The following is a 57671-nucleotide window of genomic DNA, read 5'->3' on the forward strand; positions in this document are numbered from 1 at the left end:
GTTTCAGCGTCGCTGTCGCCAGATACATCTGGCTGAGGATATCGCCGAGGCGGGCGGAAATGCGTTCGCGACGTTTCAGGCTGCCACCGAGCACTCCCATCGACACATCGGCCAGCAGCGCCAGGTTGGCACTCAGACGGTTGATGTGCTGATAGTAGCGGGCGGTTTGATCATTCACCGGGGTATCGCTGGTGCGCCCGCCGGTCAGACCCAACCAGAAACTGCGCATTTTGTTGCTGCCGACGTGGCCGATATGCCCGAACAGCGCGCGGTCGAAATCAACCAGATCGTTTTTCTCAGCCGCCGCCATTTCCCGCAGAACGTAAGGATGGCAACGGATTGCACCCTGTCCGAAGATGATCATGCTGCGGGTCAGAATGTTGGCACCTTCCACGGTGATGGCAATCGGCGCGCCCTGATAGGTACGGGCCACGAAGTTGCTGCTGCCGAGCATAATGCCTTTACCGCCGGTGATATCCATCGCATCCATCACGGCGCGCTGGCCACGGTGAGTACAGTGGTATTTGACGATAGCCGACAGCACGGCCGGTTTTTCACCGAGCATAATGCCGTTAGTGATCAGCGTAGCGGCGGCATCCATTACATAAGCGTTACCGGCAATGCGTGCCAGCGGCTCTTCGATGCCTTCCATTTTACCGATCGGCAGTTTGAACTGACGGCGGATATAGGCGTAAGCGCCGGTCGCCAGCGCCAGAGATTTCAGGCTGCCGGTCGAGTTAGAAGGCAAGGTGATGCCACGGCCCACAGACAGACATTCCACCAGCATACGCCAGCCCTGACCGGCCATTTTCGGGCCGCCGATGATGTAGTCGATCGGCACAAAGATATCGCTGCCGCGCGTCGGACCGTTCTGGAACGGCACGTTGAGCGGGAAGTGACGGTGACCAATTTCGACACCGGCGGTGTCGGTCGGGATCAGCGCACAGGTTATGCCCAACTCTGTTTCGTTGCCGAGCAGGTGATCGGGGTCTTTCAGTTTAAACGCCAGACCGAGCACGGTGGCGATAGGGGCCAGCGTGATATAGCGTTTGTTCCAGGTCAGGCGCATGCCGAGCACTTCTTTGCCCTGCCACTGGCCTTTACACACAATCCCGAAATCCGGAATGGCGCCGGCATCGGAACCCGCTTCCGGGCTGGTCAGTGCGAAACACGGAATTTCCAGACCTTCGGCCAGACGCGGCAGATAGTGATCTTTCTGCTCCTCCGTACCGTAATGTTGCAACAGTTCGCCCGGACCGAGGGAGTTTGGCACGCCGACGGTGATCGCCAGAATACCTGACACACCGGCCAGTTTTTGCAGCACCCGCGCCTGAGCGTAAGCGGAGAATTCCAGACCGCCGTATTCTTTCTTAATGATCATCGCGAAGAAACGGTGTTTTTTCAGATAGGCCCACAGTTCCGGCGGCAAATCAGCCAGTTCATGGGTGATCTGGAAATCATTCGCCATGCGACAGGCTTCTTCTACCGGCCCGTCAATAAAGCGTTGTTCTTCTTCCGTCAGCTGCTGCTCAGGATAATCCTGCAATTTTTTCCAGTCCGGCTTGCCGCCAAACAGGTCGCCTTCCCACCAGGTCGTCCCGGCTTCAATGGCTTCTTTTTCCGTGCGTGACATCGCGGGCATCACTTTACGGAAGGTTCGAAGTGCCGGGCCGGAGAACAATGAACGGCGCAGGGCCGGGATATTGAAGGGCAGAAGAATGATCGCCAGCGGCAGCAACAGCCACAGCGTCCACAGATTAAGGGCACCCATAGCAGCCGTAAACGCCAGTAAAATCAGGCTGCTGAAGGCAAGATTGACCTTGTGGTAGAACAACGCACCAAGGATCACGACAAATGCAACAATGCTAAGAACCATCATAGTAAAGCTCCTGAGTAGTAGGAGGTCTGACCTGTTGTAGGGATACAATGGTTTTAGTTCATGCTCATTTCTTTATCAATGTGTTTACATACTAATTACAACACAGCTCACAAACCGGCCGCACGATGGGTCAAAAACAGAAACTATCGGAATCATTACCGCTTCATTGCTTCTCGCAGTTTCGGCTTTCCGTTAAACTGCACGGCGGAACGTTTTATTGCTATCGGCCGTGTTGAAACCGGCTGCAAATGGACATAAAAGAGGCTGCTATGTACCAGGATATTATCCGTACTGAACTGAACGAAGCTGCTGACACGCTGAATAAATTCATCAGCGATCCGGCAAATATTGAGTCTATTCAACGTGCAGCAGTGCTGCTGGCAGATTCATTCAAAGCGGGCGGGAAAGTGATTTCCTGCGGTAACGGCGGTTCACATTGTGACGCCATGCATTTCGCTGAAGAACTGACTGGCCGCTACCGTGAAAACCGTCCGGGCTATCCGGCCATCGCCATTTCTGACGTCAGCCACATTTCCTGTGTCGGCAACGATTTCGGCTACGAATATATCTTCTCCCGTTATCTGGAAGCGGTTGGCCAGAAGGGCGACGTGCTGCTGGGCATCTCCACCTCCGGTAACTCCGGCAACGTGATCAAAGCCATCGAAGCCGCCCGTGCCAAAGGCATGAAAGTCATCACCCTGACCGGTAAAGACGGCGGGAAAATGGACGGCTCAGCCGACGTGGAAATCCGCGTTCCGCACTTTGGTTTCGCTGACCGCGTGCAGGAAATCCACATTAAAGTGATTCATATCCTGATTCTCTTAATCGAAAAAGAAATGGCAAAGGCATAAGATTTTTGCCGTAAAGGAGGCAGGTGATGTGCGAATTGCTCGGGATGAGCGCTAACGTTCCTACTGATATTTGTTTCAGTTTCAGTGGATTAGTGCAGCGCGGTGGCGGGACTGGCCCGCATAAGGACGGCTGGGGCATTACCTTTTATGAAGGGAATGGCTGTCGTACTTTTAAAGATCCGACGCCCAGTTTTAATTCGCCCATTGCCCGCCTTGTTCAGGAATACCCGATCAAATCCTGCGCGGTGATTTCCCATATTCGTCAGGCAAACCGTGGCGAAGTGGCGCTGGAAAATACCCATCCGTTTACCCGCGAACTGTGGGGTCGCAACTGGACCTACGCGCATAACGGTCAGCTTCGCGGTTACCGCCAGCTCGATACCGGTACGCTGCGTCCGGTCGGTCAGACCGACAGCGAATACGCGTTCTGCTGGTTGCTGCACAAACTCACGCAGCGTTATCCACGCCGCCCGGCAAGCTGGCCGCCGGTGTTTCGCTATATTGCGTCGCTGGCTGATGAGTTACGGCAGAAAGGGGTGTTTAACATGTTGCTGTCGGATGGCAATTTCGTCATGGCGTACTGCTCAACGAATCTGCACTGGATCACACGGCGCGCACCTTTTGGCAAGGCGACGTTGTTGGATCAGGATGTGGAAATTGATTTTCAGCAGCAGACGACACCGGATGATGTCGTCACCGTGATTGCCACGCAACCGCTGACGGCAAACGAAACCTGGAACAAGATTGCTCCAGGCGAATTCGCGTTATTTCACCGGGGCGAACGCCAGCTGTGAAGACAGCGGGGTGTTGGACAATGGCTGCAACACTTCATACTTACCGTCACTCACCACAACATTCGGTGGCTGGTGATGTTTCTCAAAGTAAGCATATCCCGGCTGCAACTGGCTCCAGAAGCTGTAGTAGCTGGAGTTCTTATGCGCTTTCATATTGGCATCGGTCATTTTGAACGGGTAGATGCTGATTTGCAGATTACGCTGTCCGAACTGGAATGCCGCCTGCACGTAGGTGAAGATTTCGTCCATATAGCCGTCGGTCATCGCATAGCAACCGATAGACTTACAGTTACCGTGGATCATCAGATACTTACCTGAATACCCCTGCGAGATATCATACGCATTCGGGAAACCGATGTTGATGGCGCGATAAAAGCGGCTGTCGGGTTTCAGGTGGTGAATATCCACGTTGTAGAAACCTTCCGGGCTTTTGAAATCACCTTCGCGACGTTTATTTCCCAAACCGCCGGAAAAATCGCAGATGCCATAGCTGCCGATCAGGCGAAATTCGCCGTCGAGCTGGGCATACAATTCGAGTTTACGTTCTTGTTTGAAGATCTGGATATAAACCGGAGCGCCTAATAATTGCTTTTTAAGCGTCGCGTTGACCGGAACAGCATCGCTGGCCACGGCGTAATTTGCTGTAAATAAAGGCAAACTGAGGAGCATCGCAAGAAACAGCGCGATTCTGATCATTCTAAATCCTGCTTGGTAATAATGTCGATTATGTTGTCTACAGCTGAAGTGCCTGTAAGACCGCCACTGATTTTCTTCTTATGTACTGCCTGTCTGAAACGATGCCATATTAATACTGATTAATTTTTTAGCAATCACCAAATAATGAATAATGAGTTTCGATATCGGAAATTTATTACGTTGCCATCAATGGTGATTAATTAAGCGAAATTAACCAACATTTTCTGTGTTGGAAATCTCCTCACTCAACTGTATACTTATACAGTCATTGGGGGAGGGCTATGCGTAAAATCATTCATGTGGATATGGACTGCTTTTTCGCGGCCGTCGAGATGCGCGATGATCCTTCCCTGCGCGACATTCCTATTGCTATCGGCGGCAGTCGTGACCGCCGTGGCGTCATCAGCACCGCCAATTATCCGGCCCGCAAGTTCGGCGTCCACAGCGCAATGCCCACCGGCATGGCCCTGAAACTGTGTCCGCACCTGAAAGTCATTCCCGGCCGAATGGACGCGTATAAAGAGGCCTCTGACCACATTCGTGAAATCTTCGCGCGTTATACGCCATTGATCGAACCGCTGTCACTCGACGAAGCTTATCTGGATGTTTCCGACGCGACTCAATGCAACGGTTCTGCGACGCTTATCGCCGCCGAAATTCGTCAGGCCATTTTTGATGAGATCAACCTGACGGCGTCAGCGGGCATTGCGCCGATCAAATTTCTGGCAAAAATCGCCTCGGATCTGAACAAACCCAACGGCCAGTTTGTTATCACACCCGATAAAGTGGAGGCGTTTTTACAGGATCTGCCGCTGAGTAAAATCCCCGGCGTCGGCAAAGTCACCGCCCAGCGTTTGCAGGAGCAGGGGTTAATCACCTGCGGCGATGTGCAACGTTATGATCTGGCTAAATTACTTAAACGTTTTGGCAAATTTGGCCGCGTCTTATGGGAGCGTTGTCAGGGCATCGACGAGCGTGAGATTTCTCCCGAACGCTTGCGCAAATCGGTCGGTGTGGAACGTACGCTGGCCGAAGATATTCACAGCTGGGAAGAGTGCGTGGCGCTGATCGACCGTTTGTATCCTGAGTTGCACAGACGCCTGCTTCGCGTAAGCCCGGAACTGCGCATCGCCCGGCAGGGGGTCAAACTCAAATTCCATGATTTCCAGCAGACGACGCAGGAACACGTCTGGCCGGTGCTGAATAAAGAGGATTTACTGAAAGTCGCGCGGGAAGCGTGGGAACAGCGGCGCGGCGGAAGGGGAGTCAGACTGGTGGGATTGCATGTGACGTTACAGGATCCGCAGATAGAGCGGCAGCTATTGTTAGATTTAAACTCCTCCCCCTGCGAAGGGGGAGGCTGGGAGGGGGTTTAGCGGGCAAAATCAATGCCTGAGAAAACTTCAATCAACTGATTTTGCTTTAATACCCCACCCCAGCCCTCCCCAGCCCTCCCCTTCGCAGGGGAGGGTGCAAAAATTAACCGCGTTCAGGAATCGCTTTCAGCAGCGCCGTCAGCAGTTTCCAGTACAGCTCGACGCTGGCGATTTCAACCTGCTCATCCGGCGAGTGCGGGCCGGTGATGGTTGGCCCGATGGAGACCATGTCCATGTCCGGGTACGGTTTTTTGAACAGACCGCATTCCAGACCGGCGTGGATCACCATGATGTTCGGGGTTTTGTTGAACAGCGTCTGGTAAGTTTCACGCACCAGCGTCATTACCGGTGAGCTTGGCTCAGGTTTCCAGCCAGGGTAGCTGCCTTTTGCCAGACTTTTCGCGCCTGCCAGTTCGCTCAGTGAATTGAGCATGCTGACCACATATTCTTTGCCGCTGTCGATCAGAGAGCGGATCAGGCTGTTGATCGCCACTTCGTCATCTTTCATGGTGACCACACCGACGTTCAGCGAGGTTTCTACCACGCCTTTCACGTCATCACTCATGCGGATCACGCCGTTTGGCGTCGCGTTCAGCAGGGCAAGGAATTTACCCTGAGTTTCAGCGGTCAGCGCTTTCGCGTTGCTTTCAGCCGCTTCCACCACCAGAGCAATTTTCTTCTCTACCGCAGACAGTTCGAACTGAATGGTCGCCAGGAATTCCTGAGCTGCCGCTTTCAGTGCGTCTGCTTTATCCGCTGCAACTGCTAACGTCACGATCGCTTCACGCGGGATCGCGTTACGCAGTGTACCGCCGGTGAAGTCCAGCACGCGCAGGCCGAGCGCGTCGGTGTTGTCAGCCAGGAAACGTGCCAGCAGTTTGCTGGCGTTGCCCAGACCCAAATGGATTTCAGCGCCGGAGTGGCCGCCTTTCAGACCTTTCAGGGTCAGTTTCAGCGTGGTGAAACCAGCCGGTACCGCTTCACGGCTCAGGGGCAGTGTGGCAGTAAAATCAATCCCGCCGGCGCAACCCATGTAGATTTCGCCTTCGGTTTCGGAATCGGTGTTGATCAGGATTTGAGACTGTAACCAGTTTGGTTGCAGGCCAAATGCGCCCGCCATGCCGGTTTCTTCGGTCATGGTCAGCAGCACTTCCAGCGGGCCGTGTTCTACGCTGTCATCAGCCAGCACCGCCAGCGCGGACGCCATACCGATACCGTTGTCAGAACCCAGCGTGGTGCCGCGGGCTTTTACCCAACCGTCTTCGATGAACGGCTGGATCGGATCTTTAGTGAAATCGTGAACGGTATCGTTGTTCTTCTGCGGCACCATGTCGAGGTGCGCCTGCAGGGCAACGGCTTTGCGGTTTTCCATGCCTTTGGTGGCCGGTTTGCGCAGCAAAATGTTGCCAACTTCATCACGCTCAGCGTGGATACCTTTTTCCTGTGCCCATTCAACGATGTGTTTTGCCAGTTCTTCTTCATGGTAAGAAGGGTGCGGAATAGAACAGATTTTGGCAAAAATATCCCACAACGGTTGTGGCGAAAGCTGAGACAGTTCAGACACTATAAGTCTCCTGTAACAGTCAGCTCATTCAGGCTCCATTTGCAGGGGAACTGATTGAGATGCTGTAGATTTAAGGTTAAGTAATCCCCGCCAGACTGTGTGGCGAGTGGCCTGACAGAATATCACTTAATCTTAACCTGTGCGCGGGCGCGGGGAGAAATTCCGGGATTTTTGGGTCGCTGAGGCCAGATAACCACTGGTTTTTGTGAGCCGGACTCACTATAATCTCGCGCAACCTTTTTTCCCCCCATTATTTTTTTAGAAGCCGATAATTCACTGGCTGGGACACCTTTATGAGCGAAAAATACGTTGTAACCTGGGACATGCTGCAAATCCACGCCCGTACCATGGCTAAACGCCTGCTGCCGGCAGAACAATGGAAAGGCATTATTGCCGTCAGCCGTGGCGGTCTGGTCCCTGCAGCGTTGCTGGCTCGCGAGCTGTGCATCCGCCATGTGGATACCGTGTGTATCTCCAGCTACGACCATGATAATCAGCGCGAAATGCAGGTGCTGAAACGCGCAGAAGGCGACGGTGAAGGCTTCATCGTGATCGACGATCTGGTTGATACCGGCGGCACCGCGAAAGCGATCCGCGAAATGTATCCGAAAGCGCATTTCATCACTATCTTCGCCAAACCGGCGGGCGCACCGCTGGTCGATGACTACGTGGTAGACATCCCGCAGAACACCTGGATCGAGCAGCCGTGGGATATGGGGGTCATCTTTGTGCCTCCATTAGTGGGTAAGTAATTTCCCCTTAGTGTTTATAAACGCCTGGCTTATTGCCGGGCGTTTTGCTTTTGTTGACTTGAAATCCTTTCCGCTTGACCTCACACCTCACATGTCGCAACGTGGGCGGGTTATAATCCCGTCCAGAAATGATCGCCTGCGGGCGACCTGCTGCTTGCTAACGGAGGATCTTGCATTATGGCTCCAGCCAATCTTACGGAAAAACTGTTTAAACCTTCCTTTAAATATCCTGAAACGTCGACGCTGGTTCATCGCGTTCATCACCATAATACGCACCCGCCGATGCACTCTGCGCTGGAAGGCGACACGGTCAATTGCTGGTACCGCACGATCAACCGTCTGATGTGGATGTGGCGCGGGGTTGATCCGCTGGAAGTGGAAGAAGTGCTGTCGCGTATTGCGGTCTCGAAAGCTGAACACAGCGATCCGTTATTGCTCGACACCGTGATTGGCTACCGCAACGGCAACTGGATCTACGAATGGTCAAATCAGGCGATGCACTGGCAGCAAAAAGCCGCTGAAGAAACCGATGCTGAGATTGCCAGCGAATACTGGCTGAAAGCCGCCAACCTCTACAGCATCGCCGGTTATCCGCATCTGAAAGGCGATACGCTGGCGGAACAGGCCGAGGCGCTGGCGAACAAAGCGTTTGAAAAATCCTCTGAGCATTCGTCGTATGAACTGAAAGAGCTGGAATTTAAAATCCCCGGCGGCGCGCCGATCACCGGTTTCCTGCATCTGCCGAATGAAGGCAAGGCACCGTTCCCGACAGTGATGGTCTGCGGCGGTCTGGACACATTACAAAGTGACCATCAGCGGCTGTTCCGCTCTTATCTCGCCCCGATGGGCATTGCGATGCTGACCATCGACATGCCGTCCATCGGGTTCTCGGCGAAGTGGAAACTGACACAAGACACCAGCTTCCTGCATCAGCAGGTGCTGATGCAATTGCCGGATGTGCCGTGGGTCGATGCCAGCCGTGTCAGTTTGCTCGGTTACCGTTTCGGCGCGAACGTGGCCGTACGTCTGGCTTATCTCGAACCGCGCCGCGTGCGGGCCGTCGCCACGCTGGGCGCGCTGGTGCATACGCTGCTGAGCGATCCTAAATGTCAGGAACAGGTACCGGATATGTATATGGACGTGCTGGCGAGCCGCCTCGGCATGTCGAGCGCCTCCGATTCCGCGCTGAAAACCGAACTTAATCGGTATTCTCTGAAAACGCAGGGGCTGCTCGGGCGCAGAACCCCGACGCCAATGCTGGCCGCGTACTGGGAGAATGACATCTTCAGCCCGAAGAGCGAGGCTAAGCTGATTGCGGATTCGTCGTCTGACGGCAAGATTTTAACCATCCACAGTGAGCCGCTTTACGAGCATTTTGACACGGCGTTACATGAGATTTGCGGATGGTTGCAGAAGAGAATGCAGTAACTTAACGGTTGCTAATTCTTAACGTTTTGCTAAAAAGGATCGTCTTTATATGGAGGTAGTACTATGACGTTACCAAGTGGTCATCCTAAAAGCAGGCTAATGAAACGTTTCGGTACGCTCGGGCCGTACATCAGAGAAGGAAAATGCGAGAACGACCGCTTTTTCTTCGACTGCTTAGCGGTGTGTGTCAACGTGAAGCCAGCGCCGGAGAAGCGTGAGTTCTGGGGCTGGTGGATTGAGTTGCAGGCTGAAGCTGAACGTTTTACCTATGTGTATCATTTCGGATTATTCGACAAAGACGGCATCTGGAAAGCGCAAAACATTAAAGATGCTGAAGTGCGTGAGAAGCTTGAGACGACATTGAAAGGGTTCCACAAGAATCTCAACAAGATGATTGAAGAGATGTCCCTCAAACTGGAACCTGCTGATGATTTCAGCGAAGAACCGGTGAAGCTCTCCGCCTGACCTTCTGTACTACCCATTCCCATACTGAATGCTGCTATTATAGCGTTATGCCGGTTGGCATAACGCTTCTCCCCTGTTAAAAAAGACACAGAAGCACTTCTTATTCACACTAATGGAACGATTATGAGTGGTAGCCAGACACTGGTTGTAAAACTGGGCACCAGCGTGCTCACTGGCGGTTCACGCCGCCTCAACCGTGCTCACATTGTTGAGCTTGTCCGCCAGTGCGCGCAGCAACATGCGGCAGGGCATCGGATTGTGATTGTGACGTCGGGCGCGATTGCTGCCGGGCGTGAACATCTTGGCTACCCCGAACTCCCCGCCACCATTGCTTCCAAACAACTGCTGGCTGCCGTCGGGCAAAGCCGTTTGATCCAGCTGTGGGAGCAATTGTTCTCGATTTATGGCATCCACATTGGTCAGATGCTGCTGACGCGCGCCGACATGGAAGACCGCGAGCGGTTCCTGAACGCCCGCGACACGATGCATGCGCTGCTCGATAACCATATCGTGCCGGTGATTAATGAAAACGATGCCGTCGCCACCGCAGAGATCAAAGTCGGCGATAACGACAACCTTTCCGCGCTGGCGGCGATCCTGGCCGGGGCCGATAAACTGCTGCTGCTGACCGATCAGCGCGGTCTGTTTACCGCCGATCCGCGCACCAATCCGCAGGCCGAGTTAATCCGTGAAGTCATGACCATTGATGACGAACTGCGCGGCGTGGCGGGTGACAGCGTTTCCGGTCTGGGCACCGGTGGCATGGCAACCAAATTGCAGGCGGCGGATGTCGCGTGCCGTGCGGGCGTTGATACCATTATTGCCGCAGGCAGCCTGCCGGGCGTGATTGGCGATGTGATTAACGGCGTGTCCGTCGGCACACGTTTCCACGCGATGGAAACGCCGCTGGAGAACCGTAAACGCTGGATCTTCGGCGCACCGCCTGCCGGTGAAATTACTATCGACGACGGCGCGGTGTCCGCCATGATGGAGCGCGGCAGTTCACTGCTGCCAAAAGGTATCCGCGACGTAAAAGGCGATTTCTCGCGTGGCGAAGTGATCCGCATCCGCAATCTGAACGGACGCGATCTTGCGCACGGTGTCAGCCGCTATAACAGCGATGCGATGCGCATGATTGCCGGTCATCACTCTCAGCAGATCAGCGAAATTCTCGGTTACGAATACGGCCCGGTTGCCGTGCATCGTGACGACATGATTGTCAGTTAAGGAGCCACAGATGCTTAACGAGATGGGCAGGGCCGCGAAAGCCGCGTCCTGGCAGCTCTCCACCCTCAGCACCGCGCAGAAAAATCGTGCGCTGATGCTGATGGCCGACATGCTTGAGGCCAACAGCCAGAGCATTATTCTTGCCAACGAACTCGACATGTCCGCCGCCCGCGAAAGCGGCATGAGCGAGGCCCTATTAGACCGCCTGCTGCTGACGCCCGCGCGTTTATCGGCGATTGCCAGCGACGTGCGTGATGTCTGCCGCCTGAGCGATCCGGTCGGGCAGGTGATTGATGGTTCACAGCAGGACAGCGGTTTGCGTCTCGAACGCCGCCGTGTGCCGCTCGGCGTGATCGGCGTGATTTATGAAGCGCGCCCGAACGTCACCATTGATGTCGCCAGCCTGTGCCTGAAAACCGGCAACGCCGTGATCCTGCGCGGTGGCAAAGAAACGCACCACACTAATCAGGCGACGGTTAACGTCATCCAGATGGCGCTGGAAGAATGCGGATTACCGAAAGCGGCGGTTCAGGCGATTGACAGCCCCGATCGCGCACTGGTCGCGGAACTGCTGCGCCTGGACAAATACGTCGACATGCTGATCCCACGCGGTGGCGCGGCGCTGCACAAACTGTGCCGCGAACAATCCACCATTCCGGTGATCACCGGCGGTATCGGCGTGTGTCATACATTTGTGGATGAAAGCGCAGATTTCGACAAAGCGCTGACCGTGCTGGAAAGCGCCAAAGTGCAGCGTCCGAGCGCCTGTAACAGCCTGGAAACCGTGCTGGTGCATCAGGCGATCGCCGCCCGTTTCCTGCCGGAACTGAGCGACAAAATGCACCGTGCAGGCGTCACGCTGCACGCCAGCGAATCGGCGATGCCGTATCTGCAAAATGGCCCGGCGAAAGTGCTGGCGGTCACCGAAGAAGATTATTCGGATGAATGGCTGTCACTGGATCTGAACGTCACGGTTGTCGACGATCTGGACGCCGCCGTGGCGCATATCCGCACCTACGGTACCGAGCATTCGGATGCGATCCTCACCCGTTCCATCAGCAGCGCAGACCGGTTCGTACGTGAAGTGGATTCCTCGGCGGTGTACGTCAACGCCAGCACCCGTTTCACCGACGGCGGACAGTTCGGTTTAGGCGCAGAAGTGGCGGTCAGTACTCAAAAACTGCACGCCCGCGGCCCGATGGGATTAGAAGCCCTGACGACCTACAAATGGATTGGTTACGGCGACGATTTAGTCCGTCCGTAACGCGTGGCACCGGTGGATTTTTCGTCATGAAGCCGGTGCTAAATCCCTATTTCATGCAGGGTGATGAGAAAAGCAGCAAACGCACAGCAGGGGGCTTGACGGCAGCGTCAGATTTCACTAATTTAGCACCCCGTAGTTCCCCGGTAACACTCCAAAATGCCGACTTAGCTCAGTAGGTAGAGCAACTGACTTGTAATCAGTAGGTCACCAGTTCGATTCCGGTAGTCGGCACCATTTCTGTTTTAACCTCTTGTATTATCAAACAAACAATTAATTTATTTTCCTCTCAGATTTCTGTTTATTTTAGTTCCTGTCTTTCCATCAAAGTAACGACTCGGCCAGATCTCTTTTGCCTCAATCCCAATCGTCTTTGCAATGATCATTTCACCTTTTGGCCACGGTCTTGCCAGTGCATTTATGTCAGCGGTGTGCCAATCTTTTGAAACTGCCATGTAAGACCTCCGGATAATGGTGATTACTAAGTTATCCTTAGTATGCTCGGCGCTTAAAAATAACACAATAGAAAACTAAGAATAACTTAGTAAAAAGGTTGGCTCCGACATCATGTTGATCAAGAGACTCAAGGAGGCGCGTCTGCGTGCAGGGCTTTCTCAATACAAGTTGGGCGTGCTTGCTGGTCTGGATGAGGCTTCATCAAGTGCGCGCATGAATCAGTATGAGAAAGGCAAGCATCAGCCAGATCAGGATACTGTCAGCCGAATAGCTAAAGTGCTGGATGTGCCTGTGGCTTATCTTTATGCCGAAGAAGACGAGCTTGCTGCGCTGATTATTGAATTTCATGAAAGTAAAAAACAATCGTAGTGTGTTCATTTGCAGGATGCCCAAATATGAGCCAGAAACTTTTAGCTTTCGCCAGGACATTTACTGATGACCAGATATCCGCTGTAGATTTCGCTGACCCCTATCAGATGTTATGGAAAGCTGAGGGTGAGAATGGTGATTTGCAGAAAGACAACGATCAGGACAGTGAAAAATGTTCGACCATCTTCTGTCTTGCGGATCAATTTAATCCTGATGATGATCGTGACAAGGATGAGTTTGATGCTGATGAACTTAAAGCGCGGGTTCGGTCTGTTTTAGATAACGAATAAATCCCAGGTTCCGCCTGTAGCCTCGTAAGGAAAAATCATGCTCCTTAAAGAAAGGTTTGAAGATTACTCAGAAGCCGAATTTATTGCGCTGGTGAAAGATATTTTCGACGTGCATGGCAGCGAGTCATATCAGGACAGCTTACTGGATAATTTCAGTCGGGTTACGGAGCATCCTTCAGGTACTGATTTAATTTTTTATCCTGAAGGCGATAAAATAGTAACGCCAGAGAGCGTGATTGCTGAGATTAAGCAATGGCGTGTGTCAGCCGGAAAACCATTATTTAAATCTTAGTTTTCTGTAATATGGCGAACCAGTTTTTCAGTGGTTATTTTATGTCTGGGATAACAGGAATACTCACGGTTTAAATTTGGTGGGTTATGAGAGCGGTCGCCTCAATCCCTGCTTATGCAACATGGGAGCCATTTGGCTCCCATTAAAGTGCAAAGTGGATAGTGCATGGCTTCTCACTTCCCCATTCACTCAATCTCCGGCAATCCTCCAATCAGTTTATCCAGCGTCACCGGATAATCCCTGACCCTGACGCCCGTCGCGTTATAAATGGCATTGGCGATGGCGGCGCTGACGCCGCACAGGCCCAGTTCGCCGACGCCTTTGGCTTTCATTGGCGAGGAAACCGGATCGGTGTCGTCGAGGAAAATCACTTCCTGTTCGGGGATGTCGGCGTGTACCGGCACTTCATAGGCGGCCAGATCGTGGTTGACGAAATACCCCAGCTCTTTATCGACGTTCAGCTCTTCCGTCAGCGCCGCGCCGACGCCCATGGTCATCGCGCCGATCACCTGGCTGCGGGCGGTTTTCGGATTGAGGATCCGGCCCGCGGCGCAGACCGCCAGCATGCGGCGGACGCGGGTTTCGCCGGTGGCGATATCCACGCCGACCTCCACGAAATGCGCGGCAAAGGTCGATTGCTGAAACGTCTTGTCCAGCCCGCCGAATTCGATGCTGTCTTCCACGGTGAGGGTTCCGCTGGCCGCCGCTTCCGCAAGCGGTGCGGTGCGGTCGCCCTGACAAATCAGTTCATCGGTAAACACCGCGCTATCGGCATCAAACCCGAGTTTTTCCGCGATGGCTTCGCGCAGTTTTATGCAGGCGGCGTACACCCCGGCGGTAGACGTATTGGCTCCCCACTGGCCGCCCGAACCGGCGGATACCGGGAAGTCAGAATCCCCCAGCCGTACCACGACCTTTTCCAGCGGAACGCCCATCATCTCGGCGGCGGTCTGGGCGATGATGGTGTAACTGCCGGTGCCGATATCGGTCATGTCGGTCTCCACCGTCACGTTGCCCTGCGCGTCGAGATGCACCCGCGCGCCGGATTTCTCCAGCAGGTTATTACGAAAGCCTGCCGCGACGCCGGTGCCGACCAGCCAGCGTCCGTCACGAACCTGTGCAGGCGTGGCGTTGCGCCGGTGCCAGCCAAATTTCTCCGCGCCGGTGCGCAGACATTCAATTAACTGGCGACGTGAAAAGAAACGTTCGGTATGGAGCGGATCGACCTGCGTGTCGTTGAGAATACGAAACTCCACCGGATCAATACCTGCTTTCTCCGCGACTTCGTCGATGGCGATTTCCAGTGCCATCAGGCCGGGGGCCTCGCCGGGCGCGCGCATGGCGTTGCCTTCGGGCAGATCCAGCTGTGCCAGCCGCAACCCGGTCAGGCGGTTTTTGCCCGCATACAGCAGCTCACTTTGCTGCACCGCCGTCTCCGGTGTGCCGCCGGGCAGATTGCCGGACCAGCTCTCATGGGCGATGGCGGTGATCTGACCTTTCTCATCCGTCGCGATGCGGATGTGCTGAAGCGTGGCCGGACGGTGCGTGGTGTTGTTCGGGATCATCGGGCGCGGCAATGTGACTTTCACCGGCCTGTTGACGGCGCGGGCACCGAGCGCCGCCAGCACGGCATCGCTGCGCAGAAACAGTTTGCCGCCGAAACCGCCGCCGATGTAGGGCGAAATTACCCGCACTTTCTCTTCGGGGATATTCAGCGTCTTGGCCAGTTCACTGCGGCACCAGGCGATCATCTGGTTCGAGGTGCGCAGGATCAGCTTGTCGCCTTCCCACACCGCCAGCGAGGCATGAGGTTCCATCGCCATATGGCTCTGATCCGGCGTGGTGTAGATAGCGTCATGTTGCACCGGTGACGCGGCAAAGGCGCTGGCGAAATCACCGGCGGTTTTGTCCGGCGTATCTTCCGGCGGAGTAGTGACGGCAGGCTTCTGCTCCGCAAGGCTGTATGCACCGGGCGCGCGCAGGTATTCGACGTGGATCAGTGACGCAGCGGCGCGTGCCTGTTCAAACGTCTCCGCGACCACCACGGCAATCGCCTGATGGTAGTGCTCAATCTGCGGGCCGCCGAGCAGCGTGGCGGCATTCATGTCGCCTTTGCCCAGCTTACCGGCGTTGGCCGCCGTGACGATCGCCAGCACGCCGGGTGCGTGTTCTGCGTCATGCAGATCCATCGCGGTGATCCGGCCTTTGGCAATGGCGGAACCGACCACATAACCACAGGCGGCGCCGGGCACTTCATCATGCCATTCATAGGCGTAGGGCGCGGTACCGGTGGTTTTTAGCGGTCCGTCGATGCGGTCATGCGCACGACCGACCACTTTCATCTGGTCGATCGGATTGTCTGTTGCTGGCGTGTCGAATTTCATCGGTTATGCCCTCGCTTCAGTGAGTACGGAGGCGAGCGTTCGCTTCGCCAGTATCAGCTTGAACGCGTTCTCAGGCGTCGGTTGCGCAGCGGCAAACAGCCGCGCATACACTTCTCCCGCGCCGTGCGCCACCTGTGCATCGGCGTCGGGCAGCCGCCAGGGTTTATGCGCCACGCCGCCGAAAGCGACACGGCCGGTGCCGTCGGGCTGAACGATGGCGGCAACGGACACCAGCGCGAACGCGTACGACGCGCGGTCACGGACTTTGCGGTAAATGTGCGTGCCTTGCAGCGGCGGCGGCAGGGTGACGGCGGTGATCAGCTCGCCCGCAGCCAGCACGGTCTCAAGATGCGGTGTATCGCCGGGCGCACGGTAGAAATCAGCCAGCGGAATGCGGCGTACTGCGCCGTCAGGGTTGATGGTTTCCACCACGGCATCGAGCAGTTGCATGGCGACGGCCATGTCGCTCGGATGCGTGGCGATGCAGGCTGCACTTGCGCCGATAACGGCGTGCTGTCGGCTGAAACCTTTAAGGGCGGCGCAACCGCTGCCGGGATTGCGTTTATTGCAGGGCTGATTGGTGTCGTAAAAATAGGGGCAGCGGGTGCGCTGAAGCAGGTTACCGGCGGTGGTGGCCTGATTGCGTAACTGGCCGGAAGCCCCTGCCAGCAGCGCCCGCGACAGCACGGCATAGTCACGGCGGATGCGTAAATCTGCGGCCAGATCGGTATTGCGCACCAGCGCGCCAATCCGCAGGCCGCCGTTGCCGTCAGGCTCAATGGTATCCAGCGCCAGTCCGTTGACGTCGATCAGATGAGAAGGTTGTTCGATCTCTAGTTTCATCAGATCCAGCAGGTTGGTGCCGCCCGCGATAAATTTGGCACCGGGGTGTTGTAAGGCGCTTCCGGCGGCATCGGCGGGCGTTTGCACCCGTTCATAGGTAAAAGCCTTCATGGTTTTTGACCTCCGGCGACGTCTTCAATCGCGGCAAGAATATTGGAATACGCCCCGCAGCGGCAGATATTGCCGCTCATGCGTTCGCGGATTTCTTCGGCGGATTGCGGCGGAGGGGAAACCAGATCCAGCGTGACGTGGCTCGGGATGCCCGCCTCGATCTCCTGCAATACGGCAACGGAGGAGCAGATCTGCCCCGGCGTGCAGTAACCGCACTGGTAGCCGTCGTGTCTGATAAACGCCGCCTGCATCGGATGCAGGTTATCCGGCGTGCCGAGACCTTCAATGGTGGTGACCTCGGCGTCCTGATGCATGACGGCCAGCGTCAGGCAGGAATTGATGCGACGGCCATCGACGATCACCGTACAGGCACCGCACTGACCGTGGTCGCAGCCCTTTTTGGTGCCGGTCAGTTGCAGGTTCTCGCGCAACGCATCCAGCAGGGTAGTGCGCGTATCCACGACCAGCTGGCGGATCTGGCCGTTGATTTTCAGTTTCAGGTGGGATGTGTGGATTGCTTCGTCATGGTTGCTCATGCCAGACCTCCGGTATTTCGACAAAATGAATCAGAAAACGGGAAAACTTCGCGGGTGCCTTAACGGCATTTTTTTATCACGAAGCTTTAAGCATAGTCGGCGATGGCGTTGGGAGTAATCCTGAAATACGGCGTCTTCAGTCTGTTCCCATTTTCAGTTTTCCGTTTTTGCCTGTCACGGATGGGTCAGTTCCCGCGCATAACGGATGAAATCCGTCAGGGCTTTATTTTTCAGATGCCGCTGCCAGCTGAGCGTCAGCGTGGTGGTTGCGCCGGGATCGGTCAGGAAGCAGTAGTTCACATCCGGGATCATCACTGACCGCTGCGTCTCCGGCACCAGCGTCACGCCCATGCCCATCGACACCAGCCCGATGGCTACCGACACATCCCGCGTAAACTGAATTTTCTTCGGCACGAATCCGGCCTGCTGACAGGCATTTATTGCTGACCAGCCGAGGCCAACGCCCGGCGGATCTTTCTGGATAAGGAACGGCGAATCTGACAGCGAGGAGAGCGATATTTTTTGCCCGGAGCCGAGCGGGTGGCTGCGTGGCAGCACGGCGATCAGCGGGCGGGTGGCGACATCAAGGTATTCCAGCTCAGGAAATTGCGGCACCGGCGAGCGCACCAGGGCGATATCCAGCTGATAATTGAGCAAAAGTGTTAGCTGCTCGTGAACGTTATGTTCCTCAATGACGATATCAATATCGGGTTTGTGCTTGCGATAACCATTGATTAACAGCGCCAGAGCCGGATCCAGAATCGACGATCCGACATACCCGAGTTTCAGTTGCCCTTTATGCCCGAGCCGCAAACTGCGCGCATTCTCGAGAAATTTCTCGTAGTGAGTGATGGCGATGCGGGCTTCTTCGACCAGTTGCTCTCCCTCGAAGGTCAGCGCCACATGGCGCTTGTCGCGGGTGAACAGCGGGATCCCCAGTGACTGTTCTAACGCCTTGATGTGCTGACTTAATGCGGGCTGGGCGATGTTCAGCTGCATGGCGGCTTTACCAAAATGCAGCACTTCCGCCAGCACCACAAACGAGTGTAATTGTCGGTAATCCATACGTCCTCCGGTGCGTTTTCCTCATAATAATCCCTTATCAAAGAGCGGTGTATTGTTATTGGACTCTTATCACCGATCCTTTGCAAACTGACCGGGCAGCGGCGATGAAGAGCCTGCCGGTGCATCCTCGATGACATGACTTTAAGGGGCACAAGATGTCTGAAGAACAAATAAAAGTGACGGATCTGCGGTCCGCGCTGGCGGTGTTAAGCCAGTACGACGATGAACTGATCTACACCGATGAGCCCGTGGATCCGATTGCGGAGTTATCCGGTGTATACCGCTACGTCGGTGCGCACGGCACCGTGAAACGTCCGACCCAAATCGGTCCGGCGATGATCTTTAATAAGGTCAAAGGGTATAACGACATGCGGGTGCTGATTGGCCTGCTGTCTTCCCGTAAACGTGTGGCGCGTCTGTTTGGCACCACGCCGGAAAATCTGGCGTTTATGCTGAAAGATTCCGTGTCGAATCCCATCCCGCCGATTGTTATTCCGCGTGAAAAAGCGGTCTGTCAGGAAGTGGTGCATCTGGCCACCGACCCGGATTTCGACATTCTGAAAATTCTGCCAGCCCCGACCAATACGCCGGAAGATGCGGGCCCGTATTTCACCCTCGGCATGTGCTACGCCGCCGACCCTGAAACCGGCGAGCATGACGTCACCATTCACCGTCTGTGCGTGCAGAGCAAAGACGAAATCTCCATGTATTTTGTGCCCGGCCGCCATCTGGATGTGTTCCGTCAGAAAGCCGAAGCCGCAGGCAAACCGCTGCCGATCACTATCAGCATCGGCGTCGATCCGGCGATTGAAATCGGTGCGTGCTTTGAGCCGCCAACCACACCGCTGGGCTTTGACGAACTGTCTATCGCGGGCAGCCTGCGTAATCAGGCCGTCGAACTGGTGGATGCTCTGACCGTCAGTGCGCGCGGTATTGCCAACGCCGAAGTGGTGATCGAAGGTGAACTGGTGCCGAACTACCGCGTCCGCGAAGATCAGAACACCAATACCGGCAAAGCGATGCCAGAGTTTCCGGGTTACACCGGTGCGGCGCAGGCTGAAGTGCCGGTGATTAAAGTGAAAGCCATTACGCACCGCCGCCATCCGATCCTGCAAACCTGTATCGGACCAAGCGACGAACACACCAACATGGCCGGTATTCCCACCGAAGCCAGCATTTTGCAGATGGTGGAACGCGCGCTGCCGGGCTTTGTGCAGAACGTTCACTGCCCGTCACCGGGTACCGGTAAATACCTCGCGGTGTTGCAGGTGAAAAAACGCTTTGCGGCCGATGAAGGTCGTCAGCGTCAGGCCGCACTGCTGGCGTTTGCTGCTTTCTCTGAGCTGAAACACGTGATGCTGGTGGATGAAGACGTCGATGTGTTCGACCTCAACGACGTGATCTGGGCGATGACCACCCGCTATCAGGGCGACGTCAGCACGGTGTTTATTCCCGGCGTGCGCTGCCATCCTCTCGATCCGTCTTCCGATCCGGCTTTCAGCCCGTCGGTACGCGACCACGGTATTGCCTGCAAAACCATTTTCGACTGCACAGTACCTTACAACCTGAAAGCGAATTTCCAGCGCAGCGAGTTCCTCGACGTGGATGTAAACCGCTTTATTCCGGGCTTCAGCAAAAAATAAGGAGACAGCATGTCAGGGTCTGCATTTAAGGCACCCCAAAAAACCCGCGTGATTGTCGGGATCAGCGGCGCGTCCGGGTTTTCCTATGGCGTTCAGGCGTTGCGTTACCTGCGTCAGCTCGATGTGGAAACGCATCTGGTGATTTCACCGGCCGGGCACCTCAACCGGGAACATGAAACCACGCTGACCGAAGCGGACGTGGCCGATCTGGCGGATGTGGTGTATCCCTTCCGCGCCGTCGGTGCGGCCATCGCCAGCGGATCGTTCCGTACGCTCGGCATGCTGGTGGCGCCATGTTCAATGCATACCCTGGCGGCTGTGGCCAATGGCCTGACGGATAACCTGCTGACCCGGGCGGCAGACGTCGTTTTAAAAGAACGACGCCGGCTGGTGATGATGGTGCGTGAAACGCCGCTGCACGCGGGGCATTTACGCAACATGCAACAGGTCACGGAATGCGGCGGCATTGTTTTTCCGCCGGTTCCTGCCCTGTACGCCAGACCTACCAGTGTGGAAGACATCATCGCGCACAGCGTGGCGCGGGCGCTGGGACTGCTGGATCTGGACTGTGCCGATCTGCCCCGCTGGGGCGAAAACATGACGTTAATGACCAGGAGTAATAACCCGTGATTATCGGACCTTATATCAACGGCTCTGCCGTTTTGCTCGGCGGGATTGTCGGCGCGTTGCTCAGTAACCGCCTGCCGGAACGTCTGCGTAACTCCATGCCGCTTATTTTCGGGGCGGCCTCGATGTGTATGGGGATCGTGCTGGTGGTGAAAGTCAGCCACATGCCGGTGATGGTGCTGTCGGTGATCCTCGGCGCGTTGCTGGGCGAACTCTGTTATCTGGAGAAAGGCATCGGCAAGCTGGGCAGCAAAGCCCGCAGTCTGGTGGAGATTTTTGTCAAATCCGATCCGGGCGATCAGGAATCTCAGGAGAAGTTCCTGCAAAGCTACGTGGCGATTATCGTGTTGTTCTGCGCCAGCGGCACCGGGATTTTCGGTTCCATGCATGAAGGCATGACCGGCGATACCAGCGTGCTGATCGCCAAATCGTTCCTCGATCTGTTCACTGCCGCCATTTTTGCCACCACGCTCGGTTTTGCCGTGGCCGTCGTCGCGGTACCGCAGTTGATCATTCAGTTGCTGCTGGCGTACGGCGCGGTGTTTATTCTGCCGCTGACCACGCCGGAAATGCAGGCGGATTTCTCTGCCGTCGGCGGTGTATTGATGTTCGCCACCGGTTTTCGTATCTGCGGCATCAAAATCTTTCCGGTCGCCAACATGTTGCCCGCGCTGGTGCTGGCCATGCCGATTTCGAGTTTATGGGTACATTTTTTCTGAATTAACGACCCCCGCCTCCGCGGGAAACACCGTGTTTTTATCTAAGAAGAAACAGGTTCTGTCATGATAAAAAATAAAATTTCTATGGCGCTGGCATTACTCATGCCTTTCGCGTCATTTGCAGCAGAGAATACTTATACCGCACCAGAAATCTTAAAAGTCACCTCATCCGCCGATGACGGCAGCGCAGGCACCTTGCGCTGGGCGCTGGAGAAAAATAACCAGAACGCCGGGCATTACCGCATTGAACTTCAGTCACCGGATCATCACCCGTTAGTGATTAAACCGCTTAAACCGTTACCGGCGATCCTCGGGCCGGTGGATATCATCAACCTAGACTGGCAGAAAAGCGGCCAGTTCGCCGCCATCGATGGTACCGGTTATATCAAAGGCAGCGAACCGCAATCCTGTCCGGGCGCGGTCAGCGGTCAGTACGGCGCGAACGTGCGCACGACGACCATGCCGGGACTGGTGTTGCGCGATACCCATGACGTCACGTTGCAGGGGCTGGAAGTGCGTAACTTCTGTATCGGCATCCTGATCAATCGCGCGAAAGATAACGTCATTGAAGATAACCGTATTGTGGGCAATCACGGTGGCGCGGGGATCATGATGACGGGCGATGACGGCAAGGGGAATTCCACCGCCACCACCACCGAGCGTAATAAAATTATCCGTAATACTTTCGTGAACAATGGCGACGCGATGGAAGCCACGCGTGGCGCATCATTCAACCTGATTGCGGATAACTTTGTGACTACCGACGAGGTGAACAACAAAGAACCTTCGCAGGGGCTGGAAATGCTGTGGGGCAATGATAATGAGGTGCTGCATAACCACTTCGAAAATTATTCTGACGGCGTGCAGCTTAACTGGGGCAACCGCAATTATATTGCCGGAAACACCTTCACCCATCTGTCTTCCGCCGTCACGCTCAGCGGCACCGGCAATATCGTCGACAGCAATATCATGACCGGTAACCGTGTTGCCGTGTCCGTCCGTCCGCAGGGCGAACCGGGCAAAGACGGCGCGTTTGGTATCAACCGTATCACCGGACCGGCAGTTAACCGCATTACGGCGAACATCATGATCGACAACGGCAAACCGGTGAACCGTTGCTTTGCGGGCGGCAGTTGCCTGTCAGGTTTTGCGGGGGCGATTGTGTTTAATGTGCCGGGGCTGGAACACGCGGCCTTTATCGGCAACCGCGGCGGCGGTATCAGTAACGACACCAGCACGCTGGAAAAAATTTGTGCGATTGATGGTCAGTCTGCGGACTGTGAAAAAACGCCGAATAAAGATCAGCACGCACCTGCGATTACGCACGTCAGCCGCAGCCAGAACAGCCTGACCGTAGACGGCAAAGTGAACGGCGAGGCGAATACGCTGTACCGCATCGAGTTCTTCTCCAACAGCAAATCCACGCAGGATGAAGCGGAAAACTATCTCGGCTATCAGCTGGTGCCGATCGACGCCAAAGGGCAGGGGATCATCCACGATCAGCTGACCGTGGCTGCCGGTTTACACATTGCCAATGTCACCTCCACCGCCACCACCAGCGACGGCGCCACTTCGCCACTGAGCAAACCGGCCGCGCTGACACAATAAATCCTCTCCAGCCTTCGTCCTGACAAAGTGCATTCCCTGCAAATAATAAAATGTCGCCCGGTGGCGTTCGCCACCGGGCAGACGTGTCACGATATTCAACAGGAAGACTATGATGAGACTGACCAAAACCTTATTAGCCCTTTCACTTTTACTGAGCGTGCAGGGTGCCGCGATGGCTGCACAGACCAGCGCACCGGCGGCGGCTGTGATGCAGCGTCACGCCGTGCCGATCACCATCCGCCACACGGTGATTGGTGAAGGTACTCCGAAAATTATCATCCCGACCACCGGCACCACAGCCGGTCAGGTGCTGGAACAGGCCAAAGCCATCGGCGCCAACCCGGATGCTGATCTGATTGAATACCGCATCGATTACCTGACTTTTGCCAGTGACGCCACCAAAGTCGGCGCGCTGGGCAAACAGGTTGCGGCCGCTGCGGACGGTAAACCGCTGATCCTCACCTTCCGCACGCAGGCCGAAGGCGGCATGAAAACCATCAGCGATAAAGCATATGGCGATCTGTACCTGTCGCTGATCAACGATCACTTCATCGATATTCTTGACGTAGAGATGTTCCGCGATGCGAAAGTGGTGAATCAGGTGGTTGCTGCCGCGCATAAAGCTGGGATCAAAGTGGTGATGTCCAGCCATGATTTCCACAACACGCCGTCGGTAGCCGATATCGTTGCCCGCCTGCGCAAACAAGACAGCATGGGCGCGGATATCCTGAAAATCGCCGTGATGCCGCACAACCCGGAAGACGTAGTCAGACTGATGGATGCCACAGCGCAAATCCGTGATCAGTATTCCCTGAAACCCTTGCTCACCATGTCAATGGGCGGGCTGGGCGCGGTATCCCGACTTTCCGGTGAAGTGTTCGGTGATGATCTGACGTTTGGTATGCTGGGCACGCCTTCAGCACCGGGCCAGATTGAAGCGCATCAGCTTCATCAGGAAATGAATACCCTGCATCTTGCGATAACCAGCCACTAACTGTTCTGCGGCAGAGCATCCCGTCTCTGCCGTTCCCCTTTCGATCTTCGCACCTTTTTTCCGCCTGTTCCTTGCGATCGCATAATTAGTTAACGGTCATTAAATAAATCTCTTGCACAAATTCTCAGCGACGCTTAGTATTTACTTATCGAACGTTAATTAATAAATAACGTTGACCTGAAACTGAGGTGCCTGAAGAGGGCACCCCGAAAAAAATTAACGAACAGGAATTAACATCATGAAAACGCTCGCTATGACCATCGCTGCTCTGACACTGGCAACTGCTTCATTCTCAACACTGGCTGCCACAGAAGTGGGATCTGCTCCGCTGACATTGCATCCGGTCGGTACCGTCAGCGCCACCTCAAACGGTGACCTGAGTACCTTGCAGTCAAAACTGAATGCGAAAGCTGACGCCGCCGGTGCCACGTCTTATCGCATCATCGGGGCTTCCGGTGAAAACCACATGTACGGGACAGCGGAACTTTATAAATAAGCACAACCGCATCCCGGCTGAATGAATTAAGAAGTGAATCGGACAGAATATCGCTTCGCACCTGACGACAAATTTTTGACAACGTCTGCGAAGTAAGACTATCGAATTGAGGAAAATATTATGAAAAACATCGCTATGACCATCGCCGCTCTGACACTGGCAACCGCATCATTCACCACCCTGGCCGCGACAGAAGTTCAGTCTGCGCCTGCGGGTCAGCAATCCATCGGTGTGGTCGGTGCATCTACCACCGGTTCCATCTCCGGTCTGCAATCAGAACTGAATGCCAAAGCCACTCAGGCGGGCGCAAGTTCTTACCGCATTATCGGCGCATCCGGTAACAACCAGCTTTACGGTACTGCAGAGATTTATAAATAAGCGACGCAGTCACCAGCAGTATGCAGAAGAGGCGGCGTTTGCCGCCTTTTTCGTGTCTGCGGCTAACGGTATTTATGGAAGTGATTATTGCGGCTCTTACGGTTGATATACCCATGCGGTCCGCTGCCCGCTTTCGCCATGGCTTTCATATGCTCAAGGTCTTTCAGCGCGGGGCGGATGCGGTGGCGTGGGGATCACCGGCCGAAACGGAATAAACCTGCCCGCCTGAGATCAGCGGGCCGCCATCTCCTCAAACCCGGCCTGCAACGAAGACCGGCTTTCCATTTTGGTCATCTGACCGCCGTAGACATCAATGGCACTTCTCAGGCGGGTGGCCTGATAATTCAGGGTTTCCGAGGATTCCGACGACTGCGCGACCATCTCGGCGTTGTTCTGCGTCATGGTTTCAATCTGCGCCAGCGAGGTGTTGATCAGCGTCAGCGCTGAGGTCTGTTCGCGGGTCGCATGGCTGATCTCCCTGATCAACCCCGACATCTGCACCACTTCCGCGATAATTTCGCTGATCTGCTTCCCGGCATTTTCGACCATATGCCCGCCGGTTTCGACGCTGTGCATATTGGCTTCGATCAGCGCCTTGATCTCTTTGGCCGCCGTGGCGGAACGCTGCGCCAGCACGCGGACTTCGGCGGCCACCACCGCAAATCCGCGACCTTCGGTGCCTGCGCGCGCGGCTTCCACCGCCGCATTCAGCGCCAGAATGTTGGTCTGGAAGGCGATGCCGTCGATCACTGAAATGATATCCACCACCTTATTACTGGCCTGAGAAATCGACTGCATCATGCCGATGGTTTCCTGCATGATGTTGCCGCCTTTCTGAGCCACGGCGGTGGCGCTGTCCGCCAGTTTGCTGGCCTGCACCACGGTGTCTGCGCTCTGTTCCACGGCACCGGTGATTTCTTCAATGGCGGCGGCGGTCTGCTGAAGGTTGGCCGCTGTTTCTTCTGTTCGGGCGCTGAGGGCGGTGCTGTTTTTCGCCATCAGCTCACTGATGTGCGCGATCCCGCCGACCTGCGTACCGACATCTTCCACCAGCGAATGCAGGTTCAGACCAAACTGATTAATCGAACGCATCAGCAGGCCGATCTCATCCACCCGGTTCAGATGGATGGAATCGGCTTTCTTACCGGAAACCACCTGCTGCGCCTGCGCCAGGATCATGTTTATCGGACGGCGGATTTGCGATTGAAGGAAGATATCGGCAGCCAGTAACACCAGCACCGTGGCAATGACGCTTTCCGTGACATTGATCTCCGAAAAAGAAAATAAGAGCGGGAAAAGGCCGGCGATAAATAGCGGCAAACGTAAACGCCAGCTAACGGGAAGTTTTTGTAATATGGATAATCCTGAAAATAAACCGGTGCGCACCACCAGGCCTTTATAAAACTTGCGGCTTCCGGCGGTGTTATTTTTCACCTTTTTGTATATGTTTTCTGCGGCGTTTATTTCCTGTTCATCCGGTTTATTGCGCACGGAAATATAACCGGTCAGTTTATCGCGGTGATAAACCGGTGTGACGTTCGCGCGTACCCAGTAGTGATCGCCGTTTTTGCGACGGTTCTTCACCAGGCCGGTCCAGCTGTCGCCCTGTTGCAGGGTAAACCACATGTCGGCAAAGGCTTCCACCGGCATGTCGGGGTGACGCACCAGATTATGCGGTTTGAAGATCAGTTCATCTTCAGAGAACCCGCTGACATTAATAAACGCTGAATTGGCATAAATAATACGGCTGTTGATATCCGTCGTGGACATTAACGTCGTGCCGGGATCTAACTGATATTCCCGTTGTGACACTGGCATGTTTACGCGCATGTAAATCCTCTGGAAACACTTTGAGTTGCAATAATAACTATGCAGAGGATTTATTTTTCTTTCCAGCGGTATTTATTTTACCGTCCTTCGTCAAGGAGCCAGTTAAATAATAAAGGTTAATTTTATTGTTGAATTAATATCAATGTAATATTTATGTAGAAAGAAGGTTCTTTAATTGCGATATAGAAAAATCCGGCCTAAGTTAAATTTTAATGCGTAATCAGGATAAATCGTACTTAGTGATTTCGGAAGGCGCTGATGGCGAAAAAAACACCGCGCCGGCGCGGGTTTTTCATTCAAGCAATATTGAAGGGTGCGGCAAATACTGGGCAAATTCCTAAAATGCGGCGGTGACCCCTTCCCGGCGGACCGCGGCGGGGCCGGGAAGCCGATTTCCCGTTTATCGGTTCACGGCGGGATGTGATACTTTGAAGCATTAGCGTGCCGGTGGGAGCATCTCACCGTGTTGAATTCAGAACAGCACAGAGGGTTTATGGCGGTCATTTCCGGACAGATTATCGAGCAGGCGAAACAGTGGCGTCGCGACTTTCACAGGCGACCTGAACTTGGCCTGAATGAGCATGGCACCGCAAAAATCATCAGTGAACTGTTGCTGTCGTTTGGTCTTGAAGTCCATACAGGTATCGCCGAAACCGGCGTGATCGCCACATTACGCAACGGCGACGGCCCGTCAATCGGCCTGCGCGCGGATATCGATGCGCTGCCCATTCATGAACTGAATGATTTTGCGCACCAGTCGCAAAACCCCGGGCTGATGCACGCCTGCGGGCATGACGGCCACACCTCCATTCTGCTGGGCGCGGCGAAACACCTGAGCGAACATCGCGATTTTCGCGGCACCGTGCATTTCATCTTCCAGCCCGCAGAGGAAAACTTCGGCGGCGGTGAGATGATGGTGAAAGAAGGGCTGTTTGAACGTTTTCCGATGCAGGCGGTGTATGCGCTGCATAACTGGCCAGGGCTGCCGGTCGGCGAGGTGGCGGTCAGTCAGGGGCCAATGATGGCCTCGCAGGATAATTTCTATATCACGCTGACCGGCAAAGGCTGTCACGCGGCGATGCCGGAACTGGGCGCGGATCCGGTGGTGGCCGGTGCGCAGCTGATCCTGTCATTGCAAAGCCTGATTTCCCGCCGGTTGTCGCCGCTGGAACAAACGGTGATCAGCCTGACCCAGTTACAGGCCGGTGAAGCGATCAACGTCATCCCTGAAACGCTGCACATGTCGGGGACATTGCGTTGTCTGAGCACTAAAACCCGTGAAACCTGCTGGCGGCTGATTGAAGAATACGTCAAAGCGGTGCCGCAGCCTTACGGTGTGAAAGGCGAAGTGCGCTGGGAATTCGGTTATCCGGTGACGCAGAACCATGCGGCGCAGGCGGAGATCGTTCGGGACGCAGCTGAAAACACGCCGGGCATTCAGAAGGTGCATTTCAACAATGCGCCGTCGATGGCCGCCGAGGATTTTGCCTATTTACTTGAAGCCTGTCCGGGGGCCTATTTCTGGCTGGGCGCAGATGGCGCGACGCCGTCCGCCTCGCTGCACAGCCCGCGTTATGACTTTAATGACGACATTATTCCGCTCGGCATCGGTGTGCTGACCACGCTGGTGGAACGTGAACTGAAAGCCTGACGCGTTGCGCGTCGCAGTGAAAAGCCAGACGCAGCGATGCGCCTGGCTTTTTTGTTATCAAAGTCCCAGAGCTTTTTTCACCGCGCTTTCTGCGGGCTGCCCGTCGCGGGTGGTGACGTCTTTCAGCCAGCCGGTCAGCAGTTCAGGCCGTTTCGCCAGTTCGGCGCGGGCGGCATCCTGCGGCGTTTGCTTGTCATCCAGCACGCGGGTGATGATGGCGTTTTCCAGCGGCACATCAAATTTAAGCTGCGTGAAGAAGCGGTTAAGGTTCGGACACTGGCTGGCGAAATCTTTGCGGGTCACCGTATTCACCGTCGCGCTGCCGTAGTCCGGACCAAACCATTTGTCGCCGCCGCTGAGATAAGTCAGTTTAAAACGCGTGTTCATCGCATGCGGCTCCCAGCCCAGAAACACAATCCATTGCTGACGATCCACCGCCCGCGTGACCTGCGCCAGCATGCCGCTTTCGCTCGATTCGACCAGACTCCAGTCTTTCAGGCCGAAATCATGGGTATCCAGCATTTTTTTGATGTTCTGATTGGCGGGCGCACCCGGCGCAATGCCATAGATTTTATGGTCAAACTTCGCGGCATATTTTTCCAGATCGGCAAAATCCTTCACGCCTGCCGCTGCCACGTAATCCGGCACCGCCAGCGTAAATTTGGCGGCGGGTAAGTTTGCTCCGATCACTTTGATCGCGCCATCATCGGCAAATTTGGCAATCACCGGCGCCTGTGCGGGCATCCAGTTGCCTAAAAACACATCCAGCTGACCGGTTTTCAATCCCTGAAACGCCAGTGCCACCGAGAGATTCTGCACTTTTTGCTGATAACCCAGCGCGTTCAGCACCACGCCGGAAAGGGCGTTGGTGGCGGCGATATCTGTCCAGCCCGGATCGGACTGATTCACTGTTGCGCAGCGGGCATCGTCGGCGGCAAAACTGCTCAAAGGCAGCAGGCTGCTACCGGCAAGCAACATCAGTGAGGTCAGTTTTTTTATCATCATCATTATTATTTCCCTGTCGGGTGTGGATTAGGGCGCGGGTAACGGGCAAAGGCTTCCTGCTCGTCCAGCGTCTGGTGATTGCGAATGTAACGTTGGGAGGCCGCCTGATGCGGCTGAAAATCCCACTGCGGAATGGCATCACGACCGGCGATGTCGGTCAGATACAACCTTTTAAGCTGGCTGGCGCGCACCTGCCGGTTGAGCAGTTCCAGATCCCAGCGGCTGGCGACTTCAGCGGCAAAATCCGCCACGGTGTCCCGGTATTGCGCATCAGAGGCCAGATTTTTCAGTTCAAAGGGATCCTGACCGAGATGGTAAAGATGCGGCGCTTCGGTGAGCGAATGAATGTATTTCCACGGGCCGCGACGGATCATCACCATCGGCTCGATAGCGCCTTCCGCCAGATATTCGCCGCAGGCCTCATCGCTGCCCGATTGCCCGTTGAGATGCGGCACCAGACTGTGGCCGTCAAGCGGCGCGACCGGCTGGCGCAGACGGGCTTCGCCGCCCGCCAGTTCGGTGAACGTCGGCAGTAAATCCATCAGCGAGACATTTTCAGCCACGCGGTGCGGCGTAAAACGTTTCGGGTTATGCACGATCAGCGGCACGCGCACCGCGCCTTCAAAGAAGGTCATTTTGTACCACAGGCCGCGCTCGCCCAGCATTTCGCCGTGGTCGGCGATGACAAATACCACGGTGTCTTCCGCCAGCCCGGTGTCTTCCAGCGTGCGGATCACCTCACCAAAGCAGTCATCGACATAGGCAATCGAACCGTAATAGGCGTGGCGCGCACGGCGGATTTGCGCGTCGCTCAGCAATCCCTCTTCCAGCTGATACATGGCGCGCAGACGCTGCGAGTGTGCATCGTCTTCAATATCGGCGGCACCGGTGACCGGCAGATCGATATCTTCCTCATTGAAACGGTCAAGATAGCGGCGCGGAATGGCAAAAGGATCGTGCGGATGGGTCAGTGAAAGCAGTAACAGAAACGGCTGATCCTCCGGTTTACGTGCGGCGTTATACAGCCGCTGGCGGGCCATAAACAACGCTTCATCATCGAAATCCAGCTGGTTAGTGCGCACACACTCACCGGCTTCCAGTACCGAACTCATATTATGGAACCAGTCCAGACGGCGGTCGGGATGCTGCCAGTCCGGCGTCCAGCCAAAATCTGCCGGATAAATATCGGTGGTCAGGCGCTCGTCAAACCCGTGTAACTGGTCCGGGCCGCAGAAATGCATCTTGCCCGACAGCCACGTGCGATAACCCTGTTCACGCAGGTAATGGCAAAAGGTCGGGGAATCGGCGCGAAACTCCGCCGCATTGTCAAAGACGCCGTTTTTCGACAACAACTGGCCGGTCATGAAAGACGCCCGCGACGGCGCGCACAAGGGACTGCTGCAATAGGCCGATTCAAACACCACGCCCTCATCCGCCAGTTTGTTGATATTCGGCGTCAGGCTGACATTATTTCCGTAAGTGCGTAATGCGCCCGCGGTCAGTTGATCCGCCATAAGAATAACGATATTCGGTTTATTTATAAGCATCATTAACCTGAAATAAAATTTAATTTGTGAACTGTGATATTTTTATCGCACGCCTTTTTCATTCTGTGAAGAGGTGATTAAATTATCATGGCATAAGGTGGCGTTATGGCAGGGAAATTAGAGTTACCGCCTTTACAGGTGTTAGTGGTATTTGAGGCCGCCGCGCGCCACGGTAATTTTACGGCGGCAGGAAATGAACTCGGACTTTCACAACCGGCAGTCAGTCAGCGTATTCAGATGCTGGAAAATATCCTTAACGGACCGCTGTTTGAACGGCGTCATCGCGGGGTGCAACTGACCGAATCCGGCAATGCGCTTTACCAGATTGTCCGCACCAGCCTGACGGACATCAGCGAGCAAATTCAACGCACGCGCCATCAGCGCAGCACGCTGCGAATAGACACCGACATGGGCTTCGCCAGCTACTGGCTGATGCCCCGGATGAACGCCATTCAGGCGCTGATCCCTGGGGTGGAAGTGCAGGTATCGACCTCACCGAATGACTACAATTTTCGCGATAACAATGCCCATCTGGCAATCTACTTTGGTAACGGTAACTGGCCGGGGACGCATGCGCAAAAGCTGTTTCCGGAGGATGTCATTCCTGTGTGTAATGAACAGGTTATGCGAAATCTGAAACAGAATCATAACCCGCAGGATCTGCTGAATTTCCCGCTACTGAAGCTGCCGGAAACCCGCCCGCAACGCTGGCTGACCTGGGAAGACTGGTTCCGTTCGCAGGGCGTGGCGATGCATCATCACGCCGGTTCGCGGACCTTCAATGCCTACTCGCTGGTGATCCAGGCGGCGGTGGAGGGGCAGGGGATTGCCCTCGGCTGGCGGCCGCTGATTTCGGCGCTGCTGGAGAGCAAGCAACTGTTTATTTGCGGCCCGCAGGTGCGCACTGAACGGGGCTATTATCTGATCACCGCAGGGGGAAAACCGGCCTCCGCGCAGCAGGAAAAAGTCACCCGCTGGTTATTAAACGAGGCGTGGAATTTCCATCATACTTTGCCGCATAAAGACGATGCATTGCTAAAATATGAATAAGCTAATGCGAAATATCTCTATCGCGTTTTTCAAAAGAGGTAACTTATATTCATTATTTTGAGTTAGCGTAATAAGGTAATTAAAACCTGTGTGAAGCCATTATGTCGCAACCCATCATCGAGTTACGCAATGTCGTTAAGAATTATTCTGCGTCGTCCGGAAAGTCATTATTTTCCCGTGCGCAGAATACACCGTCAGCCAATGCCTTAAGCGATATTAATTTACAGATTTATGCCGGTGAGATTTTTGTCATCGTCGGGCTTTCGGGATCCGGGAAATCGACGCTGCTGCGCACGCTGAATTTTCTCATTCAGCCCACCGGCGGCGAGGTGCTGTTTCAGGGGCAGGCTCTCGGCAGCCTGAATGCCCGCGAGATGATCACCCTGCGGCGCGGCCAGACCGGCATGGTTTTTCAGTCGTTCGCGCTGTTTGACGAACGCACCGTGCTTGATAACGTCGCGTTCGGGCTGGAAGTCTCAGGCATCAGCCGGGAAGCGCGTCATCAGCGCGCGGCAACCATGCTGGAACGGGTCGGGCTGTCGCACGTCGCGACACAATATCCGCCTCAGCTTTCCGGCGGTATGCAGCAGCGTGTCGGCCTCGCCAGGGCGCTGGTGGTGAATCCGGCGTTGTTGCTGATGGATGAAGCCTTTTCGGCCCTCGATCCGATTATCCGGCGTGAGATGCAGTCGCTGTTGCTGGCATTGCAGCGGGAACAGCAACGCACGGTGGTGTTTGTCACGCACGATATGGAAGAGGCGCTGCGGCTCGGGACGCGCATTGCGATTATGCAGGAAGGCAAACTGGTGCAGGTCGGCACGCCGGAAAACATCATTAATGCGCCCGCATCGCCTTATGTCCGTCACTTTTTCTCCGGCGTCGACACCTCGCGCTGGCAGCTGGCGGAATCTTATGCCGATGTCTGGCAACCGCCAGAATAATCCTTTTTTAAGCAGAGAATGTTATGGCCTACCCCTTAGATTTCAGCCGCCAGATCGACAGCGCCATCCACACGCTGCTGACGCACGCGGGCGGTTTTTTTGATGGTCTGTCGGCAGGCATTGATGCGTTTGCGGGCGGTCTGGAAATCCTGACCGGCTGGCTGACGCCGTGGGGACTGGTGATCATCGCCGTCGTGCTTGGCGCGTGGCGCATCGGCAAAGGTTTTGCGCTTTTTGCCCTGCTTGCCACGCTCTATATTATTTACAGCGGCTACAGCGAACATGCGTCGGTCACGCTTTCCCTGACCTTGTCGTCAACGTTCTTCAGCCTGCTGATCGGCATTCCGCTGGGCATCTGGAGCGCCCGCCGTGCCCGCGTCGGCAGCGTGGTGCGCACCCTGATGGATTTTATGCAGACCATGCCCGCGTTTGTCTATCTGATCCCCGCGACCATTCTGTTTGGCCTCGGGCGTCCGCCGGGTATTTTTGCCACCATTTTATTTTCCATGCCGCCGGTGGTGCGTCTGACCGATCTGGGGATCCGCCAGGTCAGCGTGGCGCGGATCGAAGCCGGTCTGGCTTTTGGCTGTACGCCGTGGCAACTGCTGTGGAAGGTGCAACTGCCCGCCGCGCAACCGGCGATCATGGCAGGCATCAATCAGACCATCATGATGGCGATGTCGATGGTGATCATCGCCTCAATGGTCGGCGCAGGCGGGCTGGGCAATGACATTCTCAGCAGCATTCAGCAACTGGATATCGGGCTGGGATTACAAAGCGGCGTGGTCGTGGTGCTGATGGCGATCCTGCTCGACCGATTGTCGGCAAGTTTTGCGGCGAAAACCGGAAAGTGATGAACCGCCGGCCACACCCTGAGGTGCTTTGCGCCGGAGTGGCTGTTCTTATATTTGGGCTAACTCTTGCGCAATATTCACGACGTTATAATTGTGCTTTGTTATTTCGCCACGGGCTATTTTTTCTTCCATCTGTTGGAGGAAATAAAGGATGTCATGCGACTGGGTGACATCGGGGAGATCGGTGATTTTATAATCCCACCATTCTATTGCCTGAAGACGGTCGATAATTTCCGGTTCAAAGCGATATTTAATGATCTTAGCCGGAATACCGCCGACGATGGCGTACGGCGGCACATCACCAGTGACCACTGCATTGGCAGCAATAACTGCGCCATTACCGATGGTGATGCCGCCTTTTAAAACGGCGTGTTCCCCCACCCAGACATCGTGACCTAATACCGTCGCAGCCGGTATATAGTCGAATCCGGCAATGTTCAGTGTTTCTCCAAATTGTTCCAGCGCCACTTTTGGGTAGAAATCATGATATGTCAGTGGACTGGTGGTAAACCGGTGTATGGGATGTTGTGGCCCCATAATCCGCACCCCTGCCGCCAGGCTGCAAAATCTGCCGGTTTTGAGGTTATTGGGTAATTTACTGCATGCGTAAGAATAAGCGCCCATCGAACAGAAACTTTTTCGCGGCATTGCGGCATATTCTTCGACCCAAACATCCTCAGTAAATTTTACTTTTTCCCCTTTTCTGAAAAGGAACATATTTCTCTTTTTATATATTCCTTTCACTATTGCCGGGAATTTAAGATGGATCTTATGACGTAAACAATAATCCTCATGTTTTTGAGTCCATCGAAATTCAACGGGATACTTCATTCATTGTTCCTCAAAGGTGACATGCTGTTTTTATAGGTTCTTATCGGAATCCTATCATAAAACAGACATGGCAAAAATCTGAGGTCGGAGGTAATCAGAAGAGGAGATGCAGAGGTAAAGCAAAAAACGCCCGGAGGATAAAGTCCGGGCGCCAGGGTGAATACCTTACTCTGGTGGCGCGATCAGACCCGGAAATGCCCCACGGCGACGGCCAGACCGGTGGCCTGTTCCTGTAACGCCGACGCGGCACCGGTGGATTGCTGAACCATTGCGGCGTTTTGCTGCACCATGCCATCGAGCTGGGTAATGGCACGGTTAATTTCGTGAATACTCAGCATCTGCTCTTCCGAGGCGTGGGTGATTTCCAGCATCACGCTGCTGACGTTCGACACATTGCTGACGATTTCGCTCATGCTGTCGCTGGCCAGACGCACCTGCGCGGAACCGGAAGCGACACTGCTGACGGTGGATTCGATCAGCACTTTGATCTCTTTCGCCGCCTGGGCGCTGCGCTGTGCCAGACTGCGCACTTCGCTGGCGACCACCGCAAAACCGCGTCCCTGTTCGCCTGCGCGCGCGGCTTCCACCGCGGCGTTCAGCGCCAGAATGTTGGTCTGGAAAGCGATACCGTCGATGACGCCGGTAATATCGCCGATTTTCGACGAGGCACTTTCGATGCTTTCCATCGTTGTAATGACTTTCGTCACCACTTCGTCACCGCGCGTGGCGGCCTCTGACGCGGATTTCGCGGTGTCGGAGGCCTGTTTGGCCGAACTGGCCGACTGAGACACGGTCGCGGTGATCTGATCAAGGGAAGCCGCCGTTTGTTGCAGACTGGCCGCCGCAGACTCGGTACGTCCTGACAGATCGTTATTCCCCGCCGCGATCTCGTCAGCGGCGATTTTGACCGATTCGCTGGTGGTGCGGATTTCCGACATCACCTTGCTGAGCTTATCGACGAAAGTGTTGAAGGCGTGCGCAATCTGCGTCACTTCATCGTGACCGTCGGTCGGCAGGCGCTGTGTCAGATCGTCTTCGCCGGAACTGATGGCATTGAGCGTGTCACGCACCACAGAAAGGCGGTGGAAGGACTTACTGATCATCAGCCCGATAATGGCGGCAGAAATCAGCACGATCACCAGCAGCGTAATCACCGATGAGGTCAGCAGGGAACGCATACCGGCGGTGGATTCTTTCTTATCCTGCGCCACCAGCGTGAACCACTCCGTGCCCGCGACCGGCATTGCGCGGACGCGCTTCACCGCGCCATTGAGACGGATATCCACCGGCGCGTTGGCGGCAAACACATCCTGCAAATTCACTCCTTCTGCCAGCGCAGTAAACGGCTTCAGTGCCAGACTGGCGTCGGGATGCGCAATGATCACGCCGGATTTATCCACCAGCATGCCGAAACTGCCCGGCGTCGGGTGAATGGTATTGACGTTATTGACGACGCTGTCCATCGACACATCGCCCGCCACAATCGCTTTCAGCGTGCCGGAATCCATCACCGGTACCGCGAAAGTGACCACCAGCTTGCCGGTGCCTGCGTCGATATACGGCGGCGTCGCCACCGCATGTCCGGCGGCTTCCGCCTGCTTGTACCACGGGCGACCAGTCGGATCGTAATCCGCAGGCACACCGGTCGGATCAGAGAACTTCGCAGTGCGGTTGGCGTAACCGACATACACGTTGGTAAAGCCGCCTGCACTGGCGATCTGTTTGAGAACCGGGATCGGATCTTCAGACATCGCGACCTGTTGCAGTGAAACGATCATCCCTGTTTTTGCATTAACCCAATCGCTGATCCCTTGCGTATGGCTGGACGTCAGGGCGTTCAGCGTATTGTCTGTCGCCTGACTGTTGTATTTGTTTGCAACGGTATAGCTAAGAAACGTATTGATGATCAGCGAGCACGCTACGATGGCGATACAGGCTGTGATAATGCGCGAACGGATGGTCTTTAACATGGGCGTTTCCCTGGAAGGAATCTTAAGTCTAATGTATCGGCAGGAACGGGAAAAACTTGAAGTACGTCACACTAAAATAGTGCAGAGGGGTAATAGCTGTCTCAGTTAGATTAACATCTAACTCGTTGATTCAGATCATAAAATGGCGGCATTTGGTTTTTTTGCGCCGGATAATACCCGCACTCTTTATGTGTATTATTATTCCGACGGATACCCGCATGTCTAAAATGGACTTTTCCCACACCGCTGCCTTTATCTGGTCAGTGGCTGATTTGCTACGGGGTGATTTCAAACAGTCGCAGTACGGACGCATCATCCTTCCCTTCGCCTTATTACGCCGTCTGGAATGCGTGCTGGAAAACAGCAAAGACGCGGTCGTGACGCAGGCGCACACCGTCAGTGCCATGAATTTGCCGGAAGAAGCGCGGGAAAATTATGGCTGGCGCAACGTGCGCTGATGGAGAAAGCGCGTCAGATCCAGACCGCTTTTGGCACCACGAACGGCGGTAAACACAGCGTCAGCAACGATTTCAATCTCTTTGAAAACGCCCTGAAAACCGCGCTCAGTACCGCCGGTGTGAAGCTGGATAACAAAGAGAAAAAGCAGTTTATCGAGGCGGTCACCACCAAAAATCCGGCAGCCGAACCGGTGGTGAAAAAAGTCCTGAAAGAAAGCGAACAGCCGCTGTATGGCGCGTTCCGCTACAAAGGCAAGGTGGTGGAATTTGAACAGGACGGCGATTTACGCGACAACGAAAACGTCCCGCTTAATCCTGCCATCGCCACCAGCACGCTTATCGAAAGCTATTTCGAACGTGAGGTCAAACCGCACGTCAGTGATGCCTGGATCAACGCCGACAAACGCGATGCCAGGGACAACGAGATCGGCGTCGTCGGTTACGAGATCCCGTTCAACCGCCACTTCTATGTTTATCAGCCGCCAAGAGATCTGAAAGAGATCGATGCCGACCTCGATGCCATCAGTGCCGAAATTATGGCGCTGTTGCAGGAGGTGCATTCATGAGCGGGCGTTATAAGGCGTATGGAGAATATAAGGAGTCCGGGGTTGAGTGGTGTAATAAATTACCGCAGAAATGGGAAGGTTCAAATCTTCGGTGGCTATCAATTATTTATGCCGGAGGTACACCATCGAAAAACATTAGTGATTATTGGGAGAATGGAACTGTCCCTTGGATAAATTCTGGTGCAGTAAATCAAGGGTATGTAGTAACGCCATCAACATATATATCTCAAATCGGGTTTGAAAATAGCAGTGCTAAATGGATACCAAAGGATTCATTAGTTGTTGCTTTAGCAGGACAGGGAAAAACCAAAGGAATGGTTGCACAGTTAAGCATCGATACCACTTGTAATCAATCAATGGCTGCCATTGTTTTAGACAGAATAATCCATTCACGATATATCTATTGGTGGCTGACATCTAACTATCAAAATATAAGAAATATGTCTGGCGGGGATTTAAGGGATGGATTAAATCTTGAGATTCTCGGGGATATACAATGTCCTCTACCCTCTGATGCTGAGTGTTTGAATATTTGTAACTTCCTCGATCACGAAACCGCCAAAATCGATACCCTTATCGATCTCCAGCAACAACAAATCGAACTCCTCAAAGAACGCCGCACCGCCCTGATCTCCGCAGCTGTCACCGGCAAAATCGACGTGCGTGACTGGCAGGTTCCTGTCACGCAGACAGAATCCGACGAGGTGACGGCATGATGTCGGATCCGACCAAAGAGCGGATTTTTCAGGATGAAATGATCTCGCAGCTTTGCGAAAACGGCTGGATCAGCGGTAAACCGGACGGTTACGATCGCCAGCGGGCGCTGTATCTTCAGGACGTTCTGACCTTTGTGCAGACCACGCAGCCGAAAGCGTGGGAGAAGCTGGCGCGGGTGTATCCGCAGGATACCGAACGTCATTTCCTGGATGCATTGCTGACGCAGCTGAACAAAGCCGACATTAATGCTACGGATAAACTTTCCCGCACTTATGGCACGCTCGGCGTTCTGCGTCATGGATTGAAGATCCGTAATGCGGATTTCTCCCTCTGTCAGTTCAAACCCGAGCACGGCCTGAACCCGGAGACGCTGGCGCGCTACCGGCAGAATATCTGCCGCGTGGTGCCGGAACTGGTGTACAGCCCCTATGCCAGCGCGGAGCATTTCGCGGCAAGCGGGGTGAAAGCCAAACGCTGGCGTATCGATCTGGTGTTATTCGTCAACGGTTTGCCGGTCGCCACGCTGGAACTCAAATCTGAGTTCAAACAGACGGTGCAAAGTGCGGTCGCTCAGTACAAAGACACCCGTCTGCCGAAAGATCCGGCGACCAAAAAACCGGAGCCGTTACTGACTTTCAAGCGCGGGGCGCTGGTGCATTTTGCTGTCAGTCAGCACGACGTGTTTATGACCACCCGGCTGGCGGGCAAAGAGACGTATTTTCTGCCGTTTAACAAAGGCACGGCGGAAGGCGGGAAGGGCAATCCGACGCCCGCCGACCAGACCCGTTACGCCACGGATTATCTGTGGAATGAAGTGTTGCTGCCCGCCAATCTGCTGACCATTCTGGGCAGTTATGTGCATCTGCAAATCGAAGAAAAAGAAGACTGGCAGGGGCTGAAATACAAGAAAGAGACGCTGATATTCCCGCGCTATCACCAGTGGGATGTGGTGAATAAACTGGTGCGCGCCGCAGTGCAGGAAGGCTGCGGGCATAAATACCTGATCCAGCACAGCGCCGGATCCGGCAAATCCAACTCGATTGCCTGGACGGCGCATCAGCTTTCGACGCTGTATGCCGCAGACGGACAAAAGCAGTTTCACTCGGTGATCGTGGTGACCGACCGCACGGTGCTGGACGATCAGCTTCAGGACACCATTTACCAGTTCGAACATGCCGACGGCGTGGTCGGGCGCATCAATAACAAAACCGGTGACGGCTCGAAAGCCGATAAACTGGCGGCGGCGCTGGAAAACTCGCAGCCGATCATCATCGTCACCATCCAGACCTTCCCGCATGTGCTGAAAGCGATCGAAAACAGCCTGAGCCTGAAACAACGCCAGTACGCGATCATTGCCGATGAGGCGCACTCTTCGCAAAGCGGTTCGACCGCGCGCCAGCTGAAAGAAGTACTGATGCTGGAGAACACCGGCGACGACGTTGAGTTGTCCTCCGAAGACATCATGGACGCCACCATGGTTGCCCGGCGCGGCAGCAATAATCTCAACTATTACGCCTTCACAGCCACGCCGAAAGCCAAAACGCTGGAGTTGTTTGGCCGTCTTCCCAACCCGAACGAACCGGCATCGAAAACCAACCGGCCGCAGGCGTTTCATGTGTATTCCATGCGGCAGGCCATCGAAGAGGGCTTTATTCTCGATGTGCTGAAAAATTACGTCACTTATCATGTGGCCTACAAACTGGCGCAGAAACAGGCGGATGCCGACAAAGAAGTCGATGACAAAAAGGCCAACAGACGCCTGACTCAGTGGGTGCGGCTGCACGATTACAACATCGCGCAGAAAGTGAAAGTGATTGTCGAGCACTATAAAAACCACGTGATGAACCTGCTCGGCGGCCAGGCCAAAGCCATGGTGGTCACCCGTTCGCGCAAGGAAGCGGTGCGTTACAAACTGGCGTTCGATAAGTACATTCACCAGAATCATTACCAGAAAATCAGCGCCATGGTGGCGTTTTCCGGTGAAGTGGAATTCAGCGAAAACGGCCCGAACAGCGAGGCGCAGCTGGGGCAGAAATACACAGAAACCAACATGAACCCCGGCCTGAAGGGGCGTGATATGCGCAAAGCTTTCGACAGCGACGACTATCAGGTGATGCTGGTGGCGAACAAATTCCAGACCGGATTTGACCAGCCAAAACTGTGTGCCATGTATGTCGATAAACCGCTCGGCGGCGTCGAATGTGTGCAGACACTATCGCGCCTGAACCGTATATATCCCGTCAAAGCGGCATCCGGCACCTTTATTCTCGATTTTGTGAATGACCCGGATGACATCCTGCAAGCCTTCCGGCCCTATTATCAGACCGCTGAACTGACGGATGTGTCTGACCCGGCGCTGGTGTTTGAGCTGTTTGAAAAACTGCGTACCAGCGGGATTTTTCAATGGCGTGAAGTCGAACAGTTCTGCACCGCCTTTTTCAGTAAAAACAAATCTGGCGCGGCACTGAGCAATATCAGCCGACCGGCCGTGGAACGCTGGGAAAAACGCTATGCCTCGGCGACTGAAGCCTATCTGCAATCCAAACGCATGTTCGAGATCACCAAAACGACCCGCGAGCCGATATTAATCGCCAATGCAGAAAACACCTTTAAAGAATGCAAAAGGGAAAAAGACCGGCTGGAAATTTTCAAAAAAGATCTCGGCAGCTTTGTGCGCTTTTATGAATTCATTTCGCAGATCGTCGATTACGACAATCAGGATCTGGAGAAACTCAGCCTGTTCGCACGGCATCTGCGCCCGCTGCTGCGCGAATCAAACGTGCAGGAAGACGACGTGGATTTGCAGAATGTGGTGATGAGCCATTACCGCCTGTCGAAAATGCGCGAACAGCAACTGCGCCTCACCGCGGCCAGTGCGGAAGAGGGTTTGCAGCCCGGTAACGACGTCGGATCGGCGAAACCTAAAGACAAAAAAGAAGACTTTATGTCGCAAATCCTTGAACGTCTGAATGCGCTTTTTGTCGGTGACCATCTGACGGATAAAGATATGATCAACTGTGCTTTCACAGTTAAAGACAAGATCTCAGAAAACACGGCTGTCATGACGCAGCTTGCTAATAACACCCGTGAACAAGCGATGTTAGGCGATTTTCCAAAAGCTGTTGATGAGGCCATCATGGACTGCAATGCAGCTCAGCAAAATATGATGATGCAGTATCTTTCCAATCCCGCACTCGCCAAAGGCTTTGCGCAGGTGGTGTTTGATATGCTGAAAGCGGGGTGAGCCGTTAACGCGCTGCGGGGTGAGCCGCAGCCTCAGAACTTATTCGTCACCTGTCTTCTTCTTATCTACATGCCCCAGCGATCTTTCCGGGAAACAGATATCGCGCACGCGCTGTTTAAGCGGCGCGGCATCGGGGAAACCGCCGTCGCGTTTGCGTTCCCAGATGATTTCGTCATCGACTTTGATTTCGTAGATGCCGCCGGTACCGGGGACAAGCGTCACGGACGCCAGATCGGTGCTGAACGAATTGAGCAGTTCCTGCGCCATCCACGCGGCGCGCAGCAGCCAGTTGCATTGAGAACAATATGTGATGGTGATAGCTGGCAGTTTTTCCATGGTATGAGTCCTTATAGGCAGATTTTATCGATGTTTCAGAAAACGTCATTACTGCCCGCTACAGACCTGCGCCAGTTGCTGTCTCAGCCACTGATGTGCGGCGGAAAGATGCGAGCGTTCGTGCCACGCGGCGACTTTGGTAAAGCCAGGAATGGTCAGCGGTGGCGGCATCACTTCCAGCCCTGCGGCATCGCGCACCAGCCGTTCCGGTACTACGGCGATCAGATCCGTGGTCTGTAAAACCGGCGGCAGCACCAGAAAACTGTTCACCGACAGCACCACGTTGCGTTTTTTGCCCAGCGCGTGAAGGGCAGTATCCGTCACGCCGGCAAAATTTTCGCCGCTCAGTGACACCAGCGCGTGGTCGTACTGACAAAATGTCTCCAGCGAGATCGTGCCTTGATTCAGCGCCGGATGGCCTTTGCGCAGCGTACATACATAACGTTCATCATATAAATGGCGGATATGCAGATCGGGCGGCGTGGTCTCCGGCGTCAGCAGCGCCAGGTCGATTTCACCGCGCTCCAGCCGCCCCGAAAGGGTCGAATCCTCAACCCGTTGAACCGACAGATGAATACCCGGCGCGAGCTTCTGTAACAGGGAAAAAAACGGCACGATAATCACGCCCAGCGCGTAATCGGTGGCGGCGAGGGTAAACGTCATCTCGCAGTCAGCGGGTATAAATACCTCCGGCTGTAACAGCGCGTCGATTTCCGCCATCACCCGTTTCACCGGTTTAGCCAGCGACAGCGCGCGTTCGGTCGGCACGATACCGTAGCGCGCCCGCACGAATAAGGGATCATCAAAACTTTCCCGCAGACGCGTCAGCATGCTGCTTACAGCGGGTTGCGTCAGGGAAAGGCGCTCTGCGGCGCGGGTCACGCTGCGCTCGTCGAGCAATGCATCGAAAGTCTTTAACAGGTTGAGGTCGAGACTCTTCAGATTGCGCATAGGCAGGGCACCGATTGAGTTATAACGAAATTTGATACGCACTATAATATTTCTATACTTCTGCTTATAGCTCTTTGGCAGCACTCTGTGTGCTAAATGCGCCAATCCACCGAGGAAATATTATGTCTGCACTTTTCACGCCGTTTACGCTGAAAGACGTCACCCTGAAAAACCGCATTGCCGTTCCGCCAATGTGCCAGTATTCCGCCACCGATGGCGTGCCGAACGACTGGCATCAGGTGCATTACGCCACGCTGGCACGCGGCGGCGCGAGTCTGGTGATTGTCGAAGCGACGGCCGTATCGCCGGAAGGCCGGATCACCCCGGGATGTCTTGGGATCTGGAACGATGAACAGGCCGCTGAACTGGCGAAAATCGCCAAATCTATCAAAGCCGCAGGCGCGGTACCGGGGATCCAGATCGGACATGCAGGCCGTAAAGCCAGCGCCAATCTGCCGTGGGAAGGGGACGATCATATTGCGGAAGGCGATCCGCGTGGCTGGGCGACCCTTGCGCCATCCGCTGTCGCATTCGGCAAACATCTGCCAAAAGTGCCGAAAGAAATGACCAAAGCCGATATCCAGCGCGTGATGGCCGATTTTGTCGCTGCCGCAAAACGCGCACGCGATGCCGGTTTTGAATGGCTGGAACTGCATTTTGCCCACGGCTATCTGGCACAAAGCTTCTTCTCCGTGCATTCCAACACCCGCACTGACGAATACGGCGGTGACTTCGCCGGTCGCAGCCGTTTCCTGATTGAGACTTTCGATGCCGTTAACGCGGTCTGGCCGAAAAACCTGCCGATCACCGCGCGTTTTGGCGTGATCGAATACGACGGTCGCGATGAAGAAACGCTGGCAGAATCCATCGAACTGACCCGTATCCTGCGCGAAAAAGGGCTGGATATGCTCAACGTCAGCGTCGGTTTCTCCACCTGGGAAGCACAGGTTCCCTGGGGTGCCGGTTTCCTGGCGCCGGTGTCGCGCCGCGTGCGTGAAGAGGCTGGTTTGCCGGTGGCAAGCTCATGGGGCGTTGCGTCGGCAGACGTGGCCGAGCGTTGCATCAGCGAACAAGATATGGATCTGGTGATGATTGGCCGCGCGATGCTCGCCAACCCGCATTATCCGTATGCGCTGGCAAAAGAACTGGGCGAAGACAATCCTTCGTGGGTTCTGCCTGCGCCTTACGCGCACTGGCTTGAGCGTTACAGCATTCAGTGATCATTGCTGATGAATCAGTGAAATAACCGGCAGGCAGAAGTCTTCTTCTGCCTGTTTTTTTGCCCGCCATCCAGATATAAAAATCAGAAATGGTAAGTATCACAAGGTGTGATTTCCGTAATATCTCAGCCCTGCGTATTCTTTATGCACGCCAGCCTGCGGGCTGTTCCCTGTACATAACTCAATACAAAGGAAGTAAATATGAATGCGATTCACTGGCCGCAAGGCTATATCCCCGGCGAAACCGACAACTTCGCGTCAAACGAAATGATCATCACCGGCGTGACGGTTGACGAACTCTGGGCACAACTGGATAACACTGCCGCCTGGCCGGTGTATTACAGCAACGCGTCTGATATTGCTTTCTACGACGGTACGGGGCCGGGCCTGAGCGACGGTGCCCGTTTCCGGTTCAGTACCTTTGGTTTCCCGGTCGAAGCACAGGTGACGGAATACGTCCCGCCGGTCAACGGGCAGCCAGCGCGCATGGCGTGGCACGGCTGGGCAGAAGGCGACGCCGACACCCGTCTCGACGTGCATCACGCGTGGCTTATCGAAGAACTTTCCGGCGGCCGCGTGCGTATCCTGACGCAGGAAACGCAAAACGGTAAACCGGCACGCGATTTAGCGGTAACCCGACCTAACCCGATGATCAACGGCCATCAGGAATGGCTGGACGGAATGATCGGGGCGGCTCGTAAAATGCGCAGCTAATTTTCAGCGCGTTACATTTTGCTACGAGGCAGGCCGCAGGCCCTGCCTCTTTTCTTTTCTGTCCTTTCAATCCTTTCCAAATGAACGCAAAATCTCACCCCTGACAGGCGATAACAAGGGATGCGGGCGTGAATTCAGGTTTGATGGTATTACACGGAAATCACTCAGAGGCGCTGAGGGATGTGCTGGTCACGTGGATGGCGGCGCATCCGCTGTCGCCGCTGGAAAACGAAGTGATTCTGGTGCAAAGCAACGGCATCAACCAGTGGCTGAAACTGGCGCTGGCACGTGATGTGGCGGACGGTGGCTGCGGAATTGCGGCGGCGCTGGATATCAAGCTTCCGGCGCGTTTTTTCTGGCAGGTTTACCGTGCGGTGCTCGGCAAAGAACAGGTGCCGGAATCGTCACCGTTTGACCGGCCGTTGCTGACCTGGCGACTGATCCGCCTGTTGCCTGAACTGCTGGCAGAACCGGTGTTTGCGCCGCTGGCCCGTTTCTTAAAAGAAGACGGCGACATGCGTAAACTGCATCAGCTGGCGCAGCGTCTGGCGGATTTATTCGATCAGTATCAGGTTTACCGTGCCGACTGGCTGGAAGACTGGGGCAACGGGCGGGATGTCCTGCGCACCAGCCGCCAGGGCAGCGAACCCTTACCGGAAAACCTGCTGTGGCAGCCGCAACTGTGGCGTGCGCTTCTGGCGGATGTGCCTGAAAACGAGCGCGGCACCAGCCGTGCGGCGCTGCATCAGCGTTTTCTGCAACATGCGCAAACCCTTCCTGAAGATCAGCGTCCGGCCGGATTGCCCTCGCGGCTGGTGGTGTTCGGTATTTCCTCGCTGCCGCAACAATCCCTTGAAGTGCTGGCGGTGCTGGGGCGCTGGACACACATCTTTATGTGCGTGCATAACCCGTGCGAACACGACTGGAGCGACATCATCGCCGATAAAGATCTGCTACGTGCGGAGCGGATCCGGCAATTACGCAAGCCGGGCATGCCGCAGGTGATCGCTGAAGATGAACTTCATCAGCATGCGCATCCGCTGCTGGCGGCATGGGGCAAACAGGGGCGCGATTATATCGGCCTGCTGAATGAATATGACAACCACGAATCCTATGCTTCGCAGCTTGCGCCGGTGATCCCGCGTATCGATCTCTTTACTTCAAACGGCACCGATACCCTGTTGCACCAGTTGCAGGAAGACATTTTGCAGCTGCGTCCGCTGGCGGAAACGATCGAAGAATGGCCTGCGGTGGATGTTCAGCAGGACGATTCCCTGCGTTTCTTTATTACTCACAGCGCGCAGCGCGAAGTGGAAGTGCTGCATGACCGGTTGCTGGCCGCGCTGGCGGCTGATCCGACGCTGAAAGCCCGCGACATTATCGTGATGGTGCCGGATATCAACGGCTATGCGCCGCACATTCAGGCGGTATTTGGCCTGACGGAACGCAGCGACCCGCGCTATATCCCGTTTACCGTTGCCGATCAGGGACCGCGCCAGAACAACTCCTTACTCGGTGCGCTGGAAAGCCTGCTGAACCTGCCGCAGTCGCGTTTTGCCGTCAGCGATCTGCTGGATTTACTCGACGTGCCTTCCGTGCGTCAGCGTTTCGGCATCGAAGAAGAGCAACTGCCGCTGCTGCATCGCTGGATACGTGCCGCTAACGTGCGCTGGGGGCTGCATGCGGAACAGCGTCAGAGCCTCGAACTGCCGTTATCGCCGGAGCAAAACAGCTGGTTCTTCGGCCTGCAACGTATGCTGCTCGGTTATGCGGTGGGCAGCGGCGAGGCGTGGGCGGATATCGAACCGCTGGATGAAATCGGCGGGCTGGATGCGGCGCTGATCGGTCCGCTGTCGCATCTGCTCAACTGCCTCGACGACACCTGGCGTCAGTTGCGTGAACCCGCGACGCCGCCGGTGTGGGGCGAACGCCTGCGCGACATCCTTTCTCAGTACTTCAGCGAGGATGACGGCGAAGACGGCTTCATTTTAGTGCGTCTGCATGGCGAGCTGGAAACCTGGCTGGCTGCCTGTGAAAGCGTCGATTTGCAGGCTGAACTGCCGCTGTCGGTGGTGCGCGATCACTGGCTGGCGCAGTTCGACCAGTCAGGTCTGACACAGCCATTCTTCGGCGGGGCGGTAACCTTTGCCACCCTGATGCCGATGCGCGCCATTCCGTTCCGCCACGTCTATCTGCTGGGCATGAATGACGGCGATTATCCGCGTAACCGCGTGCCGATGGATTTTGACCTGATGGGACGTGATTACCGTCCGGGTGACCGTTCCCGGCGCGAAGATGACCGTTACCTGTTCCTTGAGGCGCTGCTTTCTGCCCGTGAGCGTCTGCATATCAGCTGGGTTGGTCGCAGCATTCATGACAATACCGAACGGCCGCCTTCCGTGCTGGTGGCGCAGTTGCGCGACCATGTGGCGGCGGGCTGGAAAGCGGAAAATGGCGGGGAGTTACTGCCTGCGCTGACCGTCGAACATCGTCTGCAACCGTTCAACCGCGATTACTTCAGTCAGGGCAGCACGTTGTTCAGCTATGCCCACGAATGGCGCGCCGGTCTGGAAGCCGAAGCCGCCGCCGTGGTGGCGCAACCGCTGCAACCTGTTGAACAGGAAGGCGCGCTGACACTGCGGCAGTTGTCGGATTTTCTGTCCGACCCGGTGCGCAGTTTCTTCCGCCAGCGGCTGAACATCTATTTTGAGCTGGAAGATCCCGGCAGCGAAGATCAGGAGCCGTTCGACATCAATGCGCTGGAAAACTGGCGTTTGCAGGATGAACTGATCCGCGCGCAGAAACAGGCGCTGGAAGCAGGCGTTTCGCGGCAGGATGTATTGCGTCAGCAACTTGAACGCATTGAGCGGCGCGGCGAACTGGCTCCGGGCGAGTTCGCTGCAGTGCTGAGCGAAGATCTCGCCGAGCCGATGGACACCTTGTTTGCCAGTTATCAGCAGGTACTCGATAACTGGCCGCAACCGCTGGCAAATGAGGCGCTGGAAGATGACACCGGCGGCGTGATGTTCTCCGACTGGCTGAGTGAACTGCGGGCAAATGCGGCGGGCGACCGTGCGCGCGTGGTGCTGGAAAGCATCGGCATCATGACCAAAGAGCGCAGTTACCGCTTTGACCGCCTGCTGCCTTACTGGGTCGCACACCTCGCCGGACACCTTAACGGACAGCCGATGCACACGGTGATCGTCAGTAAAAACGGCACTGCTGAACTGCCGCCGCTGGATATTGCACAGGCGCAGGACATATGGGAAACGCTGATTACCACGTGGAAAGCGGGGCAGTTACGCCCGTTGCCGCTGGCAGTGAAAACCGCCTTTGTCTGGCTGAAAAAAGAGGGCACGGAAAACAGCGCGCCGGACAGCGATGCCTGGCTGGCTGCCCGTGACAGTTATGAGAATCACGATCCGGCTAACATGAAATTTGGTGAACGCGACAGCAATGCCTATCTGGCCCGCGCATGGCCGGATTTTGCCACGCTATGGGCAGACGGCGAGTTTGCCCGGCTGGCTGATACGCTGCTGACCCCATTAATCAGTCACCTTTCCCGCAGCAAAAAAGGAGCGAAGGAATGACGGAACAAACGTTGCCCTCACCCCTGAGCGTACTGAACTTCCCGCTGACGGGCAGCCGCCTGATCGAAGCCAGCGCCGGGACCGGCAAAACCTTCACCATCGCCGCGCTGTATGTGCGGCTGGTGCTCGGTCACGGTGGCGACAATGCCTTCAGCCGCCCGCTGACACCGCCGGAAATTCTGGTGGTGACATTTACCGACGCGGCCACCAAAGAACTGCGCGATCGAATTCGCGAACGGCTGTCGACGGCGGCAGCGTGTTTTTTAGAAGATCCGCTGGCGCCTTCAGCCTGCGATGAATTTTTGCAGGATCTGCGCGCGGAATACGCGCCGGAGCAGTGGCCGGGCTGTGCGCGCAAGCTGCAACTGGCGGCGGAGTGGATGGATGAATCTGCCGTATCGACCATTCACGGCTGGTGTAACCGTATGCTTGGCGAGCACGCATTCGACAGCGACAGCCTGTTTACCCAGACGCTGGAAACCGATCAGACCGAACTGCTGATGAACGTGGTGCGCGATTACTGGCGCAGTTTTTACTTCCCGCTCAGCGAGGCGGAAATCAAAACGTTACGCGGCTGGTGGCGGTCGCCGGAAGACCTGCACCGCAGCGTAATGCCGTTGCTGGAGTATGCCGATGCACTGGGGTCTGATCAGACGCCCGCCGACGTGTGCGAGACGGTCAATAACCAGAAAGCCGCAGAACTGGCGGCGCTGAAACAAGACTGGCCGCAATGGACGCAGGAACTGCGCACCATGCTCGAAGGTGCGGTGGCGGCGAAAGTGGTCGATGGCAAAAAAATTCAGGCGCGGTTTTTCAATCCGTGGCTGGAAAAACTGCACACCTGGGCGACGACGGACGACGTAATACCGGATCTGAAAACCGGCTGGACGCGCCTTACTCCCGCCGGTTTAAGGGAATGCTGGAAACAGGGCGATCCCCCTGAACATCCGGCGCTGACGGCGATGGAAACCCTGAAAGCCCGTCTTGAAAGCCTGCCTGACGCCCGCAGCGGTTTGCTGCAACACGCCTGCCGCTGGATCCAGCACCGCTTTGACGCTGAGCAGCAAAAGCGTGCACAGATGGGTTTCAATGATTTGCTGACCCGTCTCGATACAGCCCTGCGCAGCGACAACGGCGCGCGGCTGGCGGAGATCATCCGCACGCAATTTCCGCTGGCGATGATCGACGAATTTCAGGATACCGATCCGCTGCAATACCGTATTTTCGACGCCGTTTACCGCGTGGCGGAAAACGCGCCGGAGCAGGGGCTGATCCTGATCGGCGACCCTAAACAGGCGATTTACGCCTTCCGTGGCGCGGATATTTACACCTATCTGCGCGCCCGTCGCGATACCGGTGGCCGTCACTACACACTGGCGACCAACTTCCGTTCCACCCGCGCGATGGTGGCGTCGGTTAATCAGGTGTTTGAACTGGCCGAGAAGCGCCGCGCAGGAGAGGGCGCGTTCCTGTTCCGTCGTGACGATGACAATCAGGTGCCGTTCCTGCCGGTGGAAGCCAAAGGGCGCGCCGACACGCTGGTGATTGATGATGCCGAAGCGGTGGCGATGACGCTGTGGTACCCGGAAAATCAGCCGGACACCTTGCCGAAAACGCAGTATGTCCAGCTGATGGCCGAAGGCTGTGCAACGGAAATCGTCCGCTTGTTGCGCCTCGGCCAGCAAGGGTCTGCCGGTTTCGGACTGCCCGGTGAACCCCTGAAACCGGTGATGCCGGGCGATGTGGCGGTGCTGGTGAATACCGGCCGTGAAGCGGCGGCGGTGCGCACCGCGCTGTCGAAACGCGGCGTGCGCAGTGTTTATCTTTCCGATAAAGAATCGATTTTTGAAAGTGCGCAGGCAGGGGAGTTGCAATACTGGCTGGCGGCCTGTGCCGCGCCGGAAAACGACCGTCTGCTGCGCGCTGCCCTTGCCACACCTTCGCTCAACCTCAGCTGGGAGGCGCTCGACCGGCTGAATCAGGACGAGAATGAGTGGGAACGCTACGTGCAACAATTTCAGGCGTTTCGCACCTGCTGGCGCAAGCAGGGCATTTTGCCGATGCTGCGCCGCCTGATGTGGGAATTCGACGTACCGCGCCGCCTGCTTGGCCGGGGCGACGAGCGTGCGCTGACCGATCTGCTGCACCTTTCCGAACTGCTGCAACAGGCCAGCGTGCAACTCGACGGCGAACACGCGCTGATCCGCTATCTGGCGGAACAATGTCAGGACGAACATCAGGGCGGCGATGCCCGCAAACTGCGTCTCGAGAGTGATGCGGATCTGGTGAAAGTGGTCACGGTGCATAAATCCAAAGGGCTGGAATATCCGCTGGTATTCCTGCCTTTTGCCTGTGCGTTCCGCGCGGTCAAAAAACAGGATTCACCGCTGAAATGGCATACGCCGGAAGGTGAACTGGAAGTCGCGCTGAGTGCGACGGATGAGCAACTGGTGCAGGCCGACCGCGAGCGTCTGGGCGAGGATCTGCGTAAGTTTTATGTGGCGCTGACCCGCTCACGTTACGCGCTGTGGCTGGGTATGGCACCGCTGAAAGAGTTCGAAAAGAGCGCGCCCGGTTATCTGTTCCACGGTGGGGAAACCATTGAGGCGGATGCGCTGCCTGCGAGTTTGCAGGCGATGGAAACGGAAAATATCCGTGCCTGGCCGCTGCCCCTGCCGGACGGTGCCCTTTATCGCAGTGAGCAGACGCTGCCGGCGCTCGGGCCACGTCCGCCACTGCGTACCCATAAAGGGCCGCGCTGGTGGGTGACGAGTTTCTCCGGCCTGCAAATCGCGGCTGCCGGTACGTATATCGTGGCCGAAAACCTGAACCGTGAGCCGCTGGCTGAAATCGAAAGCGCCGCGCAGGACAGTTATTTAGAAGATCAGAAAATCCGTGATGCCGGAAAAGAACAGCCGGAAGGGCTGCCGCAGCCGATGACCGGTGAAAATTTGTATGCTTTCCCGCGCGGCCCTGCGCCGGGTAATTTCCTGCACGGTTTGCTGGAATGGGCGGGTGACGAAGGGTTTGCCGCGCTGGCGGCCGATCCGGCGAAAATCGCCGATCAGGTTGCCCGGCGTTGTAATACGCGGGGCTGGGAAAAATGGATCGTGCCGCTGACCGGCTGGCTGACCGCGTTACTGACGCAACCGCTGGGCTTGCCTGACGGTACCACTTTCACGCTGGCGGAACTGCCGCCTTATCAGGTGGAAATGGAGTTCTGGTTCCCGCTGACGCAGGTGCCGACCCGCCACCTCGACCGGCTGGTTCAGCAATACACGCTGGAAGGAGCGGAGCGCGCACCGCTGGTGGCGGAAGATCTCAACGGTATGCTGAAAGGCTTTATCGATCTGGTGTTTGAGCACAACGGGCGTTATTACGTGCTGGATTACAAATCTAACTGGCTCGGCGATGACGCCAGCGGGTATGACCAGAACACCATGACGCAATCGATGCGGGATCACCGCTACGATTTGCAGTTCACACTGTACCTGTTTGCGCTACATCGTCTGCTGAAATCCCGTCTGCCGGACTACGACTATGACCGGCACATTGGCGGCGCAGTCTATCTTTTCCTGCGCGGCAGCCACGCGCCGGGTAATGGCGTCTGCGTTCAGCGGCCGGATAAAGCGTTAATGGAACAACTCGACGCGCTGTTCAGCGGCAGTGAGGCACATGTATGAAAATCAACAGCCGGGAAGATATCGCACAACTGCTGGCAAGCTGGGTGGAATGTGGCTGGCTGCGCGAACTGGATCGCGCACTGGTGACGTTTCTGGCGAAGGAAGCGCCGGATGCTCATCCGCTGTTATTGCTGGCGATCGCGCTGACCAGCTATCAGCTGGGGCGCGGCCATGTGTGTCTGGACTTGCAGGCCACGCTCGATGACAGCGCCTTTTCACTTTCGCTGCCGCCTGACGGCGATCATGCCGATGGCGCGGTGATCCGCCCCGCCGCCGTGCTGGAACACCTGACGCTGACGGAGTGGCTGTCGGCGCTGGCGCACCCGACGCTGGTCAGCGAAGGCGCAGGCAATTCGCCGCTGGTGCTGGCCGGTCAGCGACTGTACCTGCGCCGTTACTGGCAGTACGAACAAAATGTCCGCACGGCGATAGAACAACGTCTGACGCGCAGCGCACTGCACACCTTGCCGGTGGCATCGCTGCGCGCACCGCTTACGGCGCTGTTCCCGCCGGACGGTAAATCACAGGCTGCCAACTGGCAGAAACTGGCCTGTGCGCTGGCGGCGGGCAATGCATTCAGCATTATTACCGGCGGGCCGGGCACCGGTAAAACCACCACGGTGGTGCGCCTGCTGGCGTTGTTGCAGACACTGGCGCTGGAAGAACACGGCCAGCCGCTGCGTATCCGTCTGGCGGCACCGACCGGCAAGGCAGCGGCGCGTCTCAATGAATCCATTGCCGGTGCGGTGTCGAAGCTGGATCTCAGTGCGCTGGGCAACGGCGATGCCGTGCGCGACAGCATCAACACCGATGTTGTGACTCTGCACCGCCTGCTTGGCAGCCGCCCGGATACCCGGCATTTCCGCCACCATCCGGGGAATCCGTTACTGCTGGATGTGCTGGTGGTGGATGAAGCCTCGATGGTCGATCTGGAAATGATGGCGGCGCTGCTGGCGGCGTTGCCGGAGCAGGCGCGACTGATCCTGCTCGGTGATAAAGATCAGCTGGCGTCGGTGGAAGCGGGGGCGTTGCTCAGTGAATTGTGTCAGCGGGCGGCTGGCGGCCATTATCTGCCGCAAACCCGTGACTGGCTGGAGGAAGTGACCGGCGAATCCATTGCGGATCAGCTGGTTGATCCGCACGGCACGGCGATGGATCAGGCGGTGGTGATGCTGCGTCACAGCTACCGTTTTGATGCACAAAGTGGCATCGGCAGGCTGGCGGAAGCGGTAAACGATGGCGACGTGAAAGGGCTGAAACAGGTCTGGAAACAGGGTTATGCCGATCTGGCGCAACTGACGCTGAGCGCGGACGATGACCGTGAGCTGCGCGACTGGGTGGTGAATGGCGGCGCGAAGCAGTTTCCGGCGGCGGCAACGCGTGAAGGCGTCGAACCCCCGGTCGGCTATCGTCACTATCTGACGATCATGATCAATGAGCGTCCGGCAGACGATGAACCGCCCGAAGCGTTCAACCGCTGGGCCACCAAAGTGTTGCTGGCGTACAGCCAGTTTCAGTTGCTGTGCGCCTTGCGTGGCGGAAACTGGGGTGTAGAAAAAATGAATGAGCGAATTGCTGAAATCCTGAGAAAAGAAGGGCTGCTCAAGGCATCCGTTAACTGGTATCCGGGGCGCCCGGTGCTGGTCACGCGTAACGACTACAGCCAGCGACTGATGAATGGCGATATTGGCATCACGCTGGAGATCCCGCACCGGCTGCCGGACGGTTCCGTCGTGCCGACCTTGCGCGTGGCGTTTCTGGCCGGTGACGGTACGCAGGATATCCGCTGGGTAATGCCGGGGCGTTTGCAGGCGGTGGAAACGGTATTCGCCATGACGGTTCATAAATCGCAGGGTTCTGAATTCACCCATACCGCGCTATTACTGCCGGAAAACCTCAGCCCGATCCTGACCCGTGAGCTGATTTACACCGGCATCACCCGTGCGCGTCACTGGTTCAGTCTGGGATGTGTCGGGGGAATGAATGCGGTACTGCCGGATGCGGTGCAGCGGCGGGTATTGCGTGCCAGCGGATTAATTGAAAGCGCGTAGTGCGGATACCTGAAGGGTAAAAATCAGTATTCGTATTCGTGAATTTTGAGGGGCTTACGATGTGGGCGGGCTTTCTGGCCCGCCACTTTTGTGGCCTTGAGCGGATCGCCAGCCACGAACTCCAGTGTCGGTGAATAATAAAAAGGCAGCCAGCCGCCGTAGCCATTCTCCCACTCCCAGCGAACCGGGCAGGGCCAGAGAATGTCTTCGTGCATGATGTAATACGTCCATCGCCCATGAGGACGACGAGGTTTGGGTGTTTTCATAAACGGTCAGACGGGCTCTTAACAATCACTAAGGATATTCTGGCTCGCGTAGCGGAAGGTTTCAACCCCCTGACCGGGTTGATGCTTATTTAATCAGTTTCAGAAGGGGTAATTTGCAAAACTTTACCCCCAGATCATCGCCGCCCAGCGCAACAGCATCAGCGCGCCGCAGATACACAGCAGTACCACAACCATTTTCCAGTGTTTGGCCATCATCCGTTTCGTTACCATTTCTCCTCCTGCCATCAGGGCATGTTAGTGCGCCATGTGCTCATCCACATAGTGAATCACCTGCTCTTTCAGTTCAGGTACGGCCTGATCGGCGAGCCACTCAAACGCCAGCAGCACCAGGGCTGCGGCGGCAATTACTGACAAAAGTATAACGGCTTTATTACGTGCTTCCATGATTCTCATTGCTTCTGTATTGCCTGTTTTTTACTCTAACAGAATAAGCCGCAATGGGGGCGGCTTCAGTATTCTGGTTCCGGAAAGGTTTAAGAAATTATACCTTTTCAGCGGTTTCCAAACTTTGATCCCGTTCCTTCTCAGTATGCATTTGCGGATGACGGGCACCCGGCCTGAAGCCATGTTGCCGCGCCCGCCATGCGATACAGAGTCCGGCAACAATCAGTATCAGCATGACGGCAGGGAAATCCTCGATACCGGCGGTTTCCAGCAGCACGCCACCTGCCAGTCCGCCACCGGCAATCGCCAGATTCCAGGCTACCACGACCATAGATTGCGCCATGTCGGCGTGTTCTGCCGCCGCGTCCCCGATGGCCGTTTGCAGCAGCGTGGCGGCTCCGCCAAATGTCAGCCCCCACAGTGCAATGCACAATGTCACGGTCAGCGGCGAATGGCTGTTAAATATCAGCCCGAGCGAGAGCAGGGCAAAGGCCAGCAGGCTGACCAGCAGGGTTTGCCGCAGGCGTTTATCCACCAGTAAGCCCGTCACGCCGATACCGGCCAGCGCGCCGATGCCGAAGACCAGCAATATCTGGTCGGCACGCCCGTTCAGGCCGGACATACGCAGGAAGGGCACGATGTAGGTATAAAGCAGGTTATGCGCCAGCATCCACAGCATGATCACCAGCAAAATGCTGCGCACGCCCGGCATCATCAGCACATGGCGTAAAGGCTGACGCTGACCGGCGGCCTGGCCGGGGTAATCCGGCACTTTGCGGACCACCCAGACGATCAGCAACAGCGTGACGGCAGACATCACGCCAAAGGCCATACGCCAGCCAAGCTGCGTTCCCATCCATGTGCCGAGCGGAACGCCAACCGAAAGCGCCAGCGGCGTGCCGACCATCGCCACCGACAACGCCCGCCCCTGTTGCTCCACCGGCACCATCCGCCGTGCATAGCCTGCCAGCAATCCCCACGCCAGCCCTGCCGCCGCTCCGGCCATCCAGCGCGCAAACAGCGTCAGCAGATAATTTTCCGAGAAAGTGGTGAGGGTGTTGAAGACCAGAAAACCGCCGATCGCGGTCAGTAGCGCGGTGCGCCGGTTCCAGCTCCGGGTCAGGGCGGCCAGCGGGATGACCGCCATCAGTGATCCGGCGGCGTAAAGGGTGATGAGCTGCCCGGCCATCGCCGGGGAAACGTCAAGCCCGGCGGCAATCTGTGGCAGCAGTCCGGCGGGCAGGGTTTCGGTCATGATGGCGATAAAGCCGGTCAGCGCCATCGCCAGTAACGCGGACAGCGGAAGTGGGGGTTTCATTGCAGTGGAATTCATGCGGTATCTCAGTTTCAGAAAGTGTTAAAGCACGATAGAGCTCTCCTCAGTGCGGAAAAAGTAGGGTAGATTTCCTGAATATGCGGACGCTGATGTCCGTAATCGGGGGAAGCAATGGAAAATCTCAGTAGCCTGACGGTGTTCGTACAGGTGGCAGAAACCCGCAGTTTTGTGGCGGCCGGACGGATATTAGGCGTATCGGCATCGGCGGTGGGGAAAAACATTGCGCGCATGGAAACCCGGCTGAATGTGCGGTTGTTTCATCGCAGCACCCGCAGCGTGACGCTGACCGCCGAAGGGGCGCTGTTTCTTGAACGCTGCCGCCGGATCATGGCAGAACTTGAAGCCGCAGAAAGCGAATTGTCGCAACTGGCGGAATGCCCGCGCGGCAGGCTGCGGCTGAGTCTGCCGCAGGTGAGCACGCTGTTGCTGCCGGTGCTGGGTGAATTTATGCGCCGTTATCCGGATATCGAACTGGATCTGGATTTCACCGATCGTATTGTGGATGTGGTGGAAGAAGGGTTCGACGCCGTGGTGCGTACCGGCAAAATGGCGGATTCCCGTTTGTCGATGCGCAAGCTGGGCACGTTCCATCATCTGCTGGTCGGCGCACCAGCCTATTTTGAACAATACGGTACGCCTGCAAAACCGCATGAACTGGCTGATCATCGTTGTCTGCATTTCCGTTTTCCCAACAGCGGAAAACTCGAGCCGTGGCCGTTGCCGGAATATCAGGATTTAGCGCTGCCGGTGTCGATGGTTTGCAATAATATTGAAACGCGCCTGTGTTTTGCCGTGCAGGGGCTGGGCATCGCCTGTCTGCCGGATTTCAGTATCCGTAAGGAACTGGCGCGCGGGCAACTGGTGACGGTTCTGGATGATGATGTAAAGCGCAGTGGCGACTTCTACATTTTATGGCCGTCGGGCGGTTATATGACGCCGAAGTTGCGGGTGTTGATTGATTTTCTCAGCGAAAGGGTTTTCCCTGAAAATCCTGAGCTGGCGCTGCTGTGCCCGTACTAATTCTGTTTTTTGCCTGAGGGAGTGTGTGATGAGTCATTCTGTCTTTATTGAGCGATTTTCTGCCGCCGACCAGCGCGGTGTGGTTGAGGTGATTTTGCCAATCCAGAATCAGGAGTTTGGCATTGCAATAACCGAACAGCAGCAGCCTGATTTGCATGATATTCCGCAGTTTTATCAGCGCGGCAACGGGGATTTTTGGGTCGCCCGCTGTGAGGGGAAAGTGGTGGGCACGCTTGGCCTGAAAGATATCGGCAACGGCCAGACGGCACTGCGCAAAATGTTTGTCAGTGCGCCTTTTCGTGGCAGGGAGTATGGCGTGGCCGCATTATTA

The 57671-nt window shown here is 55.8% G+C and carries 51 protein-coding genes, 1 tRNA gene and 1 pseudogene (2 of these 53 running past the window's edge); 34 read left to right on the forward strand and 19 right to left on the reverse strand.

The window, feature by feature from the left end; genetic code table 11:
* A protein-coding gene (fadE, locus tag EDF78_RS07130) for an acyl-CoA dehydrogenase FadE (RefSeq protein WP_133822805.1) crosses the window boundary here: on the reverse strand, window positions 1-1879 show its 5' portion. It extends 590 nt beyond the left edge of the window; the window shows 1879 of its 2469 coding nt (coding positions 1-1879); its start codon is at window positions 1877-1879; its stop codon lies off the left edge, out of view.
* A gap of 269 nt (window positions 1880-2148) precedes the next feature.
* Here fadE and lpcA point away from each other — a divergent pair, with 269 nt between their 5' ends.
* Both lpcA and EDF78_RS07140 read left to right on the forward strand, forming a co-directional pair.
* Window positions 2149-2730 carry a D-sedoheptulose 7-phosphate isomerase gene (gene lpcA / locus EDF78_RS07135; RefSeq protein ID WP_013574283.1) on the forward strand — a complete coding sequence of 194 codons (582 nt, stop codon included), beginning with the start codon at window positions 2149-2151 and terminating at the stop codon, window positions 2728-2730.
* Window positions 2731-2756: 26 nt separating this feature from the next.
* Entirely contained in the window at window positions 2757-3524 is a 768-nt protein-coding gene (locus EDF78_RS07140; protein WP_015696178.1) for a class II glutamine amidotransferase, read from the forward strand.
* Here the strand turns inward: EDF78_RS07140 and dpaA are convergent.
* A complete protein-coding gene (dpaA, locus tag EDF78_RS07145) occupies window positions 3495-4220 on the reverse strand; it encodes a peptidoglycan meso-diaminopimelic acid protein amidase (protein WP_095923130.1) in 726 nt (241 codons plus the stop codon). The two genes, EDF78_RS07140 and dpaA, sit on opposite strands and share 30 nt — an antisense overlap.
* Before the next feature lie 281 nt (window positions 4221-4501).
* On the opposite strand from dpaA, the gene dinB reads away from it, so the two are divergent.
* Window positions 4502-5596, forward strand: a complete 1095-nt coding sequence (dinB, locus tag EDF78_RS07150; protein WP_095923129.1) for a DNA polymerase IV — start codon at window positions 4502-4504, stop codon at window positions 5594-5596.
* Window positions 5597-5699: 103 nt separating this feature from the next.
* Here dinB and pepD read toward each other — a convergent pair whose 3' ends face one another.
* Window positions 5700-7160, reverse strand: coding sequence for a beta-Ala-His dipeptidase (gene pepD, locus EDF78_RS07155; RefSeq protein WP_133822806.1), 1461 nt, complete (start codon window positions 7158-7160; stop codon window positions 5700-5702).
* Between the two features lie 293 nt (window positions 7161-7453).
* On the opposite strand from pepD, the gene gpt reads away from it, so the two are divergent.
* From gpt to EDF78_RS07185, 6 genes are all read left to right on the forward strand, one after another.
* A complete protein-coding gene (gene gpt / locus EDF78_RS07160; RefSeq protein ID WP_095923127.1) occupies window positions 7454-7912 on the forward strand; it encodes a xanthine phosphoribosyltransferase in 459 nt (152 codons plus the stop codon).
* A 177-nt stretch (window positions 7913-8089) separates the two neighbouring features.
* Window positions 8090-9340, forward strand: a complete 1251-nt coding sequence (frsA, locus tag EDF78_RS07165; RefSeq protein ID WP_095923126.1) for an esterase FrsA — start codon at window positions 8090-8092, stop codon at window positions 9338-9340.
* Window positions 9341-9403: 63 nt separating this feature from the next.
* Window positions 9404-9805 carry a sigma factor-binding protein Crl gene (gene crl, locus EDF78_RS07170; RefSeq protein WP_112290914.1) on the forward strand — a complete coding sequence of 134 codons (402 nt, stop codon included), beginning with the start codon at window positions 9404-9406 and terminating at the stop codon, window positions 9803-9805.
* A gap of 123 nt (window positions 9806-9928) precedes the next feature.
* The gene (gene proB, locus EDF78_RS07175; RefSeq protein WP_047610292.1) at window positions 9929-11032 is read left to right on the forward strand and encodes a glutamate 5-kinase; all 1104 of its coding nucleotides are present in this window, start codon (window positions 9929-9931) and stop codon (window positions 11030-11032) included.
* Window positions 11033-11042: 10 nt separating this feature from the next.
* Complete coding sequence (gene proA, locus EDF78_RS07180; protein WP_133822807.1) at window positions 11043-12296, forward strand: glutamate-5-semialdehyde dehydrogenase; 1254 nt, start codon at window positions 11043-11045, stop codon at window positions 12294-12296.
* A gap of 158 nt (window positions 12297-12454) precedes the next feature.
* Window positions 12455-12530 (forward strand) — tRNA-Thr (locus tag EDF78_RS07185).
* 41 nt (window positions 12531-12571) lie between these two features.
* On the opposite strand, the gene EDF78_RS07190 is transcribed toward EDF78_RS07185, so the two are convergent.
* Window positions 12572-12748: a helix-turn-helix domain-containing protein gene (locus EDF78_RS07190; protein ID WP_133822808.1), complete on the reverse strand. Its 177-nt coding sequence runs from the start codon at window positions 12746-12748 to the stop codon at window positions 12572-12574.
* A 112-nt stretch (window positions 12749-12860) separates the two neighbouring features.
* On the opposite strand from EDF78_RS07190, the gene EDF78_RS07195 reads away from it, so the two are divergent.
* Genes EDF78_RS07195 through EDF78_RS07205 form a run of 3 tightly spaced genes read left to right on the forward strand, consistent with a single transcriptional unit; the run spans window position 12861 to window position 13700 of the window.
* The gene (locus tag EDF78_RS07195) at window positions 12861-13118 is read left to right on the forward strand and encodes a helix-turn-helix transcriptional regulator (protein ID WP_131692857.1); all 258 of its coding nucleotides are present in this window, start codon (window positions 12861-12863) and stop codon (window positions 13116-13118) included.
* A gap of 26 nt (window positions 13119-13144) precedes the next feature.
* Window positions 13145-13408 carry a colicin immunity domain-containing protein gene (locus tag EDF78_RS07200; RefSeq protein ID WP_131692858.1) on the forward strand — a complete coding sequence of 88 codons (264 nt, stop codon included), beginning with the start codon at window positions 13145-13147 and terminating at the stop codon, window positions 13406-13408.
* 37 nt (window positions 13409-13445) lie between these two features.
* Window positions 13446-13700, forward strand: coding sequence for a bacteriocin immunity protein (locus tag EDF78_RS07205; protein WP_095923119.1), 255 nt, complete (start codon window positions 13446-13448; stop codon window positions 13698-13700).
* A gap of 185 nt (window positions 13701-13885) precedes the next feature.
* On the opposite strand, the gene paoC is transcribed toward EDF78_RS07205, so the two are convergent.
* The 4 genes from paoC to EDF78_RS07225 all read right to left on the reverse strand — a co-directional run bounded on the left by paoC (window position 13886) and on the right by EDF78_RS07225 (window position 18639).
* Window positions 13886-16084, reverse strand: a complete 2199-nt coding sequence (gene paoC / locus EDF78_RS07210) for an aldehyde oxidoreductase molybdenum-binding subunit PaoC (RefSeq protein ID WP_133822809.1) — start codon at window positions 16082-16084, stop codon at window positions 13886-13888.
* Between the two features lie 3 nt (window positions 16085-16087).
* On the reverse strand, window positions 16088-17038 hold the full coding sequence (locus EDF78_RS07215) for a xanthine dehydrogenase family protein subunit M (RefSeq protein ID WP_133822810.1): 951 nt from the start codon (window positions 17036-17038) through the stop codon (window positions 16088-16090).
* Window positions 17035-17574 (reverse strand): aldehyde dehydrogenase iron-sulfur subunit PaoA, encoded by a 540-nt coding sequence (gene paoA, locus EDF78_RS07220; protein WP_095923116.1) that lies wholly within the window; start codon window positions 17572-17574, stop codon window positions 17035-17037. The genes EDF78_RS07215 and paoA overlap by 4 nt, the downstream gene beginning before the upstream one ends.
* A 174-nt stretch (window positions 17575-17748) precedes the next feature.
* Window positions 17749-18639, reverse strand: coding sequence for a LysR substrate-binding domain-containing protein (locus EDF78_RS07225; RefSeq protein ID WP_095923115.1), 891 nt, complete (start codon window positions 18637-18639; stop codon window positions 17749-17751).
* Between the two features lie 155 nt (window positions 18640-18794).
* Here EDF78_RS07225 and EDF78_RS07230 point away from each other — a divergent pair, with 155 nt between their 5' ends.
* The 7 genes from EDF78_RS07230 to EDF78_RS07260 all read left to right on the forward strand — a co-directional run bounded on the left by EDF78_RS07230 (window position 18795) and on the right by EDF78_RS07260 (window position 25104).
* Window positions 18795-20282 carry a UbiD family decarboxylase gene (locus EDF78_RS07230; protein ID WP_095923114.1) on the forward strand — a complete coding sequence of 496 codons (1488 nt, stop codon included), beginning with the start codon at window positions 18795-18797 and terminating at the stop codon, window positions 20280-20282.
* 9 nt (window positions 20283-20291) lie between these two features.
* Entirely contained in the window at window positions 20292-20912 is a 621-nt protein-coding gene (locus tag EDF78_RS07235) for a UbiX family flavin prenyltransferase (RefSeq protein ID WP_133822811.1), read from the forward strand.
* On the forward strand, window positions 20909-21628 hold the full coding sequence (locus EDF78_RS07240) for a DUF554 domain-containing protein (RefSeq protein ID WP_095923112.1): 720 nt from the start codon (window positions 20909-20911) through the stop codon (window positions 21626-21628). The genes EDF78_RS07235 and EDF78_RS07240 overlap by 4 nt, the downstream gene beginning before the upstream one ends.
* 63 nt (window positions 21629-21691) lie before the next feature.
* Window positions 21692-23236: a NosD domain-containing protein gene (locus tag EDF78_RS07245; RefSeq protein ID WP_133822812.1), complete on the forward strand. Its 1545-nt coding sequence runs from the start codon at window positions 21692-21694 to the stop codon at window positions 23234-23236.
* Between the two features lie 109 nt (window positions 23237-23345).
* A complete protein-coding gene (aroD, locus tag EDF78_RS07250; protein WP_233432871.1) occupies window positions 23346-24230 on the forward strand; it encodes a type I 3-dehydroquinate dehydratase in 885 nt (294 codons plus the stop codon).
* A gap of 238 nt (window positions 24231-24468) precedes the next feature.
* The gene (locus EDF78_RS07255; RefSeq protein WP_119822714.1) at window positions 24469-24726 is read left to right on the forward strand and encodes a DUF1471 domain-containing protein; all 258 of its coding nucleotides are present in this window, start codon (window positions 24469-24471) and stop codon (window positions 24724-24726) included.
* 120 nt (window positions 24727-24846) lie between these two features.
* On the forward strand, window positions 24847-25104 hold the full coding sequence (locus tag EDF78_RS07260) for a YdgH/BhsA/McbA-like domain containing protein (RefSeq protein WP_119822713.1): 258 nt from the start codon (window positions 24847-24849) through the stop codon (window positions 25102-25104).
* Between the two features lie 231 nt (window positions 25105-25335).
* Here EDF78_RS07260 and EDF78_RS07265 read toward each other — a convergent pair whose 3' ends face one another.
* Window positions 25336-26934, reverse strand: a complete 1599-nt coding sequence (locus tag EDF78_RS07265) for a PAS domain-containing methyl-accepting chemotaxis protein (protein WP_133822813.1) — start codon at window positions 26932-26934, stop codon at window positions 25336-25338.
* Window positions 26935-27427: 493 nt separating this feature from the next.
* Between EDF78_RS07265 and EDF78_RS07270 the strand changes: the two genes are divergently transcribed.
* Window positions 27428-28585, forward strand: a complete 1158-nt coding sequence (locus EDF78_RS07270; protein WP_095923088.1) for a M20 aminoacylase family protein — start codon at window positions 27428-27430, stop codon at window positions 28583-28585.
* Between the two features lie 57 nt (window positions 28586-28642).
* On the opposite strand, the gene choX is transcribed toward EDF78_RS07270, so the two are convergent.
* Complete coding sequence (choX, locus tag EDF78_RS07275) at window positions 28643-29593, reverse strand: choline ABC transporter substrate-binding protein (protein WP_243839427.1); 951 nt, start codon at window positions 29591-29593, stop codon at window positions 28643-28645.
* Window positions 29594-29595: 2 nt separating this feature from the next.
* Window positions 29596-31137, reverse strand: a complete 1542-nt coding sequence (gene betC / locus EDF78_RS07280) for a choline-sulfatase (RefSeq protein WP_133822814.1) — start codon at window positions 31135-31137, stop codon at window positions 29596-29598.
* 105 nt (window positions 31138-31242) lie between these two features.
* On the opposite strand from betC, the gene EDF78_RS07285 reads away from it, so the two are divergent.
* The 3 genes from EDF78_RS07285 (at window position 31243) to EDF78_RS07295 (ending at window position 33982) form a co-directional block, all read left to right on the forward strand.
* On the forward strand, window positions 31243-32187 hold the full coding sequence (locus EDF78_RS07285; RefSeq protein WP_133822815.1) for a LysR substrate-binding domain-containing protein: 945 nt from the start codon (window positions 31243-31245) through the stop codon (window positions 32185-32187).
* 101 nt (window positions 32188-32288) lie between these two features.
* A complete protein-coding gene (locus EDF78_RS07290; RefSeq protein WP_133822816.1) occupies window positions 32289-33128 on the forward strand; it encodes an ATP-binding cassette domain-containing protein in 840 nt (279 codons plus the stop codon).
* Window positions 33129-33151: 23 nt separating this feature from the next.
* Window positions 33152-33982, forward strand: a complete 831-nt coding sequence (locus tag EDF78_RS07295; protein WP_133822817.1) for an ABC transporter permease subunit — start codon at window positions 33152-33154, stop codon at window positions 33980-33982.
* 48 nt (window positions 33983-34030) lie between these two features.
* Here EDF78_RS07295 and EDF78_RS07300 read toward each other — a convergent pair whose 3' ends face one another.
* Window positions 34031-34813, reverse strand: a complete 783-nt coding sequence (locus EDF78_RS07300; RefSeq protein WP_133822818.1) for a CatB-related O-acetyltransferase — start codon at window positions 34811-34813, stop codon at window positions 34031-34033.
* Between the two features lie 182 nt (window positions 34814-34995).
* Entirely contained in the window at window positions 34996-36783 is a 1788-nt protein-coding gene (locus EDF78_RS07305) for a methyl-accepting chemotaxis protein (protein ID WP_133822819.1), read from the reverse strand.
* 227 nt (window positions 36784-37010) lie between these two features.
* On the opposite strand from EDF78_RS07305, the gene EDF78_RS07310 reads away from it, so the two are divergent.
* The 4 genes and pseudogenes from EDF78_RS07310 to EDF78_RS07325 all read left to right on the forward strand — a co-directional run bounded on the left by EDF78_RS07310 (window position 37011) and on the right by EDF78_RS07325 (window position 41768).
* Window positions 37011-37241, forward strand: coding sequence for a type I restriction-modification system subunit M N-terminal domain-containing protein (locus EDF78_RS07310; RefSeq protein ID WP_208294467.1), 231 nt, complete (start codon window positions 37011-37013; stop codon window positions 37239-37241).
* Window positions 37214-37807, forward strand: a pseudogene (locus tag EDF78_RS07315) (SAM-dependent DNA methyltransferase); the annotation flags it as partial. The gene EDF78_RS07310 and the pseudogene EDF78_RS07315, both read left to right, overlap by 28 nt.
* Complete coding sequence (locus EDF78_RS07320; RefSeq protein ID WP_133822821.1) at window positions 37804-38523, forward strand: restriction endonuclease subunit S; 720 nt, start codon at window positions 37804-37806, stop codon at window positions 38521-38523. The pseudogene EDF78_RS07315 and the gene EDF78_RS07320, both read left to right, overlap by 4 nt.
* Window positions 38520-41768, forward strand: a complete 3249-nt coding sequence (locus EDF78_RS07325) for a DEAD/DEAH box helicase family protein (protein WP_133822822.1) — start codon at window positions 38520-38522, stop codon at window positions 41766-41768. The genes EDF78_RS07320 and EDF78_RS07325 overlap by 4 nt, the downstream gene beginning before the upstream one ends.
* Before the next feature lie 39 nt (window positions 41769-41807).
* Here the strand turns inward: EDF78_RS07325 and EDF78_RS07330 are convergent, their stop codons facing one another.
* Entirely contained in the window at window positions 41808-42104 is a 297-nt protein-coding gene (locus EDF78_RS07330) for a SelT/SelW/SelH family protein (RefSeq protein ID WP_131692874.1), read from the reverse strand.
* Between the two features lie 48 nt (window positions 42105-42152).
* Entirely contained in the window at window positions 42153-43055 is a 903-nt protein-coding gene (locus EDF78_RS07335; protein ID WP_208294468.1) for a LysR family transcriptional regulator, read from the reverse strand.
* A 122-nt stretch (window positions 43056-43177) separates the two neighbouring features.
* Here EDF78_RS07335 and EDF78_RS07340 point away from each other — a divergent pair, with 122 nt between their 5' ends.
* The 5 genes from EDF78_RS07340 (at window position 43178) to recD (ending at window position 54313) form a co-directional block, all read left to right on the forward strand.
* Complete coding sequence (locus EDF78_RS07340) at window positions 43178-44275, forward strand: NADH:flavin oxidoreductase/NADH oxidase (protein WP_095923078.1); 1098 nt, start codon at window positions 43178-43180, stop codon at window positions 44273-44275.
* A gap of 201 nt (window positions 44276-44476) precedes the next feature.
* On the forward strand, window positions 44477-44989 hold the full coding sequence (locus tag EDF78_RS07345; RefSeq protein ID WP_095923077.1) for a polyketide cyclase: 513 nt from the start codon (window positions 44477-44479) through the stop codon (window positions 44987-44989).
* 143 nt (window positions 44990-45132) lie between these two features.
* Entirely contained in the window at window positions 45133-48579 is a 3447-nt protein-coding gene (gene recC, locus EDF78_RS07350; RefSeq protein ID WP_243839438.1) for an exodeoxyribonuclease V subunit gamma, read from the forward strand.
* Window positions 48576-52262 carry an exodeoxyribonuclease V subunit beta gene (recB, locus tag EDF78_RS07355; RefSeq protein ID WP_133822824.1) on the forward strand — a complete coding sequence of 1229 codons (3687 nt, stop codon included), beginning with the start codon at window positions 48576-48578 and terminating at the stop codon, window positions 52260-52262. Before recC ends, recB begins: the two co-directional genes overlap by 4 nt.
* Window positions 52259-54313, forward strand: coding sequence for an exodeoxyribonuclease V subunit alpha (recD, locus tag EDF78_RS07360; RefSeq protein ID WP_133822825.1), 2055 nt, complete (start codon window positions 52259-52261; stop codon window positions 54311-54313). Before recB ends, recD begins: the two co-directional genes overlap by 4 nt.
* Before the next feature lie 23 nt (window positions 54314-54336).
* Here recD and EDF78_RS07365 read toward each other — a convergent pair whose 3' ends face one another.
* The 4 genes from EDF78_RS07365 to EDF78_RS07375 form a co-directional block, all read right to left on the reverse strand.
* Complete coding sequence (locus EDF78_RS07365; protein WP_195817463.1) at window positions 54337-54579, reverse strand: hypothetical protein; 243 nt, start codon at window positions 54577-54579, stop codon at window positions 54337-54339.
* 123 nt (window positions 54580-54702) lie between these two features.
* Window positions 54703-54810, reverse strand: a complete 108-nt coding sequence (yniD, locus tag EDF78_RS07370; RefSeq protein WP_095923072.1) for a small membrane protein YniD — start codon at window positions 54808-54810, stop codon at window positions 54703-54705.
* Window positions 54811-54834: 24 nt separating this feature from the next.
* Complete coding sequence (locus EDF78_RS25570; protein WP_162928524.1) at window positions 54835-54984, reverse strand: hypothetical protein; 150 nt, start codon at window positions 54982-54984, stop codon at window positions 54835-54837.
* A 97-nt stretch (window positions 54985-55081) separates the two neighbouring features.
* On the reverse strand, window positions 55082-56317 hold the full coding sequence (locus EDF78_RS07375; protein ID WP_133822826.1) for an MFS transporter: 1236 nt from the start codon (window positions 56315-56317) through the stop codon (window positions 55082-55084).
* A gap of 114 nt (window positions 56318-56431) precedes the next feature.
* On the opposite strand from EDF78_RS07375, the gene EDF78_RS07380 reads away from it, so the two are divergent.
* Complete coding sequence (locus tag EDF78_RS07380; protein ID WP_095923070.1) at window positions 56432-57340, forward strand: LysR family transcriptional regulator; 909 nt, start codon at window positions 56432-56434, stop codon at window positions 57338-57340.
* A 28-nt stretch (window positions 57341-57368) separates the two neighbouring features.
* On the forward strand, window positions 57369-57671 hold the 5' portion of the coding sequence (locus EDF78_RS07385; protein WP_133822827.1) for a GNAT family N-acetyltransferase. It continues 189 nt past the right edge of the window; 303 of the gene's 492 nt are visible here — the first part of the coding sequence; its start codon is at window positions 57369-57371; its stop codon lies off the right edge, out of view.

This window comes from Rahnella sp. BIGb0236, from assembly GCF_004364755.1.
GTDB lineage: Bacteria > Pseudomonadota > Gammaproteobacteria > Enterobacterales > Enterobacteriaceae > Rahnella > Rahnella victoriana.

What these genes read in the sequence shown, in the direction of transcription:
- EDF78_RS07235 (WP_133822811.1), top strand. Translation starts at nt 20,292, where the DNA reads ATGTCAGGGTCTGCATTTAAGGCACCCCAAAAAACCCGCGTGATTGTC.
- recD (WP_133822825.1), top strand. Translation starts at nt 52,259, where the DNA reads ATGAAAATCAACAGCCGGGAAGATATCGCACAACTGCTGGCAAGCTGG.
- EDF78_RS07345 (WP_095923077.1), top strand. Translation starts at nt 44,477, where the DNA reads ATGAATGCGATTCACTGGCCGCAAGGCTATATCCCCGGCGAAACCGAC.
- EDF78_RS07270 (WP_095923088.1), top strand. Translation starts at nt 27,428, where the DNA reads ATGGCGGTCATTTCCGGACAGATTATCGAGCAGGCGAAACAGTGGCGT.
- EDF78_RS07205 (WP_095923119.1), top strand. Translation starts at nt 13,446, where the DNA reads ATGCTCCTTAAAGAAAGGTTTGAAGATTACTCAGAAGCCGAATTTATT.
- paoA (WP_095923116.1), bottom strand. Translation starts at nt 17,574, where the DNA reads ATGAGCAACCATGACGAAGCAATCCACACATCCCACCTGAAACTGAAA.
- EDF78_RS25570 (WP_162928524.1), bottom strand. Translation starts at nt 54,984, where the DNA reads ATGGAAGCACGTAATAAAGCCGTTATACTTTTGTCAGTAATTGCCGCC.
- choX (WP_243839427.1), bottom strand. Translation starts at nt 29,593, where the DNA reads ATGATGATGATAAAAAAACTGACCTCACTGATGTTGCTTGCCGGTAGC.
- EDF78_RS07330 (WP_131692874.1), bottom strand. Translation starts at nt 42,104, where the DNA reads ATGGAAAAACTGCCAGCTATCACCATCACATATTGTTCTCAATGCAAC.
- EDF78_RS07375 (WP_133822826.1), bottom strand. Translation starts at nt 56,317, where the DNA reads ATGAATTCCACTGCAATGAAACCCCCACTTCCGCTGTCCGCGTTACTG.
- EDF78_RS07230 (WP_095923114.1), top strand. Translation starts at nt 18,795, where the DNA reads ATGTCTGAAGAACAAATAAAAGTGACGGATCTGCGGTCCGCGCTGGCG.
- betC (WP_133822814.1), bottom strand. Translation starts at nt 31,137, where the DNA reads ATGCTTATAAATAAACCGAATATCGTTATTCTTATGGCGGATCAACTG.
- aroD (WP_233432871.1), top strand. Translation starts at nt 23,346, where the DNA reads ATGATGAGACTGACCAAAACCTTATTAGCCCTTTCACTTTTACTGAGC.
- EDF78_RS07200 (WP_131692858.1), top strand. Translation starts at nt 13,145, where the DNA reads ATGAGCCAGAAACTTTTAGCTTTCGCCAGGACATTTACTGATGACCAG.
- EDF78_RS07215 (WP_133822810.1), bottom strand. Translation starts at nt 17,038, where the DNA reads ATGAAGGCTTTTACCTATGAACGGGTGCAAACGCCCGCCGATGCCGCC.
- EDF78_RS07285 (WP_133822815.1), top strand. Translation starts at nt 31,243, where the DNA reads ATGGCAGGGAAATTAGAGTTACCGCCTTTACAGGTGTTAGTGGTATTT.
- EDF78_RS07325 (WP_133822822.1), top strand. Translation starts at nt 38,520, where the DNA reads ATGATGTCGGATCCGACCAAAGAGCGGATTTTTCAGGATGAAATGATC.
- EDF78_RS07260 (WP_119822713.1), top strand. Translation starts at nt 24,847, where the DNA reads ATGAAAAACATCGCTATGACCATCGCCGCTCTGACACTGGCAACCGCA.
- lpcA (WP_013574283.1), top strand. Translation starts at nt 2,149, where the DNA reads ATGTACCAGGATATTATCCGTACTGAACTGAACGAAGCTGCTGACACG.
- EDF78_RS07335 (WP_208294468.1), bottom strand. Translation starts at nt 43,055, where the DNA reads ATGCGCAATCTGAAGAGTCTCGACCTCAACCTGTTAAAGACTTTCGAT.
- gpt (WP_095923127.1), top strand. Translation starts at nt 7,454, where the DNA reads ATGAGCGAAAAATACGTTGTAACCTGGGACATGCTGCAAATCCACGCC.
- dpaA (WP_095923130.1), bottom strand. Translation starts at nt 4,220, where the DNA reads ATGATCAGAATCGCGCTGTTTCTTGCGATGCTCCTCAGTTTGCCTTTA.
- EDF78_RS07310 (WP_208294467.1), top strand. Translation starts at nt 37,011, where the DNA reads ATGGACTTTTCCCACACCGCTGCCTTTATCTGGTCAGTGGCTGATTTG.
- EDF78_RS07320 (WP_133822821.1), top strand. Translation starts at nt 37,804, where the DNA reads ATGAGCGGGCGTTATAAGGCGTATGGAGAATATAAGGAGTCCGGGGTT.
- proB (WP_047610292.1), top strand. Translation starts at nt 9,929, where the DNA reads ATGAGTGGTAGCCAGACACTGGTTGTAAAACTGGGCACCAGCGTGCTC.
- EDF78_RS07290 (WP_133822816.1), top strand. Translation starts at nt 32,289, where the DNA reads ATGTCGCAACCCATCATCGAGTTACGCAATGTCGTTAAGAATTATTCT.
- EDF78_RS07300 (WP_133822818.1), bottom strand. Translation starts at nt 34,813, where the DNA reads ATGAAGTATCCCGTTGAATTTCGATGGACTCAAAAACATGAGGATTAT.
- proA (WP_133822807.1), top strand. Translation starts at nt 11,043, where the DNA reads ATGCTTAACGAGATGGGCAGGGCCGCGAAAGCCGCGTCCTGGCAGCTC.
- EDF78_RS07195 (WP_131692857.1), top strand. Translation starts at nt 12,861, where the DNA reads ATGTTGATCAAGAGACTCAAGGAGGCGCGTCTGCGTGCAGGGCTTTCT.
- yniD (WP_095923072.1), bottom strand. Translation starts at nt 54,810, where the DNA reads ATGGTAACGAAACGGATGATGGCCAAACACTGGAAAATGGTTGTGGTA.
- EDF78_RS07255 (WP_119822714.1), top strand. Translation starts at nt 24,469, where the DNA reads ATGAAAACGCTCGCTATGACCATCGCTGCTCTGACACTGGCAACTGCT.
- EDF78_RS07340 (WP_095923078.1), top strand. Translation starts at nt 43,178, where the DNA reads ATGTCTGCACTTTTCACGCCGTTTACGCTGAAAGACGTCACCCTGAAA.
- dinB (WP_095923129.1), top strand. Translation starts at nt 4,502, where the DNA reads ATGCGTAAAATCATTCATGTGGATATGGACTGCTTTTTCGCGGCCGTC.
- frsA (WP_095923126.1), top strand. Translation starts at nt 8,090, where the DNA reads ATGGCTCCAGCCAATCTTACGGAAAAACTGTTTAAACCTTCCTTTAAA.
- crl (WP_112290914.1), top strand. Translation starts at nt 9,404, where the DNA reads ATGACGTTACCAAGTGGTCATCCTAAAAGCAGGCTAATGAAACGTTTC.
- recC (WP_243839438.1), top strand. Translation starts at nt 45,133, where the DNA reads ATGGTATTACACGGAAATCACTCAGAGGCGCTGAGGGATGTGCTGGTC.
- EDF78_RS07295 (WP_133822817.1), top strand. Translation starts at nt 33,152, where the DNA reads ATGGCCTACCCCTTAGATTTCAGCCGCCAGATCGACAGCGCCATCCAC.
- paoC (WP_133822809.1), bottom strand. Translation starts at nt 16,084, where the DNA reads ATGAAATTCGACACGCCAGCAACAGACAATCCGATCGACCAGATGAAA.
- EDF78_RS07305 (WP_133822819.1), bottom strand. Translation starts at nt 36,783, where the DNA reads ATGTTAAAGACCATCCGTTCGCGCATTATCACAGCCTGTATCGCCATC.
- EDF78_RS07365 (WP_195817463.1), bottom strand. Translation starts at nt 54,579, where the DNA reads ATGAAAACACCCAAACCTCGTCGTCCTCATGGGCGATGGACGTATTAC.
- EDF78_RS07140 (WP_015696178.1), top strand. Translation starts at nt 2,757, where the DNA reads ATGTGCGAATTGCTCGGGATGAGCGCTAACGTTCCTACTGATATTTGT.
- EDF78_RS07380 (WP_095923070.1), top strand. Translation starts at nt 56,432, where the DNA reads ATGGAAAATCTCAGTAGCCTGACGGTGTTCGTACAGGTGGCAGAAACC.
- recB (WP_133822824.1), top strand. Translation starts at nt 48,576, where the DNA reads ATGACGGAACAAACGTTGCCCTCACCCCTGAGCGTACTGAACTTCCCG.
- EDF78_RS07225 (WP_095923115.1), bottom strand. Translation starts at nt 18,639, where the DNA reads ATGGATTACCGACAATTACACTCGTTTGTGGTGCTGGCGGAAGTGCTG.
- EDF78_RS07190 (WP_133822808.1), bottom strand. Translation starts at nt 12,748, where the DNA reads ATGGCAGTTTCAAAAGATTGGCACACCGCTGACATAAATGCACTGGCA.
- EDF78_RS07265 (WP_133822813.1), bottom strand. Translation starts at nt 26,934, where the DNA reads ATGCGCGTAAACATGCCAGTGTCACAACGGGAATATCAGTTAGATCCC.
- EDF78_RS07245 (WP_133822812.1), top strand. Translation starts at nt 21,692, where the DNA reads ATGATAAAAAATAAAATTTCTATGGCGCTGGCATTACTCATGCCTTTC.